The sequence below is a fragment of the Streptomyces sp. URMC 129 genome (assembly GCF_051386415.1).
Taxonomy (GTDB): Bacteria; Actinomycetota; Actinomycetes; order Streptomycetales; family Streptomycetaceae; genus Streptomyces.
The window spans coordinates 1-42,692 of record NZ_JBPQTQ010000038.1; the positions used below are offsets into that span (position 1 = coordinate 1).

40 protein-coding genes are annotated in these 42,692 nt (G+C 75.6%); 23 read left to right on the top strand and 17 right to left on the bottom strand.

The window, feature by feature from the left end; genetic code table 11:
* Together ACSNOC_RS10640 and ACSNOC_RS10645 are read left to right on the top strand one after the other, a co-directional pair.
* On the top strand, positions 1 to 2,306 hold a 2,306-nt coding region (locus ACSNOC_RS10640), incomplete at its 5' end, for a ferritin-like domain-containing protein (RefSeq protein WP_436747081.1).
* 3 nt (positions 2,307 to 2,309) lie between these two features.
* On the top strand, positions 2,310 to 3,575 hold the full coding sequence (locus tag ACSNOC_RS10645) for a cytochrome P450 (protein ID WP_436747082.1): 1,266 nt from the start codon (positions 2,310 to 2,312) through the stop codon (positions 3,573 to 3,575).
* A 25-nt stretch (positions 3,576 to 3,600) separates the two neighbouring features.
* Here ACSNOC_RS10645 and ACSNOC_RS10650 read toward each other — a convergent pair whose 3' ends face one another.
* Positions 3,601 to 4,155, bottom strand: a complete 555-nt coding sequence (locus ACSNOC_RS10650) for a flavin reductase family protein (protein ID WP_436747083.1) — start codon at positions 4,153 to 4,155, stop codon at positions 3,601 to 3,603.
* A gap of 25 nt (positions 4,156 to 4,180) precedes the next feature.
* Complete coding sequence (locus ACSNOC_RS10655) at positions 4,181 to 5,770, bottom strand: tryptophan halogenase family protein (protein ID WP_436747084.1); 1,590 nt, start codon at positions 5,768 to 5,770, stop codon at positions 4,181 to 4,183.
* A 365-nt stretch (positions 5,771 to 6,135) separates the two neighbouring features.
* Between ACSNOC_RS10655 and ACSNOC_RS10660 the strand changes: the two genes are divergently transcribed.
* Positions 6,136 to 7,764, top strand: coding sequence for an FAD-dependent monooxygenase (locus tag ACSNOC_RS10660; protein ID WP_436747085.1), 1,629 nt, complete (start codon positions 6,136 to 6,138; stop codon positions 7,762 to 7,764).
* Positions 7,761 to 9,302, top strand: a complete 1,542-nt coding sequence (locus tag ACSNOC_RS10665) for a tryptophan halogenase family protein (protein WP_436747086.1) — start codon at positions 7,761 to 7,763, stop codon at positions 9,300 to 9,302. Before ACSNOC_RS10660 ends, ACSNOC_RS10665 begins: the two co-directional genes overlap by 4 nt.
* Before the next feature lie 30 nt (positions 9,303 to 9,332).
* Here ACSNOC_RS10665 and ACSNOC_RS10670 read toward each other — a convergent pair whose 3' ends face one another.
* The gene (locus ACSNOC_RS10670) at positions 9,333 to 10,991 is read right to left on the bottom strand and encodes an FAD-dependent monooxygenase (protein ID WP_436747087.1); all 1,659 of its coding nucleotides are present in this window, start codon (positions 10,989 to 10,991) and stop codon (positions 9,333 to 9,335) included.
* A gap of 244 nt (positions 10,992 to 11,235) precedes the next feature.
* Here ACSNOC_RS10670 and ACSNOC_RS10675 point away from each other — a divergent pair, with 244 nt between their 5' ends.
* The 3 genes from ACSNOC_RS10675 to ACSNOC_RS10685 all read left to right on the top strand — a co-directional run bounded on the left by ACSNOC_RS10675 (position 11,236) and on the right by ACSNOC_RS10685 (position 14,110).
* Positions 11,236 to 11,958 (top strand): class I SAM-dependent methyltransferase, encoded by a 723-nt coding sequence (locus tag ACSNOC_RS10675; protein WP_436747088.1) that lies wholly within the window; start codon positions 11,236 to 11,238, stop codon positions 11,956 to 11,958.
* Between the two features lie 32 nt (positions 11,959 to 11,990).
* Entirely contained in the window at positions 11,991 to 12,734 is a 744-nt protein-coding gene (locus ACSNOC_RS10680) for a class I SAM-dependent methyltransferase (protein ID WP_436747089.1), read from the top strand.
* Between the two features lie 68 nt (positions 12,735 to 12,802).
* Positions 12,803 to 14,110 (top strand): FAD-dependent oxidoreductase, encoded by a 1,308-nt coding sequence (locus ACSNOC_RS10685; protein WP_436747090.1) that lies wholly within the window; start codon positions 12,803 to 12,805, stop codon positions 14,108 to 14,110.
* Here ACSNOC_RS10685 and ACSNOC_RS10690 read toward each other — a convergent pair.
* From ACSNOC_RS10690 to ACSNOC_RS10710, 5 genes are all read right to left on the bottom strand, one after another.
* On the bottom strand, positions 14,107 to 14,826 hold the full coding sequence (locus ACSNOC_RS10690) for a class I SAM-dependent methyltransferase (RefSeq protein ID WP_436747091.1): 720 nt from the start codon (positions 14,824 to 14,826) through the stop codon (positions 14,107 to 14,109). The genes ACSNOC_RS10685 and ACSNOC_RS10690 overlap by 4 nt on opposite strands.
* A gap of 176 nt (positions 14,827 to 15,002) precedes the next feature.
* A complete protein-coding gene (locus ACSNOC_RS10695) occupies positions 15,003 to 15,896 on the bottom strand; it encodes a sirohydrochlorin chelatase (protein ID WP_436747092.1) in 894 nt (297 codons plus the stop codon).
* Between the two features lie 109 nt (positions 15,897 to 16,005).
* Positions 16,006 to 17,046, bottom strand: coding sequence for an N-acetylglucosamine kinase (locus ACSNOC_RS10700; protein ID WP_436747093.1), 1,041 nt, complete (start codon positions 17,044 to 17,046; stop codon positions 16,006 to 16,008).
* Entirely contained in the window at positions 17,043 to 17,720 is a 678-nt protein-coding gene (locus tag ACSNOC_RS10705; RefSeq protein ID WP_436747094.1) for a uracil-DNA glycosylase, read from the bottom strand. The genes ACSNOC_RS10700 and ACSNOC_RS10705 overlap by 4 nt, the downstream gene beginning before the upstream one ends.
* A gap of 580 nt (positions 17,721 to 18,300) precedes the next feature.
* Positions 18,301 to 19,656, bottom strand: a complete 1,356-nt coding sequence (locus ACSNOC_RS10710; protein ID WP_436747095.1) for an FAD-dependent oxidoreductase — start codon at positions 19,654 to 19,656, stop codon at positions 18,301 to 18,303.
* Positions 19,657 to 19,873: 217 nt separating this feature from the next.
* Here ACSNOC_RS10710 and ACSNOC_RS10715 point away from each other — a divergent pair, with 217 nt between their 5' ends.
* Positions 19,874 to 20,458, top strand: coding sequence for a DUF6214 family protein (locus ACSNOC_RS10715; RefSeq protein WP_436747096.1), 585 nt, complete (start codon positions 19,874 to 19,876; stop codon positions 20,456 to 20,458).
* On the opposite strand, the gene ACSNOC_RS10720 is transcribed toward ACSNOC_RS10715, so the two are convergent.
* Entirely contained in the window at positions 20,455 to 21,117 is a 663-nt protein-coding gene (locus ACSNOC_RS10720; protein ID WP_436747097.1) for a DUF305 domain-containing protein, read from the bottom strand. The genes ACSNOC_RS10715 and ACSNOC_RS10720 overlap by 4 nt on opposite strands.
* Before the next feature lie 144 nt (positions 21,118 to 21,261).
* Here ACSNOC_RS10720 and ACSNOC_RS10725 point away from each other — a divergent pair, with 144 nt between their 5' ends.
* Entirely contained in the window at positions 21,262 to 22,737 is a 1,476-nt protein-coding gene (locus ACSNOC_RS10725; protein ID WP_436747098.1) for an LVIVD repeat-containing protein, read from the top strand.
* Here the strand turns inward: ACSNOC_RS10725 and ACSNOC_RS10730 are convergent.
* The 4 genes from ACSNOC_RS10730 to ACSNOC_RS10745 form a co-directional block, all read right to left on the bottom strand.
* Complete coding sequence (locus tag ACSNOC_RS10730) at positions 22,728 to 23,378, bottom strand: TetR/AcrR family transcriptional regulator (protein WP_436747099.1); 651 nt, start codon at positions 23,376 to 23,378, stop codon at positions 22,728 to 22,730. The two genes, ACSNOC_RS10725 and ACSNOC_RS10730, sit on opposite strands and share 10 nt — an antisense overlap.
* A 36-nt stretch (positions 23,379 to 23,414) precedes the next feature.
* Positions 23,415 to 23,690, bottom strand: a complete 276-nt coding sequence (locus ACSNOC_RS10735) for a hypothetical protein (RefSeq protein WP_436747100.1) — start codon at positions 23,688 to 23,690, stop codon at positions 23,415 to 23,417.
* 153 nt (positions 23,691 to 23,843) lie between these two features.
* Entirely contained in the window at positions 23,844 to 24,785 is a 942-nt protein-coding gene (locus ACSNOC_RS10740) for a M56 family metallopeptidase (RefSeq protein ID WP_436747101.1), read from the bottom strand.
* A 63-nt stretch (positions 24,786 to 24,848) separates the two neighbouring features.
* Entirely contained in the window at positions 24,849 to 25,436 is a 588-nt protein-coding gene (locus ACSNOC_RS10745; RefSeq protein WP_436747102.1) for a DUF5134 domain-containing protein, read from the bottom strand.
* A gap of 114 nt (positions 25,437 to 25,550) precedes the next feature.
* Here ACSNOC_RS10745 and ACSNOC_RS10750 point away from each other — a divergent pair, with 114 nt between their 5' ends.
* Positions 25,551 to 26,105, top strand: a complete 555-nt coding sequence (locus tag ACSNOC_RS10750) for a GNAT family N-acetyltransferase (protein WP_436747103.1) — start codon at positions 25,551 to 25,553, stop codon at positions 26,103 to 26,105.
* On the opposite strand, the gene ACSNOC_RS10755 is transcribed toward ACSNOC_RS10750, so the two are convergent.
* Positions 26,089 to 26,772, bottom strand: coding sequence for a glycerophosphodiester phosphodiesterase (locus ACSNOC_RS10755; protein WP_436747104.1), 684 nt, complete (start codon positions 26,770 to 26,772; stop codon positions 26,089 to 26,091). The genes ACSNOC_RS10750 and ACSNOC_RS10755 overlap by 17 nt on opposite strands.
* A 120-nt stretch (positions 26,773 to 26,892) precedes the next feature.
* Here ACSNOC_RS10755 and ACSNOC_RS10760 point away from each other — a divergent pair, with 120 nt between their 5' ends.
* Genes ACSNOC_RS10760 through ACSNOC_RS10770 form a run of 3 tightly spaced genes read left to right on the top strand, consistent with a single transcriptional unit; the run spans position 26,893 to position 30,177 of the window.
* Positions 26,893 to 28,290, top strand: coding sequence for a DUF6421 family protein (locus tag ACSNOC_RS10760; protein WP_436747105.1), 1,398 nt, complete (start codon positions 26,893 to 26,895; stop codon positions 28,288 to 28,290).
* Between the two features lie 49 nt (positions 28,291 to 28,339).
* Positions 28,340 to 29,119: an SDR family NAD(P)-dependent oxidoreductase gene (locus ACSNOC_RS10765; RefSeq protein WP_436747106.1), complete on the top strand. Its 780-nt coding sequence runs from the start codon at positions 28,340 to 28,342 to the stop codon at positions 29,117 to 29,119.
* Positions 29,098 to 30,177: a threonine aldolase family protein gene (locus tag ACSNOC_RS10770; protein WP_436747107.1), complete on the top strand. Its 1,080-nt coding sequence runs from the start codon at positions 29,098 to 29,100 to the stop codon at positions 30,175 to 30,177. Before ACSNOC_RS10765 ends, ACSNOC_RS10770 begins: the two co-directional genes overlap by 22 nt.
* Before the next feature lie 24 nt (positions 30,178 to 30,201).
* Here the strand turns inward: ACSNOC_RS10770 and ACSNOC_RS10775 are convergent, their stop codons facing one another.
* Together ACSNOC_RS10775 and ACSNOC_RS10780 are read right to left on the bottom strand one after the other, a co-directional pair.
* Positions 30,202 to 30,921, bottom strand: a complete 720-nt coding sequence (locus ACSNOC_RS10775; RefSeq protein WP_436747108.1) for a lysophospholipid acyltransferase family protein — start codon at positions 30,919 to 30,921, stop codon at positions 30,202 to 30,204.
* An 87-nt stretch (positions 30,922 to 31,008) separates the two neighbouring features.
* Positions 31,009 to 31,416 carry a DUF4395 domain-containing protein gene (locus ACSNOC_RS10780; RefSeq protein WP_436747109.1) on the bottom strand — a complete coding sequence of 136 codons (408 nt, stop codon included), beginning with the start codon at positions 31,414 to 31,416 and terminating at the stop codon, positions 31,009 to 31,011.
* 57 nt (positions 31,417 to 31,473) lie between these two features.
* On the opposite strand from ACSNOC_RS10780, the gene ACSNOC_RS10785 reads away from it, so the two are divergent.
* The 8 genes from ACSNOC_RS10785 to ACSNOC_RS10820 all read left to right on the top strand — a co-directional run bounded on the left by ACSNOC_RS10785 (position 31,474) and on the right by ACSNOC_RS10820 (position 38,945).
* Entirely contained in the window at positions 31,474 to 31,911 is a 438-nt protein-coding gene (locus ACSNOC_RS10785) for a TlpA family protein disulfide reductase (RefSeq protein ID WP_436747110.1), read from the top strand.
* A gap of 165 nt (positions 31,912 to 32,076) precedes the next feature.
* Positions 32,077 to 32,862, top strand: coding sequence for an electron transfer flavoprotein subunit beta/FixA family protein (locus ACSNOC_RS10790; RefSeq protein WP_436747111.1), 786 nt, complete (start codon positions 32,077 to 32,079; stop codon positions 32,860 to 32,862).
* A 70-nt stretch (positions 32,863 to 32,932) separates the two neighbouring features.
* A complete protein-coding gene (locus ACSNOC_RS10795; protein ID WP_436747112.1) occupies positions 32,933 to 33,895 on the top strand; it encodes an electron transfer flavoprotein subunit alpha/FixB family protein in 963 nt (320 codons plus the stop codon).
* A gap of 166 nt (positions 33,896 to 34,061) precedes the next feature.
* On the top strand, positions 34,062 to 35,399 hold the full coding sequence (locus ACSNOC_RS10800) for a DUF6986 family protein (protein ID WP_436747113.1): 1,338 nt from the start codon (positions 34,062 to 34,064) through the stop codon (positions 35,397 to 35,399).
* Between the two features lie 38 nt (positions 35,400 to 35,437).
* Positions 35,438 to 36,403, top strand: a complete 966-nt coding sequence (locus tag ACSNOC_RS10805; RefSeq protein ID WP_436747114.1) for an ROK family protein — start codon at positions 35,438 to 35,440, stop codon at positions 36,401 to 36,403.
* 26 nt (positions 36,404 to 36,429) lie between these two features.
* Positions 36,430 to 37,452, top strand: a complete 1,023-nt coding sequence (locus ACSNOC_RS10810) for an NUDIX domain-containing protein (RefSeq protein WP_436747115.1) — start codon at positions 36,430 to 36,432, stop codon at positions 37,450 to 37,452.
* Positions 37,453 to 37,649: 197 nt separating this feature from the next.
* Entirely contained in the window at positions 37,650 to 38,234 is a 585-nt protein-coding gene (locus ACSNOC_RS10815; RefSeq protein ID WP_436747119.1) for a class F sortase, read from the top strand.
* A gap of 114 nt (positions 38,235 to 38,348) precedes the next feature.
* Positions 38,349 to 38,945, top strand: a complete 597-nt coding sequence (locus tag ACSNOC_RS10820; protein WP_436747116.1) for a hypothetical protein — start codon at positions 38,349 to 38,351, stop codon at positions 38,943 to 38,945.
* Positions 38,946 to 38,983: 38 nt separating this feature from the next.
* On the opposite strand, the gene ACSNOC_RS10825 is transcribed toward ACSNOC_RS10820, so the two are convergent.
* A complete protein-coding gene (locus tag ACSNOC_RS10825; RefSeq protein WP_436747117.1) occupies positions 38,984 to 40,366 on the bottom strand; it encodes a dipeptidase in 1,383 nt (460 codons plus the stop codon).
* A 206-nt stretch (positions 40,367 to 40,572) separates the two neighbouring features.
* On the opposite strand from ACSNOC_RS10825, the gene ACSNOC_RS10830 reads away from it, so the two are divergent.
* Both ACSNOC_RS10830 and ACSNOC_RS10835 read left to right on the top strand, forming a co-directional pair.
* On the top strand, positions 40,573 to 41,796 hold the full coding sequence (locus tag ACSNOC_RS10830) for a geranylgeranyl reductase family protein (RefSeq protein ID WP_436747120.1): 1,224 nt from the start codon (positions 40,573 to 40,575) through the stop codon (positions 41,794 to 41,796).
* A gap of 86 nt (positions 41,797 to 41,882) precedes the next feature.
* On the top strand, positions 41,883 to 42,692 hold an 810-nt coding region (locus ACSNOC_RS10835; RefSeq protein ID WP_436747118.1), incomplete at its 3' end, for a histidine kinase dimerization/phosphoacceptor domain-containing protein.

Below are 42,692 nucleotides of genomic sequence, written 5' to 3' on the forward strand. Positions count from 1 at the left end.
GCCCCGACCCGCGCACCCCCGGCGGCGCGCTCCACCGCCTCGGCCCCCGCCTCGACCTCGGCGACCTCGAACTGCGCACCGCCTCCGGCCGCCTCCTCGCCGTCTTCCCCCGCGACGCCTGCCTCGGCGACCTCTACGAGCTGACCGGCGGCGTCCTCACCGCCCCCCGCGCCGACGGCCGCGACGACGACCCGGACGAGGCGCTGCGGCTGCTCACCCGCGACGGCACCGTGCTGCTCACGGAGGAGGAGATCACCGTCCTGACCGACCGGGCGAGCCTCTTCCTCGAACACCCCGGGCCGGGCACCGGCGACGACCACGCCGTCGACGTCACCGTCCGCTCCTTCGTCCGCGGCCGGCCCGCCGCCGTCGAGGACATCGAGGTCCACCAGTTCTTCAACCCGCGCGCCCTGCCCCTCGACCCGCGGGCCACCGCGCCCGGCGCCCGCGCCCGCGACATCCGCGTCGTCGCCGTCGGGTCCGCCGGGCGCCCGGAGCAGCAGGCCGACCCCCACGTCCTGGCCACCGACGCCACCGGCCACGGCCGGCTGACCCTGCGGGGAGCGCGCGCCGGCGCCGCCCACGTCCTGCTGCTGCCGCCCGGCACCCCCCTGCCGTGCGACCCCGGGGCCCCCGGCTCGGCCGCCGCCGGCTACGACAACGACGACCTGCTCGGCTACTGGTCCGCCGCCGGCCTGGTGTCCGTGCGGGTCCTGCCCGACCACGCGCACCTGGCCGCCATCCCCCCGGAGCAGGTCACCTTCGACCTCGTCCACCGGGAGATCTTCGCCTCCTACGAACTGATGTACCCGTTCATGAAGGCCGAGGTCATGAGCCTGGCCGACGCCGCCAAGGTCGCCACCCACGCCCGGATCATCTGGCTCATGTGCGACCCGCGGCACAAGGACAAGACCTTCTACATGCCCTCCACCCGCGACATGACCGCGCCCCAGACGGCCCTGCTGCTGGCCTACACGCGCCGCGTGGAAGCCGCCCGCCAGACGCCCCCGGTGCCCGCGGCCACGCCGTCCCGGCCCGCCGCCCTCACCACCCGCGACGCGCTCTGCGCGGCGCTGCGCCAGGCCGCCACCATCGAACTCGCCGTCATGCTCCAGTACCTGTACGCCCTCTGGTCGATCCCGACCGTCTCGGCCGCCCGCCACTACGTCGACAGCGGCGCGTGGTCGCCCGCGCAGGCCCGGCTGCTGTGCGGCGAGGGCCCGCACGCGCTCGACGGCGGCCTGCGCGGCACCCTGCTGACCGTGGCCCGCGAGGAGATGAGCCACTTCCTGGTCATCAACAACATCCTCATGGCCACCGGCGAGCCCTTCCACCTGCCCGACATCGACTTCACCACCGTCGGCCGCGCGCTGCCCGTCCCCCTCGACCTGTGCCTGGAGGGCTTCGGCCCCGGCAGCCTCCAGCGGTTCATCGCCCTCGAACGCCCCCACCGCCTGACCGGCCACGCCCCCGGGCCCGACGCCCGCGGCACCCCGCCCCCGTTCGCCTACGGCTCCCTCAGCGAGCTGTACGCGGCGATCCGCGCCGCCCTCCAGACCGTCGAGGGACTCTTCCTGGTCGACCGGGGCCGGGGCGGCGGCGAACACCACCTCTTCATGCGCGAGACCCTCAACGTCACCCACCCCGACTACCAGCTCGAGGTCGACGACGTCTCCAGCGCCGTCTTCGCCATCGACTTCGTCACCGAGCACGGCGAGGGCGGCGTCATCGACGCGCCGCTGCCCTCCGACGCCCACTACGACACCTTCCTGCGCATGGCCGAGACCCTGGCCGCCGAACGCGCCGAGGGGCCGGGCGGCCGGCGCGTCCCGTGGGAGCCGGCCTATCCCGTGCTGCGCAACCCCACGCTGCGCGCCGCCCACCCGGGCGCCGAACCGGTCACCGACGAGGAGGCGCGCGCCGCCATCGACGTGTTCAACCGGTCCTACGCGCTCATCGCCCGGCTGATGGCGCAGCACTTCGTCCTGAGCCCCGACAAGAGCCTGCGCCGCTCCCGGCTGATGAACGCCGCCCTGGACCTCATGGCCGGCGTGCTGCGCCCGCTCGGCGAACACATCGTCACCCTGCCCTCCGGACGCCCCGGCAGGACAGCCGGACCCACCTTCGAGACGGGCGGCCCCCCCGACCCCGTCGCCCGCGCCGACGTCGCCGCGAAGTGGATCGCCGCCCGCTGCGCCGATCTCGCGGACAGCGCCGAGAGGATCCCGGGACTGGCCGAGTCCGTGCCCGGGATCCTGCGCCTGTTCGCCGACCAGTTCAGGACCATGGACCCACGGGAGCTGTGACCGATGCCGATGCCCCTGCCCACCCCGCGGCCGGACCCGGAAGACTTCCACCGCGCGCTCACCGCCAGCATCGAGGACCCCTACCCCGTTTACCGCCGCTACCGCGCCGCCGGCGCCCTGCACCGGGTGCTGCGCCCGGGCAGCGGGCGCGAGCCGGAGTGGCTCGTCCTGCGCTACGAGGAGGCCGCCGCCGTGCTGGCCGGGCGCGGCTTCGGCCGCCGGGCGGCCACGGCCGGCGTCGGCCCCCCGCGGACCGTCGGCATCGTGCCGCCCGCCTACCCCGCGCTGGGCGCCCTGGTGGACAACTGGCTGGTCTTCATGGACCCGCCGCGCCACACCCGGCTCCGCGCCGTCGTCGCCGAGTGCCTCGCGGCCCGGATGCGCTCCGGCACGCGGGCCCGGGTGCGCGGCATCGTCCGGCGGCTGGTGGAGCGGCTCGCCGCCGAGCCCCGCGTTGACCTGGTCGCCCAGTACGCGGCGCTCGTCCCCGTGCTGACGATGCTGGAGGTGCTGGGCGTGCCGCCCGGGGACCACGCGTGGCTGCGCCGCCACGCCGCCGCGATCCAGCAGGCCACCACCTTCCGGTCCGGCCCGCGCGAGCCGCGTCTCGCCGCCGCCGACGAGGGGGCCCGCGCCCTGGCGGACTACTTCCGCGCCGCCCTGGCCGAGCGCCGCGCCGCCCCGGCCGGTGACCTGCTCTCCGCGCTGCTCGCCGCCCCGTGGGACGACGACCTGGCCGGTGACGACGTCCTCATCGGCACCTGCGTGCACCTGCTGCTCGGCGGCCACGAGGCGACGACGAACGCGCTGGCCAAGTCCGCCCTGCTGCTCCTGCGGCAGCCGGGCGTGCTGGCGACCCTGCGCCGGACCCCCGCGCTGCTGCCCGCGGCGGTCGACGAGTTCATCCGCTACGACGCGCCCGCGCAGATGGTGACCCGGTGGGCCTACCAGGACGAGACCGTCGCCGGCCACCGCATCCGGCGCGGCGACAAGGTCACCGTCGTGCTGGGCGCCGCCAACCGCGACCCCGAGCGGTTCGAGCAGCCCGACGCCGTCCGCTTCGACCGCGACGGCCACCGGCACTGCGGGTTCGGCATGGGCGCCCACTACTGCCTCGGCTCCGCCCTGGGCCGGACGGAGGTCGAGGCCGGCGTCGAGGGGCTGCTGGCGCTGCTGCCCGGACTGCGGCTGGACGGCGGCGCCGTGCCGTACCGCCAGGACCTGGTGTTCCACGGGCCGGAGCGGCTGGACACCACCCGGGAACGGTGACCGGCGGCGCCGCCGGACACGGGCCTCAGCCCGCCGTCTCCGGCCGCGCCGCCCCGCCGCCCGGCGGTGACCACGACGAGAACTCCCGCATCCCGTACACCAGCGGCAGCCCCGCCGCCAGCTCCACCCCGGCCACCGCGCCCATCACGACCACGTGGTCGCCGACCGCGACCCGGCCGCTGACCCGGCACTCGGCGACCGCGACCGCGTCCCGGTGCAGATGGGGCAGGCCGGACGGCCGCCACGGGCGCCACGGCACCTCGGTGAACCGGTCACCGGAGGGCGCGGCGAACACCGTGGCGGCGTGCCGCGCCTCCGCCCGCAGCAGGTTGACCGCGAACCGGCCGCTGGCCAGGACGGCCGCCAGCGTGCGGCCGTCCGTCCGCAGACAGCACAGCAGCGTCGGCGGCGTCAGCGTGACGCTGCACAGCGACGAGCAGGTCGCCCCCCACGGGCGGCCCGCCGCGTCGACCGAGGTCACCACCGACACCCCGGTCGGGAACCGGCTCATCAGCTCCCGGTACCGGTCCGCCGTCACCGGACCGCCCGCCGGCCCCGGCTCCTCCCGCGGCTCCGTCACCGCGTGCCCTCCCTTCAGCGGGCGGCTATCCGCCGTGCAGCGCGCGCAGGTACGCCACCGTGGTCGGCAGGTCGCGTGCCATGTCCCGCTGCTTGCGCTTGATCTCGGCGAACAGCTGCTCGGACTCCCGCACGGCGCCCGGCCGGTGGGCCAGGAACGGCAGCGGGGCGTCCGGCACCACGCCGAGGCCCGCGAATATGCAGTAGTAGTTGCTGTTGTTCCAGAAATTGCGGAACTCGGCCTCGAAGTTGTTGTAGTACGTCGAGACGTCGACCACCGGCTGATTGATCGGCAGACCCGCCCGGTACATCGCGAGCTTCTCCTGGATCTGCGGCGACAGCGTCAGCTCCTTGTTCGCCCGCCAGAACGCGGTGTCCATCCGCGGCGGCAGCGAGAAATGCGCCTGGATGAAGTCCCGGGTGTCGTCGAACATCACCTCGATCTCGCCGTTGAACCGGTCGATCAGGGCCTGGTTGAAGCTCTTGTCGGGGAAGTGCCGCACCAGTTGGTAGATGGCCGCGGTGATGAAGTAGATCCCGGTCGACTCCAGCGGCTCCAGGAAGCAGGACGACAGGCCGATGCTGACGCAGTTGCGCACCCACGCCCGGCGGTTGCGGCCCACCCGGAACCTGATGTGGTTCAGCGGCGTCCGCTCCGGGTCCAGTCCCCACAGCCGGCAGAAGTCCTCCGTCGCGCGGTCGCGGTCCGCGAAGCGGCTGGAGTAGACGTAGCCCGTGCCGAACCGCCCCAGCATCGGGATCTTCCACGTCCACCCGGACTCCATGGCGATCGCCGACGTGAACGGCTCCACGCCCTGCTCGTCGTCGTGCGGCACCGCGGTGGCCACGGCGCTGTCGCACAGCAGATGGTCGCTCATGTCGAGGAACGGCTCGCCCAGCGCCTTGTTGATGAGCAGCCCGCGGAAGCCGGAGCAGTCGACGAACAGGTCCGCCTCGTACCGCTCGCCGCCGCGCGCCAGCAGCGCGGTGATGAATCCCCGGCCGTCCAGCTCGACGTCCACCATCTCGTTCTCGATGTGCCGGACCCCCAGGTCCCGCGTGGCCAGCCGCCGCAGGAAGTCGGCCACGAGGTTGGCGTCGAAGTGCCAGGCGTACGAGGTCGCCGGCCGCCCGTCCGGCCAGCACGGCGACTTGAGCGCGTCCATCACCGAGGGCTCCCAGTAGCAGGCGTACTCGAACGGCTCCCGCGTCTTCCCGTGGTGGCGCAGATAGGCCCAGTAGTGCGACAGCGGCAGCCGGTCGTGCTCCCGCAGCAGCCCGAACAGGTGGTAGAAGTAGTCCGGTCGCCCGTCCTCGCCCGTTCTCGGCAGCGCCTGACCGGGCCCGCCGGTGCGCCAGTTGACGAACTTGATGCCCAGCTTGAAGCTGGCGTTGCACTCCGGCATCCAGTCCCGCTCGGCGAGGCCGAGGAAGTCGAAGAAGACCGTCTGCAGGTTCGGCACCGTGGCCTCGCCGACCCCGATCTTCGGCACGGTGGGCGTTTCCACGACGGAGATCGAGGCCGTGTCCCCCAGCGCCTTCGCGAGGTAGGAGGCGGTCATCCACCCCGCCGTTCCGCCGCCGAGAATGACGATCTTCTCGATCCTGTTGTCCATCTGGTGTTTTCCCCGCTTTCCGTGAAGGAGGGATTTCCGCCGGCCGGATGGCGCGCTCCGCCGGGCGCGGAGAAGGGGAATTCCATGGAAATCGGGAAAACCCCGCGATATTCCGGCAGCGAATTCTCAGGGTAGGTGCGCGGCACCCGCGCCGGTAGGCGTGGGCAGGGCCGGACCGCGGAACCCACGCACCCGCGCAGGCTGCCGGGCCCCGCGCCCTCCGGGGCGCGCCCGCCGTCGCACCGGAACCTGCGCGCATTCCCTTCCCGGTGCGTGATATTGAGCCCCGCCGCCGCTGCCCATACTCGTCTCGGACATCGCATCGCGACGTGCCCCGGAGAGGGTGGCCAGTGGCAGGAAGAACAGTGCGCACCGACGTCCTGGTCGTCGGCGGGGGACCGGTCGGTCTGTCGCTCGGGCTGGATCTGGCCTACCGGGGCGTGGACTTCCTCCTGGTGGAAGCCACGGACGGCCGGATCGACCACCCCCGCGTCAGCGGCGTCAGCGCCCGCACCATGGAGCTCTTCCGCCGCTGGGGGGTGGCCGAGCGCGTCCGCGCCGTGCCCTGGCCGGCGGACCACTCCCTGGACATCGTGTGGGTGACCGGCGTCGGCGGCCACGAGATCCACCGCCAGCGCTTCGGCACCGCCGCGACCCGGCCCGCGCCGGAGCACACGCCCGAACCCGACCAGAACTGCCCCCAGCACTGGCTGCACCCCCTGCTGTACGACGCCCTCGGCGCCACCGAGCCGGACGGCCCGGTCCGGCTCCGCCACCGGCTGCGGGAGTTCGCCCAGCACGACGACCGGGTCGTCGCCACCGTTCTGGACGAGGGCACCGGGGCGACCGTCACCGTCGAGGCGGCGTACCTCGTGGCCTGCGACGGGGCGCGCTCCCCGGTCCGCAAGGCGTGCGGGGTGCCGACCGTCACCTACCACCCCACCCGGACGTTCCGGAACATCCTCTTCCGCGCGCCGCGGCTGCGGGCCGCGCTCGGCCCCGACGAACCGCTGGTCTTCTTCCTGACCACGCCCGCGCTGCTGCGCTACCCCCTGCGCGCCATGGACGGCCGGGAGATGTACCGGCTCACCGTGCCCGCGGGCCACGGCACCGGCCTCGCCGCCGAGGAGCACATCCGCGCGGCCCTGGCGATCGACACCCCCTTCGAGATCCTCTCCGACGTGCCCTGGCACCTGACGCACCGCGTCGCCGCCGCGTACCGGGCCGGGCGGGTGCTGCTCGCCGGCGACGCGGCGCACTCGGTGTCGCCCTCCGGCGGCCTCGGGATGAGCACCGGCATCGCCGACGCCGCCGACCTCGGCTGGAAGCTCGGCGCCGTGCTGGCCGGCTGGGCCGGGCGGCACCTGCTGGACTCCTACCAGGCGGAACGCAAGCCGGTGGCCGAGGCGAGCCTGCGCAAGTCCCACGAGAACCTCCAGCGCACCCTCAGCCACCAGGTGCCCCCCGAGGTCCTCGCGGACGGCCCGGTGGGCGAGCGCGCCCGCCGGGAGCTGGCCGAGCGGCTCCTGGAGTCCGGGATCCGGCGCGAATTCGACGCGCCCACCAGCCACTTCGGCTACCGCTACGCGTCGGGACAGGTGTTGCCCGACCCCACCGAGGAGGACGGCGAGACCTGGTCCCGCAGCCCCCTGCCGGGCGGCCGGGCGCCGCACGCGTGGCTCTCACCCGGGCGCTCCACGCTCGACCTCTTCGGCAAGGGGTTCGCGCTGCTCCTCGACGGCCCCCGGCCGGACGCCGAACGGATCCGCCGCGCCTTCGCCGCCCGCGCCGTGCCGCTCACGGTGACGCGGATCGACGGCGGACCGGCGGCACGGATCATGCGGCGGCCGTACGTCCTGGTCCGCCCGGACGGCCACGTCGCCTGGCGGGGCGCCGAGCCGCCGCACGACCTCGACGCCCTGGCCGACCGCGTCCGGGGCGCCGCACGGCCGACCGCGCGGGAACGAACTGAGAAGGCGGGTGGTTCGCGATGATCAAGACGGTCACCATCGTCGGCGGCGGAACGGCCGGCTGGATGACGGCGGCGTATCTGAAGGCGGCCTTCGCCGACCGCCTCGACGTCACCCTCGTGGAGTCCCCCTCGGTCGGCCGGATCGGCGTCGGCGAGGCCACGTTCAGCACCGTCCGGCACTTCTTCGACTACCTCGGGCTGGACGAGACCGCCTGGCTGCCCCGCTGCGACGGAAGCTACAAACTGGGCATCCGCTTCGAGAACTGGTGCCGCGCGGGCAGCTACTTCTACCACCCCTTCGAACGGCTGCGGAAGGTGGACGGCTTCTCGCTGGGGGAGTGGTGGCTGAAGATCGGTGACCACTCCCGGCCGTTCGACCGCGAGTGCTTCCTCACGCCCGCGCTGTGCGACGCCAAGCGGTCGCCGCGCATGCTCGACGGCACCCTCTTCGCCGCCGGCCTCGACGGCTCGCTGGGCCGCTCCAGCCTCGCCGAGCAGCGCGCCCAGTTCCCCTACGCCTACCACTTCGACGCCGACAAGGTGGCCCGCTTCCTCGCCGACTACAGCAGGGAGCGCGGCGCCCACCACGTGCTGGACGACGTGGTGCACACCGCCCTCGACGAACGCGGCTGGATCAGCCACGTCGTCACCCGCGGCGGCGCCCGCCTGGCCGCCGACCTGTTCGTCGACTGCACCGGCTTCCAGGGCGCGCTGATCAACAAGCTGCTCGGCGAGCCGTTCCTGTCGTTCGCGGACGTGCTGCCCAACAACCGCGCCGTCGCCGCCCGCGTGCCCCGCGCCGACGTCACCGACATGAACCCCTACACCACCGCCACCGCGATGGACGCCGGCTGGATATGGACCATCCCGCTGTACCACCGGGACGGCATCGGCTACGTGTACTCCGACGCGTTCTGCACACCCGACGAGGCCGAACGCACCCTGCGCGCCCGCGCCGGGGACACGCGGGGGGAACTGGACGTCAACCACATCACCATGCGGGTGGGCCGCTGCCGCGACTCCTGGGTGAAGAACTGCGTCGCGATCGGCCTGTCCAGCGCCTTCGTCGAACCGCTGGAGTCCACCGGCATCTTCTTCATCCAGCACGGCATCGAGCAGTTGGTCAAGCACTTCCCCGACCGCGACTTCAGCCCCGGCCTGAGGCGGGCCTACAACGGCCGCATCGCGCAGGCGGTGGACGGCGTCAAGGAGTTCCTCGTCCTGCACTACCGGGCCGCCGGCCGGCAGGACAACGACTACTGGCGGGCCGCCCGCACCCGGAAGGTCCCCGACGGCCTCGCCGAGCGGCTGGCGCAGGCCGAGCCGTACCTGCTGGACGACGAGGCGGTCTTCCCGTACTACCACGGCTTCGAGCCGTACTCGTGGAACACCATGCTCCTCGGCCTGGCCGACCGCCCGCCCGCAGCGCGGCCCGCGCTGCGGCACATCGACCCGGTCCGCGCCCGCGAGGAGTTCCGCCGGCTGCGCGCCGAGGCCGCCGCGGTGGTGCGCGCGCTGCCGAGCTGCCACGCCTACCTGAGCCGCCTGCACCGCACCTGACCGGCCGCCGGGAACGCCCGCCGGAAGGCTCTAGACGGCGGGCGTTCCCGGGCGGCGCGTCAGGAGCCGGTCCAGGCAGGCCACCAGGCCGCGCGGCGGTCCTGACGGCTCCCAGGGGCCGGCCCACGCCACGTGGCCGTCCGGCCGGATCAGCACCAGCCGGGCGCGGCGCGCTCCGTACGCCGCGTGCGCCGCGGCCTCGGACCGGGGGATCACCCGCACCGGCACCTCGGCCGCGTACCGGCCGGCCAGCGCCGTGCCCAGCGCGGCGGCGTCCCGCCGCCCGCCGCCCGGCGCCGGCCGCTCGCCCTCGAAGGCCAGCAGCCGGAAGCCCCCCGGCCGCAGCAGGTCCAGCACCCCGCCGCCCGTCGCGGCCAGCGGCGCGTACGGCGCCCGGTCGCCCGGCCGCGGCACCCCCCGGCCCCGGCCCGCGGCCACGGCGGGGCTGCCCCGGTACCCGATCCACGTCTGCGACAGCATCCGGAAGACGGTCCGGCGCACCGGCGGCCACCGGGACGCCACGGCGACCAGCCGCACCCCGACATGGCTCCGCAGCCACATCGCCACCGGGTTGGCCGTGGTCTCCACCCGGAACCCCCGGTCCGTGTTCCGCGTGACCACCCGCGCGACGGGCCGGCGTTCGGCCTCGTAGCTGTCGAGCAGCGCCTCCGGCGCCTCGCCGCGCGCGACCAGCGCCAGCTTCCAGCCCAGGTTGGCCGCGTCCCCGACCCCGAGGTTCAGCCCCTGGCCGCCGGCCGGGTTGTGCACGTGCGCGGCGTCCCCGACCAGGAACACCCCGCCCGCCGCGAACCGGTCGGCGATCCGGCTGTGGAACCGGAACAGCGACGCCCAGACCACCTCGTCCAGCGTCCCCGACGCGTCGAAGTAGCCCTCGAACCACCGCCGCAGCTCCCGCGCGTCGAGCCGCTGGTACGGGTCGTGCGAGACCGCGCCCCCGGCGCCGCCGGGCGCCAGGCCGGGCGGCACGGCCCCGAAGAGCCGGAACCGGCCGGGCCCGATCGGCAGCACGCCGACGAAACCGCCGCGGGTCAGCGTCAGCCGCAGCAGCGGCGGCGGCGGATCCGCCGCGAACGTCACATCGGCCAGCAGGCCGCGCTGCGGATAGGTGCTCCCGGTGAACCCGATGCCCAGCCGCCGGCGCACCGTGCTCCCGGCGCCGTCGGCGGCCACCACCCAGCGGACCCGGGCCGTCTCGCCGCCGCCCAGGCGCACCACGACGCCGTCCGCGTCCGCCGTCACGTCCTCCACCGCCCGGCCCCACTCGACCGGCACCCCGCGGTCGGCCAGCGCCCGCCTCAGGATCCGCTCGGTCTCCGACTGCGCCACGGACAGGGCGCACGGAAACCGCGTCAGCCCCTCCGTCCCGCTGCCCGCCAGCGGTAGCCGGGCCGTCGGGCGCCGCCGCTCGCTCACCTCGACCCGCGTGATCGGCACCCCGCACGCCAGCGCCTCGTCGGCCAGCCCGAACCGGTCCAGGACCTCCAGCGTCCGCGCGTGCACGAGCGTCGCCCGCGACTGCTCGGCCGGGGCCGGCCCCGGCCCGCGGTCGACCACCCGCGCCCGCACGCCGTGCCGCGCCAGCTCCAGCGCCGCCACCAGCCCGCTCGGGCCGGCACCGACCACCAGCACCCGCGCGTCCGGCCGCGCGCCGGCTCCCGCTGTCTCCACGAGACCTCCCGCTGCGTCTCCCGCGAGGTCCATCCTCCGGCCGGCGGATCCCCGCCCACATCACGCGCACGCACGGCGGGCACCCCGTCCGGGCCCGGCGGCCCGCACCGCGCGGACGCGCCCCGGGCCGCACCCTATGCGGTCGCGTAGGTTTTCCCGCCCCGCGCCGGAGCGGTCTGTCGCCGGAGCACCCGGCGGCGTTAGCGTGAAAAAGCCTTTCGTGCATACGGAATGGAGCGAACGCATGGCCGCAGCGGAATCGAGTGCGTCCACCACCATCACCGAATTGTTCGACGACATCGCGGAACTGTACGAGGATTTCAGCGGCACTCTGGATTCCGCCGAACACCCGCTCAGCGAATGGATGGCCGCCCACCTCCCGAAGGGACGCCGCGCGCTGGACATCGGCTGCGGCGCCGGCCGCTACACGGTCATGCTCGCCTCGCTCTACGACGAGGTGGTCGGCGCCGACGCGGCGCCCGCCATGATCGACATCGCCCGGCGCGACCGGTCCCGCCCCAATGTGGACTACCAGATCCGCGACGCCTTCGACATGACACCCGCCAAGGACGGCCTGTTCGACGTCGTGTTCGGCTTCAGCAGCGTCTTCCTCATGGGGAAACCGCGGGTCATCCTGCCCCACCTCGCCGCCCTCGTGGCACCCGGCGGCGCGCTCGTCGTCTTCGAGCCCGAACGCCCCGCCGACTACGGCCAGGACAACTGGCGGATCAACTTCGCCTTCAAGGTCGCCAGGACCGCGTTCGACGTGACCGGCCGCCTGGAGAGCTCGGTGAACGTGCTGCGCCTGTTCAGCCACCGCAACTGGGTGGAGATCAGCGAGCGGACCGCCCCCATGAACGGCCAGGAGTTCCGGCGGGAGTACACCGCCGCCCTGCCCGGCAGCAGGTTCCTGGAGAACGTCTTCCCCGGGCTGCTCACCGCCTACTGGCAGCGGCCCGCCCGCTGACCGCCCCCGACCAGGTACGGAGACACGTGCTGATGAACGACCACCCCGCGGCCGACGGCGGTGCCCGCCCGACCCGGGACACCGCGATGCTGTTCAGCGAACTCGCCGGGCCCTACGAGCGCTTCACCCGCGTCCTGGACCAGCCCGGCGGCCACCTCGCACGCTGGCTGGAGGCGCATCTCACCGGCGGTGCCCGGGCGCTGGACGCCGGCTGCGGCACCGGCCGCTGGAGCGTGGCCCTGGCCGAGCGGTACGACGAGGTGGTGGCCGTCGACGCGGCACCGGCGATGATCGAGATCGCCGGGCGCGAGCGGTCCCGGCCCAACATCCGCTACCAGGTCCGCGACATCATGAGCCTCACCCCCGAGCGGGACGGGCTCTTCGACGCCGTGGTCGTCTTCAGCTGCCTCGTCCACGTGGGGGAGCCCGCCCCGCTGCTGGCCCTGCTGCGCCGCGTCGTCGCGCCCGGCGGGGTCCTCCTCATCATCGAGCCCCAGCGCCCGCCGACCTGGGGCCGCCCCGGCTGGCAGGCCGACTTCGCGTTCGGCCAGGCCCGCGCCGTCTACGACTCGACCGGCGACGTCGCCGACGCCGTCGCCGCCCTGGAGGCGATCCTCAGCCCCTCCTGGCTTCGGATCAGCGAGATCAGCGTGCCGATGACCGCCGACCGGTTCACCGAGGAGTACGCCGCGGCCCTGCCCGGCGCCGTCGTGGAGCGCGGCGGCGGCGAGTTCGGCGTCTTCACCGTCTCGTGGCGGGCACCGGCCCGGGACTGAGGCCCAGGACCGAGGCCCGGGACTGAGGCCGCCCCGAAGCCCCGGCCGCACGTGCCCGGAGGAGAGCCATGGAACCGCAGGACACGACCGCCACCGTCTGCGTGGTGGGCGCCGGACCGGCCGGCGCCATGCTGGCGCTGCTGCTGGCCCGCTCCGGCGTCGACGTGCTGCTGCTGGAGAAGCACGCCGACTTCCTCCGCGACTTCCGCGGCGACACCGTGCACCCCTCCACCCTGGAGATCCTCGACGAACTCGGCCTGGCCGAACGCTTCCACGAGCTGCCGCACCGGAAGCTGGAGACCATGGACCTCGTCCAGGACGGCCGGACCATGCTCATCGCGGACTTCCGCGACCTCGGCCTCCGCTTCCCCTACGTCGCCTTCGTGCCGCAGTGGGACTTCCTCACCCTCATCACGGCCGAGGCCGCCCGCCACCCCGGCTTCCGGCTGTGGATGCGCGCCGAGGCCACCGGTCTGCTCCGCGCCGGCGGCCGCACGGTCGGCGTGCGCTGCCGCACCCCGGACGGCGAGCGCACGGTGCGGGCCGCCCTCGTCGTCGCCGCCGACGGCCGGAAGTCGGTGCTGCGCGCCGCCGCCGGACTCCGCCCCCGCGACCGGGGCGTGCGCCTGGACGTGCTGATGTTCCGCATCACCCGGCGGGAGGACGACCCCGACGAACGGCTCACCGTGCGGATCGGCGACGGCCGCATCTTCGTCGTCGTCGACCGCGGCTCCTACTGGCAGATCTCCTACGAGATGCCCCAGGGCGGCTACGACCGGCTGCGCCGCGACGGCGTGGACCGGCTCCGGAAGGACATGGCCGAACTGGTGCCCTTCCTGGCCGACCGGACGCACGAGATCACCGCCTTCGAGCACCTGCCGCTGCTCCAGGCGCGCGTCGACCGGCTGCGCCGCTGGTACACGCCGGGGCTGCTGTTCATCGGGGACGCCGCGCACGCCATGTCGCCGGCCGGCGGCTACGGCGTCAATCTCGCCATCCAGGACGCCACCGCCGCGGCGAACCTGCTGACCGGCCCGCTGCTGGAGGCCCGGCGCACCGGCCGCCCGCCGGACGACCAGGCGCTGGCCCGCGTGCAGCGCAGGCGCCAGGTCCCGACCGTGCTCACCCAGGAGTTCCAGCGGCTGTTTCACCGCTTCGCCGTGGACCGGGCGCTCCGGGGCCACCGGGTGATGGGCGGCAACGACGGCCTGGGGGCGGCGTTCGACCGGTGGCCCGTCCTGCTGCGGCTGCTGAGCCGGATGACCGGCGTGGGCCTGCGCCCGGAGCACGTCCGCGTCCCGGCCGCCGGCGCCGGGCCGGACAAGCACACGGAGACGGAAACGGGAACGGAGACGGGAACGGGGAACGCCGGTTAGACCGGCGCCCGCCACACCGCCCCGGTCATGGTGGGCACCACGTCCGGGGTGATCTCCACCCCCGGCAGGGCCTCCTCGTAGGCCCGGCGGAACGCGCCGAGCGCCGGCGGCACCAGCCCCTTGCTCATCTCCCGCCACGCCGGATGGAGCATGTACCGCAGCGCGGCGACCGCCCCCTCCACGTCGCCCGACAGCCGGTAGACGGTGTGCGCCACCTCGAACGGGTGGAACGTCTGCCGCGTCTCCTCGTCGCCCTCGGGGGCGTCGTCGGGCCGCGTCACGTCCAGGACGACGAGCCGGCCGCCGGGCGCGACGAGGGACCGCAGCACCGGCAGCACGGCCTCGGCCGGGCCCACGGCGAAGAGGCTGTTCACGGCGAACACGGCGTCGAAGACCCCGTCCCGCCCGGGGGACAGCGCGTGCACGTCCCGCCGCTCGTAGCGGACGTTCGGCGGGTTGTCCTTGGCCCGGGCCACCCCGAGCATGCCCGCGGAGATGTCGACGCCGACGACCTCCCGGTAACGGTCCGCCAGCAGGCGGCAGTTGCGGCCGTTGCCGCAGCCGACGTCCAGCACCCGCCCGCCGCCGCCGAGGTGGGTCAGCAGCCAGGCGCGCGCCGGATTGCCCTCCCGGTCCATCACCCCGATGAACCGGTCGTAGAGCTCGGCGAGATCGTCGAAGGGCGGCCGTGAGTCCGTGGAGCCGGCGGTGACCATGCTGTCTCCGTCCCTTGGCGCGGCGGGAACCCTTCGCACTGTACGGTCCGCCGCGCGCCGGCGGCAGCCGGTCCGGCGCCGGGGCACGGGAAACCACGCGACCGCGCGGTACGGGCCGCGCGACCCGGCCCGCCCGGCCGGGGCACGGGCGGTGTGAAGGCGGCCCGATCAGGGGGTCAGCGCAGGGCCGAGCCGTGCGGCGGGCGCTCCGGGGAGATGCCGACCGCGGTCATGTAGGCGGACAGGACGAGCTTGCCCACGGCCGGGTACGCGCCCAGCGGCTCGGCCGCCGGACAGCCCGCCTCCTTGGCCCCCGCGGCCAGCAGACCCGGCGGGACCTCGGGGCCGATCAGGCAGGGCGCGAGCGCCAGCTGCCGCGACCCGGCGTCGGTGAGCCGGCCGGCCGTCTCCGCGACCGAGCCCTCCGTGTCGAGCGCGGCGGCCAGCACGGGGACGGCCAGCCGCGCCGAGAGCAGCATGCCGGTGATCCCGGCCGCCTGCACGGCCTCCTCGCCCCCCACTGCGGCCAGCACGATGCCGTCGGCCGCGGTGGCCACGGTGAACAGCCGTGCCCGGTCGGCCCGCGCCAGGCCCGCTTCGGACAGCCGCACGTGCACGGCCTCCGCCAGCAGCGGGTGCGGCCCGAGCACGTCCGTCAGCCCGGCGCCGGTGCCGCTGCCGAGCACGGCCTGCCGTATGGCGCGCAGATGGACGCTGTCCGGCCCGGCCAGCAGCGGCACCACCACGGGCACCGGCGACGGGCCCGTCCCGCCCTCGGCGCCCTTCGCGGCGGCCTGCGCCAGCACCTCGTGCAGCGGGAGGAACTCCTGGTCGGCACCCTCGACATAGCCGATCCGGGCGTCGAGACCGGGCAGCTCGGAGCGCGCGATGCTCAGCACCTCCTCGGCCAGGCCACGGCTCTCCGGCGACGGGCTGCCCGGCACGGCGAGCACCAGCGTGGGGGCGCCCTCGGGAGCGCTCACGGGCTCCGGACGGCGGTGCCGTCCGGACTGGCGGGGACGTGGCATTCGTACGGGCAGACCCGATCCTGGCCCAGTGGGGGAGCTCATGTCGCCGCATGTTAATGCCTTGATGTGCTTGGCTGTTCGTCCGGGGGAATCCAGTCCCAAACTGTCCTGAAATATCCCGCGCGCCAGTGTTAACGGTTGGTTGACGTCTTTACCCGACGTGTCCACCGACACCCGGAGCAACCGGCCGGTCGACTCGCAGAAGGGATGGATCGGTCGGCAGGTGGAGCGGCCCCCGGGGCAGCGCGGCGGCGATCCGCAGCGCCCCGTCGAGCGGGTCGCCGGCCGCCGGGACCAGGACGGCCCGCGGCAGCCGCTCCGCCAGCTCCGCCCGCAGCGGCGCGAGCAGCGGCTCGCCGATCCCGAACAGCCCGCCCGTCAGCGCCACCTCGGCGCCCGCCCCCGGCGGGCAGACGGCGGCGGCCGTGGCGGCGATCTCGCCGGCGGCGGCCCGCAGGATACCCGCGGCGACCGGGTCGGCCTCCTCCCCGGCGGCGCACCGCGCCACCTCGGGGGCGAACGAGGCCAGCACCGCGGGCCGGTCGGACCGCGGGTACACCCGGCCCGGCAGCCCCGCGACCGGGCCGAACCTCTCCACCGCCCGGGTCAGCAGCGGCAGCGAGCCGCCGTCGCGCCCGTCGTGGGCGCGCAGCGCCGCCTCCAGACCGGCCCGGCCGATCCAGGCGCCGCCCCCGCAGTCGCCCAGCAGATGGCCCCAGCCGTCCGCCCGCCGCCAGGCGCGCAGGTCGGTGCCGAGCGCGATCATCCCGGTGCCCGCGGCCACCACGACGCCCGGCCGCTCGCCCAGCGCCCCCGCGTACCCGGTCACGGCGTCGGCGGCGAGCGCCACCCCGCGCGTGGCCAGCCCGGCGGCCAGGGCGCCCGGCAGCCCGGCCCGCAGCCGGTCGCCGAGCGTGGCCATGCCCGCCGCGCCGACGCACACCGCCGCGACCGGCTCGCCGGCCGCCCCGGCGTCCGCCAGCAGCCCCCGCGCCGCAGGCAGCAGCAGGTCCAGCAGGTGGCCGGCGTCGAGGCCCGCGCTCCCGGTGCGCACCGGCTCCCGCGCCGCCGTCCGGCCGTGCGGCACGAGCCGGCCGTCCGGTTCGGCCCGCGCCAGGGCGAGGCGCAGCCCCGAGCCGCCGGAGTCCACGCCGAGCACCCACACGGGCCGCGTCGTGGACGCCGCGGTCACGGCAGCTTCCAGTCCACGGGCGCGGCGCCCTGCTCCAGCAGCAGCGCGTTGGCCCGGCTGAAGGGACGGGAGCCGAAGAAGCCGCGGTCGGCCGACATCGGCGACGGGTGCGCCGACTCGACGGCCGGGACCCGGCCGAGGAGCGGGCGCAGCCCGCGCGCGTCACGGCCCCACAGGATCGCCACCAGTGGCTTGCCCCGGGCGGCCAGCGCCCGGATCGCCTGCTCGGTGACCTCCTCCCAGCCCTTCCCGCGGTGCGCGGCGGGGCGGCGCGGGGCGGTGGTGAGCGCGCGGTTGAGCAGCAGCACCCCCTGCTCGGCCCAGGGCGTCAGGTCGCCGGTGGACGGCCGGGGCAGGCCCAGGTCGGTGGAGAGCTCGCGGAAGATGTTCTCCAGGCTGCCGGGCAGCGGGCTCACGTCGGGCGCGACGGAGAAGCTCAGGCCGACGGCGTGTCCCGGGGTCGGGTACGGGTCCTGACCCACGATCAGGACTCTGACCTCGTCGAACGGCTGCTGGAAGGCCCGCAGGACATGGGCGCCCGCCGGGAGGTAGGTGCGCCCGGCGGCGATCTCGGACCGCAGGAAGGCGCCCATCGCGGTGATCCGGTCGGCGACGGGGGCCAGCGCGGTGGCCCAGCCGGGCTCGACGATCTCGTTCAAGGGTCGTGCTGCCACGGTCCGTCACCCTACTGGCCCCGGCGCCCTCCGGCGTACCGCCCGGCGGTGCGGCGTCCCCGCACGGGCGTCAGAAGGCCGGCGTCACACCCCCCGGGGTGGCCGGGGCGCGTCCGGTGCCGCGGAAGAACAGCGCCGGCTCGTCCGGCCACACCGCCCGCCAAGGGGCCACCACCGGACCCGCCCCGCGAAGCCACCGCCGCCCCCGGGCACCACAGGCCCGCCGCCCTGCCGGGGCCGCCCGGTCGACGCCTTCCGCCCGGCGGGCGCGAGCCGGATCCCGGGCACCGCGCCGCGCTCCCGGACGACGTCCGCCCGGTCCGGCGGGGTCGGTGGCCACGCCGGTGGCCGGCCCGGAAACCGGCGCCGGGTACGGACACATGGGCGCGATCCGGACGTGGCCCCGTGATGTCCCCCCGCCACCGCCCACCGCGGCAGGCCGCGGGGGTCGTGCCCGGCGTCCGGCCTGCCGGTCACCGAGTCGGCCGCGACCCACCACGTCCGGGTGCCGCGCCGTGCCGACCTCCACCCGGTCTTCCCCGGCCTGCTCGCCACCGGCCTACCGCCGGCCGCCCGGCCGTCAGGCGCCGCGCGCGGCGGCCAGCAGCCCGGCCCAGTCCGGGATCTTCACCGGACCGCGCGACAGCGTCCGGCCCAGCTCCGCCTCGGCGGCCTCGATGCCGAGCCAGCCCCGCCACTCCACGGGCGCGAGCCCGGCCGCCCGCAGCCCGTCCAGCGGGTCGCCCGGCGCCACCTTGCGCCGCGCCAGCTCCGGCAGGTCGGCCAGCACCGAGCCCGCGGTCTCCTTCGCGCACGGCCGGTTGGTGCCGATGACCCCGGTCGGTCCGCGCTTGATCCAGCCCGCCACGTACTCCCCGGGCGACGCGCCTCCCCCGCGCAGCACCCGCCCCGCGGTGTGCGGCACCGTGCCGCTCGCCGGGTCGAACGGCAGCCCGGGCAGCGGGACTCCCCGGTAGCCGACCGAGCGCAGCACCAGGCCGGCGTCGATGTCCACCAGCTCGCCCGTGCCCGTCACCCCGCCCGCGCCGTCCGGCGCGCTCCGCTCGAACCGCACCCCGCGCACCGCGCCCCGGCCGTCGTCCAGGATCTCCACCGGGCGCAGGAAGAACCGGAGATGGACCCGCCGCGCTGCGTCCCCGGCGGGCGCGCCGGCCCACCCGCGCAGCGCCGCCACGTTCCGCCGCGCGGTCGCCGACAGCCCGGACGGGTCCGCGTACCCGGGGTCGGCGGCCAGTTCGTCCTCCCGCACCACCACGGCCGCGCCGGGCAGGGTGCCCAGCTCCCGCAGCTCCTTGGTGGTGAACTTCGCCTGGGACGGCCCGCGCCGGCCCACCACGTGCACATCGGTCACCGCGCTCGCCGCCAGCGCGTCCAGCGGCCCCTGCGGGATGTCGGTGGCGCGCAGCTCCGCCACACCCCGCGCCAGCACCCGGGCCACATCCACCGCGACGTTGCCCACGCCGATGACCACGGCGCCGCGCCCGTCCAGCCGGAACCCCCGGCCGACGGCGTCGGGGTGGGCGCTGTACCAGGAGACGAAGTCGGTGGCCGAGCAGCTTCCCGCGAGGTCCTCGCCCGGGATGCCCAGCCGCCGGTCGCGGGCGGCGCCCACGCAGTACACCACCGCGTGGTAGAGGTCCTTCAGCGCGTGCGCCGGAATCCCGCTCTCGCCCACCGGGACGTTGCCCAGGAAGCGGACGCCCGGCCGTTCGAGCACCTGACGCAGGTTGTTCTGGAGCGACTTGATCTTCTCGTGGTCGGGCGCCACGCCGTAGCGGACCAGGCCGTACGGACAGGGCAGCCGGTCCAGCACGTCCACGGCCAGGGGGAGCGCCCCGTCGGCCCGCTGTTCGAGAAGGGACTGAGCGGTGTAGACCCCGCTCGGCCCGGATCCGACCACCGCGATGCGTAGCACGTCGAGACTCCTAGGGCCGCCGATGAGGGACGGGCCTTCAGCATGTCATCGAACGGCGCGGCGCGGGAGTGCGCTGACGGGGTGCTGTCGGCGGCGGCCGTGCGCGCCGCCCGGCGCCGCCGGGGGCGGCGGGGGCTAGGTTGCCTCCGTGGTGAAGAGTAGCTTTTCCGGCTTTCCGGGCGGCCATCAGTCGAACGGCCCCAGTCCGGTGTGGCCCGTGTGGGAGCTCCGGGGCCACGGGTCCGCCGGCCCGCCGACGGCGGGCGAGGGACTGCCGCCGTGGTTCAGCGTCGGCCTAGTCTTCGCCGACGGCACCCGCATCGAGCTGCTCGCGCAGGTGAGCGGGGGGCGGGTGCTCATCGAGGACATGCGCGCCGATCCGCCGCTGCCGGTGGACGGGTTCGGCACCCTCCCGGACTGGCTCGCGGAGCCGCTGCGCGGGGCCTGCAAGGTCATCACCGGCCACTACGGCGGGGCGCCCGCCTCCCCGTCCGCCGAGCCACCCCCGCCGCAGGCCCCCGCCGAGCGCCCGGAACCGGCCGGTCCGCCGGAACCCGCCGGCGACGACGGGCCCGCGTCACCCGTCGCCGGACCGGCCCGGCACCGCGCCGGACGGCGGCGCGCCGGCGGCCGGGACTGCCGCCGCACCGCCGCCGAGGCCTATCTGGCGGCCCAGCGCGCGGGCACCGACCCGGTGCTCGCGGTCATGTGCGCCACCGGGCGCAGCCGCCGCCGCTCGCTGAAGCTGATCGCCGCGGCCCGCGACAAGGGCTATCTCGCCCCCCGCCACGTCCGCCGCTAGCGCAGCTCCTCCATCCGCCCGATCTCGGCGGACTGGGCCGCGATCACGTCGTTGGCCATCTGCTGCACCGTCACATCGCCCGCGCCCGCCAGCGCGTCCGACGCCATCGTCAGCGCCCCCTCGTGGTGGGCGATCATCAGGTCGAGGAAGAGCGCGTCGAACTCCGCGCCCCGGGCCGCGGCCAGCTCCGCCAGCTGCTCCTCGGTCGCCATCCCCGGCATCTCCTCCGGGGCGTGCGTCCCGTGCCCCTCGTCCGCCGCCGCGCCCGCGTTGCGGGTCAGCCAGGCCTCCATGGCCTCGATCTCCGGGCCCTGCTCCGCGGCGATGCGCTCCGACAGGCTCAGCACCGCCTCGTCCGCGGCGTGCCGGGCGGCAAGATCCGTCATCACCAGGGCCTGTTCGTGGTGGTCGATCATCATCCGCATGAAGGCGAAGTCCGCTGCGGTCGGCTCGCCCTCCCGGGCCGCCTCCTCGGCGGCCTCCTCGGGGGAGAGCGTCTGCGCCGCCTCGCCGGGCGCGCCGGGGGCGATGACCGGCGGCGCGCCGCCCGCGCCATCGTCGGAACCCCCTCCGGATTCGCTTGTGCAGCCACCGGCGAGCGCCAGGGCCGCCAGCACGGCGAGGGCGGAGCCGGCTCGGAAGCGGCGGCGGTCGGTCAACGTTCCTCCTCGGTGCTCCACGGCATTCCGCCGAGGTATCAGGAGTATTACCTACTTTGATATGCACATATGAGGGCTGATACTGAGAGGGCCCATGCAACGGACAACGCCGCATGGACATACGGGACTTCGATGGAGGACGCGGTGACATCGTTGCACAGCCCACCCCAACGGCGCAGGCGCCGCGGCGCGTTCGCGTTCGCAGCCGCACTGCTGGCCGCCGCCTGCCTGGCCGGCCCGGCCGCCGCCGCACCCGATCCCGGTGACGGCGCACCCGGCACCGGAGACGTCGCGGAGAGCGAACGCGCCGAGACCCTGGCCGCGATCGAGAGCGGCGCGATACCCGGGGTCGACGAGACGGCCCACAGCGACAACGTCACACCCCTGGCCAACGTCCCGCACTCGGCGGCGCTCGCCGGCCTCAACACCGACCTCGCCTTCCAGGGCGACTACGCCTTCGCGGGCAACTACGACGGCTTCGTCGTCTACGACATCAGCCGCCCCGCCGCGCCCGAGATCGTCACCCAGGTTCTCTGCCCGGGCGGCCAGGGCGACGTCACCGTCAACGGCGACCTGCTCATCATGTCCGTCGACTCCTCCCGCAGCGACGACTCCTGCCGCAGCACCTCCCGGCCCGCCAGCGAGAAGGACGCCTGGGAGGGCATCCGCGTCTTCGACATCAGCGACGTGCGCAACCCCGAGTACGTCGCCGCCGTCGAGACATCCTGCGGCTCGCACACCCACACCGTCGTGCCCGAGCGCCGCACCCTGTGGGTGTACGTCTCCTCGTACGGCCCGGCCTCCGACTTCCCCGACTGCCGCCCCCCGCACGACGGCATATCCGTGGTCGAGGTCCCGGTCGCCGCCCCCGAGCGGGCCGAGCTCTCCTCCTTCGACGTCGTCTTCCCCGACGGCGGCTTCGGGGGCGACGCGGACAGCTCGGCCACCACCGGCTGCCACGACATCACCGCCTACCCCGCCCTGGACCTGGCCGCCGGCGCCTGCCTGGGCGACGGCGTCCTCTTCGACATCTCCGACCCGGCGCGCCCGGCCGTCATCGACGTGGTGCGGGACACCGACAACTTCGCCTTCTGGCACTCGGCCACCTTCAGCCAGGACGGCGACAAGATCGTCTTCACCGACGAACTCGGCGGCGGCGTGGCCGCGACGTGCGACGAGGAGACCGGCGACGAGTTCGGCGCCAACGGCATCTACCACGTCACCGGCCGCGGCGACGACCGGCAGCTCACGTTCCAGAGCTACTTCAAGATCCCCCGGCACCAGGCGGACACCGAGAACTGCGTCGCCCACAACGGCTCCCTGATCCCGGCCGCCGGCCGCGACATCATGGTCCAGGCCTGGTACCAGGGCGGCGTCTCGATCTGGGACTTCACCGACTCCGACAACCCGCGCGAGATCGGCTACTTCGAACGCGGGCCGGTCTCGGCCGACACCCTCACCTTCGGCGGCTCCTGGTCCGCCTACTACTACAACGGCCACATCTACTCCAGCGACCAGGCCGGACTCGACGTCCTGCGGATCGACGACCCGAGGACCAACAGCGCCCGCTCCGTGCGCCTGGACGAGCTGAACGTCCAGACCCAGCCCGTCTACCGCTGAGGCGCGGCGACCGGACGCGGCGTCCCGCCGGACGGCTCCTCGCCCGGCGGGACGCCGAACTCCCACGGCAGCCCGTAGCGCGCGAACAATTCCTTGCGCAGCCGCCCCGTCGCCATCGGCGCCCCCGGCAGGAGCTGCGCCACCACCGCGCCCATCAGCAGCGCCCGCAGCAGCGTGTAGTCCGTGTCCGGATCGGGCGACCCGTAGCGCGCCATCGTCTCCCGCAGCACGGCCGCCAGCCGCTGCTGCTCCACGCACTGGATGAACCCCTCCTGCTGCAGCAGCCCCGCCATGTGCGCCCGCATCAGCGTCGGCCGGTCGCGGGCGAGCCCCAGGACCGCGTCGATGGCCCGGGCCAGCAGTTCCTCCCCGGCCCGGGGACCCGTCGGCCGCGGGGAGCGGTCCAGCGCCTCCGCGAGCGTCAGGTGCATCAGCCGGTGCACCGCGGACTGCAGGAGCTGGCGCTTGCCGGGGAAGTAGTACGAGATCAGGCCACGGGCCGCGCCCGCCCGGTCCGCGATGTCCCCCAGCGTCGTCGCGTCGAACCCCCGCTCGGCCACCAGCTCGACGGTGGCCTCCAGCAACCGCTGCCGAGAGCGTCGGCGCATTTCTTCATTGACCGAAGCGCTGCGAGGCGACATGCTGGACTCCCGTTGACTGGCTCCCAGCCAATATACTCAGCGGGAGCCCGGACAGCCGCCCAGGTCGGCGGAGTCCTGTCCGGCGTCAGCGGCGGTATCGGGCGGCGCGGGGGACCGTCCGATACTGCCGTCGGCGCACCGGCCGGGCCCGCCCGGGCGCCACGCCCAGCGCCGCCGGGGCGACGCGTGGAAGAGCCGGGCACCGGGCTTCCGCACCCCGTGCCCGAACGGCAGCGCGTACGCGCCCACCCAGCGGTCCTGACCGTGCGCCGCGAGCACCGGCCGCCGCGGGTCCCACCCGGTGGTGCTCACCGCGGCCACGCCGGTGCCGCGGCCGGACAGCGTCTCCCGGCACCTCTGCCCGCGTCCGGGTGCGGGCGGCCGGTCCCGGCCGCCTCCAGCGCGGCGGCGCACCGGACCTGCTCGTCCTCCGGCAGCGCGGTCCCGGTTCGCGCCGGGCGCGGCTCAGCGGCCGAGCGCCGTCAGGCCGGGCGCGAAGGTGACCAGCAGCGGCACCGCCGGGACCAGCGTCGCGGCGGCCGTCAGCCGCAGGCGGCGCGGGACGGACAGCCGCGGCGCGGGGGTCAGCAGCCGGTGCACCCGGTGCGGCACGTGCGCGTGGTGGGCGTGGCAGGCGAACACGCCACGGTCCTCGTTGAGCCCGACCAGCGCCAGCGCGGTGGTGAGCCGGCCGAAGCGCCGGGAGGCGACGTCGTCGGCGGCCATCTCCACCAGGCGGTGCACCTGGTGCCGGAACGCGGCGAACACCGGCACCCGCGGGAAGCCGTTGGCCAGCGCGCCGGAGCAGTGCAGCAGCCAGTGGTGCCGGGCCCGGGCGTGCCCCTGCTCGTGGGCGATGACGGCGTCGAGCTGCCGCCGGTTCAGCCGCCGCAGGGCCGCCGTGCTGATCACCAGCCGCGGCGAGGGACCGCCCAGCAGCCACGCGTCCGGCCGGTCGCCCTCCAGCACGATCAGCCGGTCGCCCGCGTCCGCCGCCTCCCACGGCAGCCGCGGCGAGCGCGCCAGCAGCTCCGCGCGCCGACGGCGGCGCACCGCGCGCGCCACGCGCACCTCCCGGGTCAGCATCACGGCCGTCCACACGCCGCCGGAGGCCAGCAGCACCGCGACACCGGCGGCCCAGCGCCGTTCGCCGAACTGCAGCCCGTACGCCTCGACCACCTGGCTCGGCGCCGGCCCGAAGACCTGCCCGCGCACCTCGTGCCACGCCGCAGCGCCCGTCAGCGCCATCGCCAGCACACAGCACAGCAGCACGGCCGCGACCACGCACTGCCACACCCACAGGGCCAGCACCGGCTCCCGGTCCGGCCACGACACGCGGGCCAGCACGCGCGGCGCCGCTGCCGCGGTGAGCCCGCCGAGCACGAGCAGCGTGATGGCGATCACCATGCCGTCAGCCTAGAACCCCGCTCTCCCGCCCGGAACCGCTCGCGGTCACACGTGACGCACGCCTCACAGGGTCAGCAGCGTCGCGAACATCCCGACGGCCAGCGCGAGTCGGCACGCCGCCGCCACCTCGGGCGCCGCGCAGTGCGCCCCCGCCCCGGGGGCCGCGGGGCGCGGCCCCGGCGCCGGGGCCCGCCCGAGCGGGCCGCCGCCCTGGACCGCCGGCAGCAGCCGCGGCCCGGTCCGCAGCGCGTAGAGCCCGAAGTAGGCCAGCAGCACCCCGGTCAGCAGTGGCACCCCGCCCGGCGCGTGCCCGGCGTGCCCGCCCGGGGCGGCGGCCATGACGACGGCCATGTACACCATCGCCAGGCTCTCCACCGCGTGGTGCGCCTGGTGTGCCGCGCCCGCCCGCAGCAGCGCGGCCGACCACAGCGCGGTCGCCGCGAACAGCGCCGCGAACGCGGCGGGCGGCGGTGTCGCGGTGAGCGCGTCCGGCGGCACGGCCATCAGCGCCATGCCGAACCCCATGGCCGCCTCCAGCCCTGCCACCTGCCGCGCCCGCGCCCGGCCCGCGCGCATCCGCACCAGGCAGAAGGCGCCCGTGCCGCCGCACAGCGCCACCACCAGCCACGCCAGCAGCTCCGGCCCGTGCATCGTCCACCTCCCCGTCTGTCGACCGCCGGGAGGGGGATGCCCGCTCGCGCGCGCGGGCGGGGGAGGCGCACGAGGGCGCGTGGGAGCACGGGCGCGCGCCGTTACGATGCCCGGGTGACGACCACCACGGACCCGACGTTCCGCACGGCCACCGAGGCCGACGTCCCGGCGCTGGTGGCGCTGGTGGAGTCGGCGTACCGGGGCGAGGCCAGCCGGGCCGGCTGGACCACCGAGGCCGACCTGCTGGACGGCACCCGCACCGACGCCGGGCTCGTCCGCGCGATCCTCGCCGACCCCGGCAGCCGGCTGCTCGCCGCCGAGCTGGGCGGCGAGCTGGCGGCCTGCTGCCATGTGGCCCGCGACGCGGGGGACCGGGCGGGGGAGACCGCCGCCTCCTTCGGGCTGTTCGCCGTCCGCCCCGCGCTCCAGCGGGCGGGCCTCGGCCGGCGGGTGCTGGCCGAGGCGGAGCGGGTGGCCCGCGCGGAGTGGGGCGCCCGGGAGATGCGGATGCGGGTGCTCGCGCCGCGCGCCGACCTCATCGCCTGGTACGAGCGCCGCGGCTACGCCCGCACCGGCCGCTTCAGCCCCTTCCCGTACGGCGACCAGCGCTTCGGCGTCCCGCGCCGGCCGGACCTCGTGTTCGAGACCCTGGTCAAGCCCCTGACCTGACCGCGCGGACGATCTCCGGCGCGTCGGTCACCACCCCGTCCAGCCCGAGTTCGCGGACGCGCGCCAGCTCCGCGTCCGTGTTCACCGTCCAGGCGATCACCCGCACGCCCGCCGCGCGGCAGCGCCCGACCACGTCCGGGTCCAGGTGCGCCAGCTCGCACGAGACCATGCCCGCGCCCAGCGCCACCGCCCGCTCCGGCGCCGTGGGCGCGGACCGGCCGGCGACCAGCGCCACGGGCAGGCCGGGGAGCCGCCCGCGGATCTCCCGCAGGGCCTCCTCGTGGAACGAGATCGCCGTCACCCGCCCGTGCAGCCCGCCCTCCTCGACGGCCAGGGCGAGGCTCCGGGCGGCGGCCGGGTCCTTGATCTCGGCCTGCACCGGGGCGCCCACCGCCGCCATGACCTCGGCGAACAGCGGGACCCGCTCGCCCAGCCCCGCGTCGAGACCGCGCAGCTCCGCCAGGGTGAGGTCGGCGACCCGGCCCGAGCCGTCGGTGGTGCGGTCCACCTCGGCGTCGTGGATCACCACCAGCTCGCCGTCCTTGCTCAGGTGCAGATCGCACTCGACGGCGTCCACGCCGGCGCGGTCGGCCCGGCGGAAGGACCGCAGGGTGTTCTCCGGCTCCGCGCCCATCAGTCCCCGGTGTCCCACGGTCAGCAGCGGCATGGCGCCACCGTAGCCGCGCCCGGTGGCCGGGAGCTGAACCCCCCGTTGCTCCGGAGTTGATCGGAGGATCGGCGGAGGATACGGTGCTGATACAGGAATTTCTACTGTGGAGGTGCGGTCTTGACGGAAAACATTGCGTCCGTCGCCGTGATGGGCGGCGAATCTCCCACCCCGAGCATCACCGCCCACCCGGCCTGGGCGACGCTCAAGCGCGCCGTGGAGACCATCCGCCCCGCCCAGTCCCCGGACGGCTCCATCGACTTCGCCGCCGACCAGGCGCCCGCCCGCGACCGGATCGCCCGCGAGCTGGACCGCGTGATCTCCGCCGTGCGCGAGCTGGCGCCCCTGCTCCCGCACGACGCCGCCTACCACGAGGCGCTCGTCTCCGACCTGCGCCGCTGGGCCGACGACGGCTTCGGAGTCCCCGACTTCCTCGACTCCCTGCTCGCCTTCCAGCCCGCCGCCGCCCGCGCCGACGGCCGTCGGCACCTCGTCGTCTTCCCCATGTACACGCAGAACGGCAACCCCGACCGGAACCTGGAGGCCGTCGTGCTCCGCGTCGTGTGGCCCGACTGGCTCGCGGAGCTGGAGCGCACCCGCTACGACAACCCGATGTTCCTCGGCATCACCTTCGAGGACTTCACCGCCGGGTACGACACCAACTCCGCCGTCCTCTTCCCCGAGACCGTCGCCGTCCGCCAGTCCCCCGAGCGCTTCACCTGGGGCGGCATCTTCTGCGACCGCGAGGCCGCCCGCTTCCGCCGCGTCGCCGCCGCCGCCCGCGAGGTCACCAGCCTGCGCCTGCCCGACGACGCCGAGGGCCTGCTCGCCGACCAGGAGCGGTGTCAGGAGACGTTCGTGCTGTGGGACATGATCCACGACCGCACCCACAGCCACGGCGACCTGCCGTTCGACCCGTTCATGATCAAGCAGCGCCAGCCGTTCTGGATGTACGGCCTGGAGGAGCTGCGCTGCGACCTGACCGCCTTCCAGGAGGCGGTCCGCCTGGAGGCCGACGGCTACCCCCAGGGCCGCGACGCCCAGTACGCCGTCCTGCTGGACCGGCTGTTCCGCTTCCCCGTCACCGGCGCACGCGTCCGCAACTACGACGGGCTCGGCGGCCAGCTCCTGTTCGCCTACCTCCACCGGCACGACGCGCTCCGCTGGACGGACAACCGGCTCCGCATCGACTGGGACCGCGCCCGCGAGACCACCGTCCGGCTGCGCGAGGAGATCGAGACCCTGTACCGCCAGGGCATCGACCGGCCCAAGCTCGTCCACTGGTTCAAGGCGTACGAGCTGGTCGCCGCCTACCTCGCCCCGCACCCCGGCTCCCGCTGGGCCAAGGGCCCCGACGCCCTCGACCTCAGCCTGCCGCCGCGCAGGCTCGTCGACGAGGTGCTCCCCGACGAATTCCCGCTCAGCCTGTTCTACGAGGCCCTGGCCAAGAAGCTGCGCGGCGTCATCGAGTCCACGCGCGGCATCACGGCGGCCGGCCCCGTCACCAGGGCGGCGTGATCTCCGTCTCCCCGCGCGGCATCATGGACACCACGAGGAGGCGAGGACGATGAACACCACTGCACCCGAACCCGAGGCCGCGGACGGCGGCGGACCGCTGGAGGGCGCGGTCGTCGCCGTGGCCGGCGCCGGCGGACCGGCCGGCCACGCGACCCTGCTGCGCCTGGCCCAGGCCGGCGCCACTGTGGTCGCCGCCGACGCGGACCCGCAGCGCCTGGCCGAGGGCGTCGACGCCGCCCGCTTCGCGCACGGCGGCGCGACCGTCATCGGCGACACCGTCGACCTCCTCGACCCGGGCGCCACCCGGGAGTGGGCGGCCAAGACGGAGAAGGATTTCGGCCGCGTCGACGGCCTGGTCCACCTCGTCGGCGGCTGGCGCGGCTCCACCTCCTTCGCGACGACCGACCTGGCCGACTGGGACCTGCTGCACGACCTGCTCATCCGCACCGTCCAGCACACCTCCCTGGCCTTCGAGGGCCCCCTGGCCCGCTCCGGCAACGGCCGGTACGTGCTGATCAGCGCCGCCGGCGCCAGCCTCCCCACCGCGGGCAACGCCGCCTACGCCGCGGCCAAGGCCGCCGCCGAGGCGTGGACCCTCGCCCTCGCCGACGGATTCCGCAAGTCGGGACCCGCCGGCCACCCACCCGCCGCCGCCACCGTCCTGATCGTCAAGGCCCTGGTCAGCGACGCGATGCGGCAGGCCCGCCCGGACGCCGCGTTCCCGGGCTTCACCGACGTCCACGACCTGGCCGAGGAGATCCGCCGGCTGTGGGACCGGCCCGCCGCCGAGATGAACGGGACCCGCCTGTGGCTCACCCCCCGGCCGTGACCACCGACGCCCGCCGCCGCCACGACCCCGCCGCGCGCGGCTTCGCCAGCGACAACTACGCCGGGGCCCACCCCGAGATCCTGGCCGCCCTCGCCCTCGCCAACGGCGGCCACCAGACCTCCTACGGCGACGACGCCTACACCGCCCACCTCCAGGAGGTCTTCCGCGCCCACTTCGGCCCGGCGGCCGAGGTCCACCCCGTCTTCAACGGCACCGGCGCCAACGTCGTCGCCCTGCAGGCCCTCACCGACCGGTGGGGCGCGGTCATCACCACGACCACCGCCCACATCCACACCGACGAGGGGGGCGCCCCCGAACGCGTCGGCGCCCTCAAGCTGCTGCCCGTGCCCGCCCCGCACGGCAAGCTCACCCCCGAGCTCGTCGCCCGCGAGGCGTTCGGCTGGGACGACGAGCACCGCGCCACCCCCCAGGTCGTCTCCCTCACCCAGAGCACCGAGCTCGGCACCGTCTACACCCCCGAGGAGATCCGCGCTGTCAGCGACTTCGCCCACGAGCGCGGCATGAGCGTCCACCTCGACGGCGCCCGCATCGCCAACGCCGCCGCCGCCCTCGGCCTGCCGCTGCGCGCCTTCACCACCGACGCCGGCGTGGACGTGGTGTCCTTCGGCGGCACCAAGAACGGCCTGCTCTTCGGCGAGGCCGTCGTCGTCCTCACGCCCGGCGCGGTCCGCGCCATGCGCCACATCCGCAAGCTGTCCATGCAGCTCGCCAGCAAGATGCGCTTCGTCTCCGTGCAGTTCGAGGCGCTGCTCGCCGGCGAGCTCTGGCTGCGCGGGGCCCGGCACGCCAACGCCATGGCCCGGCGCCTGGCCGACGGGGCGGGCGAGGTGCCCGGCGTCACCCTCCTCCACCCCGTCCAGGCCAACGCGGTCTTCGCCCGCCTCCCGCACGACGCGGGCGAGCGGCTCCGCAAGCGCCACCCCTTCTACTTCTGGGACGAGGCGGCCAGCGACGTCCGCTGGATGTGCTCCTTCGACACCACCGAGGACGACGTGGACCGCTTCCTCGCCGCGCTCCGCGAGGAGATGGCCCGCTGAGCCCCGCCCCGCGGCGCGCGCGCGTCAGCGGGCGGACGGCTTCGACGGCAGCGGCGCCGTGCCGCCCAGGTGGGCCGGCAGCCACCAGGCGTCCTCCTGGTCCTTCGGCTTCACCGGATAGGCGCGCTGCGCCGACTCCAGCAGCTCCTGCACGCGCCCCCGCACCCGCCGGGTGAGGGACAGCGCCGGCTCGGACGGGTCGGCCGCCATCGGCGCGCCCACCCGGATGGTGATCGGGATGTGGTTGCGCCGCAGGTCCCGCTTGCGGCCCTTGGTCCACAGCCGCTGCGTGCCCCACAGCGCCACCGGCAGCACCGGCACCCCGGCCTGCTGCGCCATCCGGACCGCGCCCGTCTTGAACTTGTTCAGCGTGAACGACTCCGAGATCGTCGCCTCCGGGAAGACGCCCACGATCTCCCCCGACCGCAGCGCCCGCACCGCCGGCTCGAACGCCTCCATGCCCGCCGCGCGGTCCACCGGGATGTGTTTCATCGCCCGCATCAGCGGCCCGGACACCCGGTGCCGGAACACCGACTCCTTCGCCATGAACCGCACCAGCCGCTTGGCGGGCCGGCACGCGAACCCGGCGAAGACGAAGTCGAGATAGCCGATGTGGTTGCTCACCAGCACGGCACCGCCCTGGCGCGGTACGTGTTCGCCGCCGGCGATGTCGAAGCGCAGATCCAGCGCCTTGAACATCGTCCGGGCGACGCCGATGACCGGCGGGTAAACAAGCTCTGCCATCCGAAGGCCCCTCTTCAGTGCGGCGGCGAACCTACGCCACCGTAACTTCCGGTGCCGCCCGATCGTGCCCGAAAGCCGCCGCGAGCGCTAGTTGAACGCCCGGCGAAGCAGCAGAAACGCCTCGCAGCCCAGGCAGTAGCCGAAGGCGGCGTTGAGGAACGCGGCGGCCAGCGCGCACGCCGTCGCCGCCATCCCCAGGGCCTGCGGCCCGGCCGTGTACCCGATCAGGCCCGCCAGCGCGAAGCCGAGCCCCACGGCCTGCGCGAAGCGCGGCGGGCCCGCGTCCTCCGTCGCGCGGACCGGCCCCAGCCGGGGCGCCACCGCCACCCGGAACAGCACCCCGTACGGGGCGTACCGCATCCCGAGCCCCGCGCCCAGGCCGAACACCACCGCCTGGGCCGCCAGCGGCCACGGGCTTCCTGTGACGAGCACCACCGCGAGCACCAGCGTGGTGACGGCCGCGCCGAACCGCGGACCCCTGACATCGATGCGCATGCCCCCAGCATCCCGCAGCGGGAATGAACGGCGCGGCCCGGGTGCTGACGCCTGGCGATGACCGGACTCGTGGTGTGTGGGGCGGTGCTCGCCGCGGCGGGCGCCTTCGGGCTGTGGCACCGGCGGCGCGACGGGAGGATGCGGATGAGGGAGCGGGACGGCGGCCGGCGGCTGGACGCCGCCGCGCTGGGCGCCGCACGGCTGGGCCGCCGGGCCACCCTGGTGCAGTTCTCCACCGCGTTCTGCCAGCCCTGCCGCGCCACCCGCCGCACCCTGGCCGAGGTGGCGGGCATGGTGGACGGGGTGGTCCACGTCGAGATCGACGCCGAGTCCCGCCTCGACCTCGTGCGCGAGCTGGGCATCCTCCGCACCCCGACCGTGCTGGTGCTGGACGCGACCGGTACCGTCGTGCGCCGGGCCTCGGGTCAGCCGCGCCGGGCGGACGTCATCGCGGCCCTGGGCGCGGCCGTCGAGGACGGGCCGTCCACGCCTTGATCATCCGCGTGTTCGGACAAACATCCATCCGACAATAGGCACGTAGGCAACGTCACAGTGGGACATGCTTGCCTGCGGGGGCTACCCTGGGTGTACTGGCAAGTAACAATCCGGGTGATCTTTCGAGTACCCCGTGTGCGGACCGATAGCAGTAGGAGAGCCGGCGTGAGCTTGAGGATCGTTGTCTGTGTGAAGTACGTGCCCGATGCCACGGGCGACCGGCACTTCGCGGAGGACCTGACCACGGACCGGGAGGCCGTGGACGGGCTGCTGTCGGAGCTGGACGAGTACGCCGTGGAGCAGGCGCTCCGGATCGCCGAGGACGCGGACGACGCCGAGGTCACCGTCGTGACCGTCGGCCCGGAGGACGCCACCGACGCGCTGCGCAAGGCCCTGTCCATGGGCGCCGACAAGGGCGTGCACGTCGAGGACGACGACCTGCACGGCACCGACGTCTTCGGCACCTCCCTGGTGCTGGCCAAGGCCATCGAGAAGACCGGTTACGACCTGGTCGTCTGCGGCATGGCCTCCACCGACGGCGGCATGGGCGTGCTGCCGGCGATCCTGGCCGAGCGGCTGGGCGTGCCGCAGGTGACCCTGCTGACCGAGCTGTCGGTCGCCGACGGCAAGGTGACCGGCCGCCGCGACGGCGACGCCGCGACCGAGCAGGTCGAGGCCGCGCTGCCGGCCGTCATCTCGGTCACCGACCGCTCGGGCGAGGCCCGCTACCCCTCCTTCAAGGGGATCATGGCCGCCAAGAAGAAGCCGGTGGAGACGCTGGACCTGGAGGACCTCGACCTGGAGGCCGAGCAGGTCGGCCTGGAGGGCGCGTACACCAAGGTGCTCTCGGCCACCGAGCGCCCGGCGCGCACGGCCGGCGAGATCGTCACCGACGAGGGCGAGGGCGCCAAGCTGCTGGCCGCCTTCCTCGCGGAGCGCAAGTTCATCTGACCGCCCGCCCCCGCGGCCCGGTCCCTCACGTCCTCATCGTCTGTTCGTCTCGCTGGAGTGCACGATTCCCATGGCTGAAGTTCTTGTTTACGTCGACCACGTGGACGGCGCCGTCCGCAAGCCCACGCTGGAGCTGCTGACCCTGGCCCGCCGCATCGGCGAGCCGGTCGCGGTGTACCTGGGCGCGGGTGTCGAGGCCGCCGCCCCGGCGCTGGCCGAGCACGGCGCGGTGAAGGTGCTGGCCGCCGACGCCCCCGAGTTCGCCGACTACCTGGTCGTCCCGAAGGTGGACGCCCTGCAGGCCGCCGCCGCGGCGGTCTCCCCGGCCGCCGTCCTGATCCCCTCCTCCGCCGAGGGCAAGGAGATCGCCGCCCGCCTCGCGCTGCGGCTCGGCTCCGGCCTGATCACCGACGCCGTCGACCTGACCGCCGGTGACGAGGGCCCGGTCGCCACCCAGTCGGTGTTCGCCGCCGCCTTCACCACCACCTCCACGGTCACCACCGGCACCCCGGTCATCACCGTCAAGCCCAACTCCACCGCCCCGGAGGCCGCCCCGGCCGCCGGCACGGTCGAGCAGCTGTCGGTGTCGTTCGGCGAGCTGGCCACCGGCACCAAGGTCGTCTCCCGCAGCCCGCGCGAGTCGACCGGCCGCCCGGAGCTGACCGAGGCCGCCATCGTGGTCTCCGGCGGCCGCGGCGTGAACGGCGCGGAGAACTTCGCGATCATCGAGGCCCTGGCCGACTCGCTCGGCGCGGCCGTCGGCGCCTCCCGCGCCGCCGTCGACGCCGGCTGGTACCCGCACAGCAACCAGGTCGGCCAGACCGGCAAGACCGTCTCGCCGCAGCTCTACGTCGCGGCGGGCATCTCCGGCGCCATCCAGCACCGGGCCGGCATGCAGACCTCGAAGACCATCGTGGCCATCAACAAGGACGAGGAGGCCCCGATCTTCGAGCTCGTCGACTACGGCGTCGTCGGCGACCTGTTCGAGGTCGTCCCCGCCCTCACCGAAGAGGTCAAGGCCCGCAAGGGCTGACCCCTCGGCGGGACACCGGCATCACCACGGCACCGGCCGCGCCCCCGATCGCGGGGCACGGCCGGTGCCGGTCGCCGTTTGTGCTCCGCCGGGCCCGCCGGATACCGTCGGGCGGCAAGCGTTCTTCAACGAACTGTTGAAGGCTGAGCGGGACGGAGCGGGCGGCATGGCGCAGGGCGAACCGGTCACGACCACGCTGGCGGCGGCCGTCGCCACCGGCATCGGCGCCTCCCTCGCCGCCGTCGACGCCGACCTCGCCCGCCGCTACCCCGGTGCCCCCGGCACCCGGCAGCCCGTGCACACCGTCTACGTGCCGGCCGACCGCCTCACCGCCCGGACCGTCCCCTCCTGGGGCCGCGAGGCCCTGGCCCTCCTCGGCGACCACGCCCCCGACGCCGCCTCGTTCGCCGCCGTCCTCGGCATCCCCGACGCCCTCGCCGGGCCCGTCCACGACCGCGTCCTGGCCAAGCTGGCGCGCGAGCCCGTCGAGGACCTCCGCGTCGACTTCGAGGACGGCTACGGCCTGCGCGACGACGACGAGGAGGACGCCGACGCCGCCCGCGCCGCCCGCCTGATCGCCCGCGCCCACGCCGAGGGCACCGCCCCGCCGTTCGCGGGCCTGCGGATCAAGTGCATGGAGGCCGCCGTCCGCGACCGCGGCATCCGCACCCTCGACGTCTTCCTCACCACCCTGCTGGCGGCCGGCCCCCTCCCCGGGGGCCTGCGGATCACCCTGCCCAAGGTCAGCTACGCCGAGCAGGTCGCCGCCATGGCCCGGCTCTGCGAGGAATTCGAGCGGGCCGCCGGACTGCCGCCGGGGCGGCTCGGCTTCGAGATCCAGATCGAGACCACCCAAGCCGTCCTGGGCCCCGACGGCCGCGCCACCGTCGCCCGCATGATCGACGCCGCCGGCGGCCGGGCCACCGCCCTCCACTACGGCACCTTCGACTACAGCGCCGCCTGCCAGGTCAGCGCCGCCCACCAGGCGCCCGACCACCCGGCCGCCGACCACGCCAAGGCGGTCATGCAGGTCGCCGCGGCCGGCACCGGCGTCCAGCTGTCCGACGGCTCCACCAACGTCCTGCCCACCGGGCCCACGCCCCGCGTCCACGACGCCTGGCGCCTCCACCACGGCCTGGTCCGCCGCGCGCTGGCCCGCGCCTACTACCAGGGCTGGGACATGCACCCCGGCCACCTGCCCACCCGGTACGCGGCCGTCTACGCCTTCTACCGCGAGGGCCTCAACCACGCCGCCGCCCGCCTCGCCGCCTACGCGGGCGGGGACACCGGGGGCGGCGTGCTGGACGAGCCCGCCACCGCCCGCGCGCTCAGCGGCTTCCTGCTCCGCGGCACCGACTGCGGCGCCCTCGACGAGGCCGAGGTCACCGGCGCCACCGGCCTGGACCGGGCCCGGCTGGACGCCCTCGCCGGCCGCCGCCCCACCGGGACCGGCGGGACCACCCGGACCGGCGGGACCGGCGGGACCGGCGGGACCGGCGCCTGACTGGACAACGCCGCCCGCCCCGGCCACGCTTCACGCCCATGGCCACCGACCTCGCCGCCGCCCTGGACATCGGCGGCACGAAGATCGCCGGCGCCCTCGTGGACGGCGACGACGCGCTCCTCACCCGCGTCCAGCGCCCCACCCCGGCCGGCGAACCGGCCGCCGCCGTGCTGCGCGCCGTCACCGACGTGCTCACCGCCCTGGCCGGTCACCCGGCCTGGCCCCGGGTGACCGCCGTCGGCATCGGCAGCGCCGGCCCGGTGGACGCCCGCACCGGCACCGTCAGCCCCGTCAACATCCCGGGCTGGCGCGGCTTCCCGCTGGTCGAGGCCCTCCGCCCGGTGACCGGCGGCCTGCCCGTCACCCTCGTCGGCGACGCGGTGGCCGTCGCGGCCGGCGAGCACCGGCGCGGCGCCGCCCGCGGCCACGCCAACGCCCTGTGCATGGTGGTCTCCACCGGCGTCGGCGGCGGACTGGTCCTCGACGGCCGCCTCCGCGCCGGTCCCACCGGGAACGCCGGCCACATCGGCCACATCAGCGTCGACTACGACGGCGAGCGGTGCCCCTGCGGCGGACGCGGCTGCGTCGAACGCCTCGCCGCCGGCCCCGCCATCGCCCGCCACGCCCGCGCCGCCGGCTGGCGCCCGGCGGAGCCCGGCGGCGACACGACCGCGGCCGGCGTCGCCCGCGCCGCCCGGGAGGGCGACCCGCGCGCCCTCGCCGCCTACGACCGGGCGGCCCGCGCGCTGGCCGCCGGCATCGCGGCCACCGCCACCCTGGTGGAGCTGGACGTGGTCGTCGTCGGCGGGGGAGTGGCCCGCGCCGGCGAGACGCTGTTCGCCCCGCTGCGCCGCGCGCTGCGCACCTACGCCGCCCTCCCGTTCGTCCGCGCCCTGCCCGTGCTGCCCGCCCGCCTCGGCGCCGACGCCGGCCTGGTGGGCGCCGCGGCGGCCTGCCGGAGCGGCCCGGACACGTTTCTCTCCGGGGGGGCGGCGGGCAACTGACCTTCGGGTGACGAAGGAGGGGGACCGTGATCATCTGGCTGAACGGGGCGCCCGGCGCGGGGAAGACCACCGCCGCCCGCGAGTTGCTCCGCCTGCTGCCCGGCAGCGCGCTGTTCGACCCGGAGCTGGTCGGCGCCGGGCTGCGGTCCCTGCTCCCGGCCGACCGGCTGGCCGCCGTGGACGACGTGCGGGAGCTGCCCGCCTGGCGCCGTCTGGTCGTGGACACCGCCGCCGCCCTGCTGTCCGAGCTGCCCGGCCCGCTGATCACCCCGATGACCCTCGACCGCCAGGAGCACCGCGACGAGATCTTCGGCGGCCTGGCGGCCCGCCGCATCGCCGTGCAGCACTTCCTGCTCCACGTTGACGAAACGTTCCTTCGCCGCCGTGCCGCACACCCCGCCGCCCTGGAGGACGCCGCCGCCCACCACCGCCGCCTCAGCCGCCTGCCCCGCTACCGGGCCGCCCTGCCCTGGCTCACCGCCGACGCCCACACCCTCGACGCCTCCCGGCTGACGCCCCGCCAGACCGCCCGGCTGCTCGCCGAACGCGTCCGCCGCGGCGACGGCACCTGCCGGATCGTGCAGGGCCCGCCGCCCACCGCCGCGACCCTCGCCGCCGGGGTGCTCTTCTTCGACGACCGGGACCGCGTGCTGCTGGTCGATCCCACCTACAAGCCGGGCTGGGAGTTCCCCGGCGGCGTCGTCGAACCCGGCGAGGCGCCCGCCCGCGCCGCCGTCCGCGAGGTCGCCGAGGAACTCGGCCTGCGCCTGGAGCGCGACCCGGCGCTCCTCGTCGTCGACTGGGAGCCGCCCCGCCCGCCCCGCTTCGGCGGCCTGCGGCTCCTCTTCGACGGCGGCCGGCTGGACCACGACCGGACGCGGGACATCCTGCTGCCCGGCGCGGAGCTGCGCGGCTGGTGCTTCGCCGCCGAGGACGAGGCCGAACGGCTGCTGTCGCCCGGCCGGTTCGCCCGGCTCCGCTGGGCGCTGCGGGCCCGCGCCCAGGGCCGGCCGCTCAACCTGGAGGCCGGCGTCCCGGTCGGCGCCTGACCCGCGCCCGCCGAATCGCGGCGCGCCCGGGCCCGATCTAGCGTGTCCAGTGATGGCCCCGACAGGGGGAGGCTCTCCCCGAAGCGGTGACCGAGATGCGCGAGCCCGAGTACATAGCGGACTACGACCCGTACGACGACGCCGACGACACCCCGGGCTGGGGCGCGCGGGCCGCCTGCGCGGCGATCGCCGGGGTCATGGCCCTCGGGGTCACCGTCATGGCCGCGGGCGACGCCGGCGGACCGCCCGCGCCGCCGCAGCCGGAGACCGCCCGGCGGGAGACCGCCCAGACCGGTCAGCCGTCCCCCGGGACGGGGACCCAGCCGCTGCCCGCCGCCGTTCCCACCTGGGTGTCGATCCCGTCCATCGCCGTCGAGGCCCCGCTGACCAACGTCGGCCTCGACCCCGAGGGCTGGGTGGAGGCACCGCCGCAGGAGATCCAGAACCTCGCCGGCTGGTACGAGGGCGGTGCCGCGCCCGGCGCCCTCGGCACCGCGGTCATCGTCGGCCACGTGGACAACGCGGCGGGCCCGGCGGTCTTCTACGGGCTGGGCGCGGTGCGGACCGGCGACTCGGTCGAGGTGATCCGCGAGGACGGGGTCGCCGTCCGGTTCGAGATCTACGACATCGCCGTCTACGACAAGGACCACCTGCCGGAGTCCGTCTACCGCGACACCGGCCAGGCCGAGCTGCGGATCATCACCTGCGGCGGCAGCTTCGAGCAGGGCTCCGGCTACACCGACAACGTCGTCGTCTTCGCCCGCATGACGGGCACGGTCTGAGCCGGGAGCCACGCCGCCCGTTAACCCATGTGGCTCGTTCGGCGGGTTATACGGCTTACATTCTGATTGAGTCGCTGTGCGGGGTGACGCGACTGCGACTCAAGGAGCCTTCTCATGAGCACACTGCGTACCGCACTGGCCGCCACAGGGCTGGGTGCGATGGTCCTCGGGGCGAGCACACCGGCCGCGCTGGCCGCCGCCGAGCCGGGGCAGCCCCGGTCGCCCGGCCAGGCGACCAACCCGTCCTTCGGCTTCAGCGTCTCCCCGGCGTCCGTCCGGCCCGGCGGCGCGGTCGACCTGACCGTCACCAACTGCACCCGGTTCGAGGCGACCGCCGAGTCCGCCGTCTTCGACAAGATCACCCTCGGCATGGCGGGCGCGCTGCAGAGCGCCAGGACCACCGTCGACGCCGACGCCCGCGTCGGCTCCCGCCACAACGTGACGTTCACCTGCGGCTCCGAGACGGGCACCGCCACCCTCACCATCGCCGCCGCCACCGGCACGCCCACCCCGACCGCCACCGCCACCCCCACGGGAACGGCCACGCCCACCGCGAGCTCCACGGTGCTGCCCACCCGCGGCGCCCAGGCCGGCGTCGGCGGCACCCAGTCGGAGGGCGACACCATGCTGCTGGCGGGCGGCGGCCTCACCGCGCTCGCCGTCGCCGCCGGCCTGTTCCTCGCCCGCCGCCGCGCGGGCCGCCACCGCTGACCCGGCCCGGCGGCAACCGCCCCGGGAGCCGCCGGGCGTCAGCCCCGCCCGTGCCGGGCCGCCGCGTACCGCGCCAGGAACAGCGCCTCCGCCACCGACATCCGCTCCAGCTCCTCCGGCGACACGCTCTCGTCCACGGCGTGGATGCGGGCCGCCGGCTCGCTCAGCCCGATCAGCAGGATCTCGGCGCCCGGATACAGCCCGGCCAGGGTGTTCGTCAGCGGGATGGAGCCGCCCTGGCCCACCACGGCCATCTCCGCGCCGTCGTACGCCTCGCGCATCGCCGAGGCCATCGCCGCGTAGGCCGGGCTGCCGGTGTCGGCGCGGAACGGCTGCCCCTCGCCCACCACATCGGCCGTGACCCGCGCCCCCCACGGCGCCCGCGACCGCAGGTGCTCCACCAGCAGCCGGCCCGCCGCCCCCGCCTCCACGCCCGGCGGCACCCGCAGGCTCACCAGCGCCCGCGCGCTCGCCTGCACCGACGGCGTGGCCCCCACGACCGGCGGGCAGTCGATGCCGAGGACCGTCGCCGAGGGACGCGCCCACAGCCGGTCCGCGACGCCGCCGGAGCCGATCAGCCGCACGCCGTCCAGCACCCCGGCGTCCTCGCGGAACACCGCCTCCGGATAGGCCGCGCCGTCCCAGACGCCGTCCGCGGCCAGCCCGTCGACCGTCGTGGAGCCGTCCTCCGCGTGCAGTGAACCCAGCATCCGCACCAGCGCCGCCAGCGCGTCCGGCGCGGCCCCGCCGAACGACCCCGAGTGCAGGTTGCCCGCGAGGGTGTCCACCTGCACGCGGACCAGCGTCATGCCGCGCAGCATCGCGGTCACCGTCGGCTGCCCGGCCCGCGCGTTCCCGGCGTCGCCGATCAGCACGGCGTCCGCGGACAGCAGCCCCGGATGCGCCTCGGCGTACCGCTCCAGCCCGCCGGTGCCCTGCTCCTCCGAGCCCTCCACGATCACCTTCACGCCCACCGGGACGCCCCCGGCCTCCCGCAGCGCGCGCAGCGCCAGCAGGTGCATCAGCACACCGCCCTTGCAGTCGGCCGCCCCGCGCCCGTACCAGCGCCCGTCCCGCTCGGTCAGCTCGAACGGCGGCGACGTCCACGCCCCCTCGTCCAGCGGCGGCTGCACGTCGTAGTGCGCGTACAGCAGGACCGTGGGCGCGCCCTCCGGGCCCGGCAGGTGGCCGTACACCGACGCCGTCCCGTCGGGCGTGTCCAGCAGCGCCACCTCGCCGAAGCCCTCGGCGCGCAGCGCGGCGGCGACCCACTCCGCCGCCGCCCGGCACTCGGCCGGCGGGAACTGCCCGGGGTCCGCCACGGAGCGGAAGGCCACCAGCTCGGCCAGCTCCCTCCTGGCCCGCGGCATGAGCGCCGCGACGGCGGCGGAGATCGCGGCGTGCTCGGGGCTGTGCTCCACGGAAAACGCTCCTCGCGTGCGCGCGCCCCCGCGCGCGGGGGCGGCAGTGGACGGCATGGGTGCGGACACCAGGCGGTGTGACGATCATCGTATCGCCGGGTGTCGCGCCTCTTGCGCCGTAGGATGCCGGGCGGTGACCGAAGATCGACCGACGCGACGGGGAGCGACGACACATCGTGAGCAGCGAGAACGGAGCCGGGTCGAGGATGGTGTGGGACGTCGTCGTGGTCGGGGCCGGACCCGGCGGAGCGTCCGCCGCCCGCGCCGCCGCCGAGGCCGGCCGGCGGGTCCTGCTGCTGGAGAAGGCGGAGCTGCCCCGTTACAAGACGTGCGGCGGCGGCATCATCGGCCCCTCGCGCGACGCGCTGCCCCCCGGCTTCGAACTGCCCCTGAAGGACCGCGTGCACGCCGTGACGTTCTCCCTCAACGGCAGGCTCGCCCGCACCCGGCGCTCCAAGCGGATGCTGTTCGGACTCGTCAACCGCCCGGAGTTCGACCAGCGCCTCGTCGAGGCCGCCGTCAAGGCCGGCGCCGAGCTGCGCACCGGCACCACCGTCTCCCGCGTCGAGCAGCACGGCCCGGCCGTCCCCGACCGGCGCACCGTGGCCGTGGTCCTGGCGGGCGGCGAGACCCTGCTGGCCCGGGCCGTGGTCGGCGCCGACGGCAGCGCCAGCCGTATAGGAGCCCACGTCGGGGTCCGCCTGGCCCAGGTCGACCTCGGGCTGGAGGCGGAGATCCCGATACCGCCGGAGATCGCCGCGGACTGGAAGGGCCGCGTCCTCATCGACTGGGGCCCGCTGCCCGGCTCGTACGGCTGGGTCTTCCCCAAGGGCGACACCCTCACCGTCGGCGTCATCTCCGCCCGCGGCGACGGCGCCGCCACCAAGCGGTACCTGGAGGACTTCATCGCCCGCCTCGGCCTGGCCGGTCTGGAGCCCACCCTCTCCTCCGGCCACCTCACCCGCTGCCGCACCGACGACTCGCCGCTCTCCCGCGGCCGGGTCCTGGTCTGCGGCGACGCGGCCGGGCTGCTGGAGCCGTGGACCCGCGAGGGCATCTCCTTCGCCCTGCGGTCCGGTCGGCTCGCCGGGCAGTGGGCGGTCCGCATCGCCGAGGCCGGCGACGCCGTCGACGCCCGCCGCCAGGCCCTGAACTACACCTTCGCCGTGAAGTCCGGACTGGGCGTGGAGATGGGCGTGGGCCGCCGCCTGCTGGCCGCCTTCGCCCACCGCCCCGGCCTCCTGCACGCCACCCTCGTCGGCGTCCGCCCCGCCTGGGCCGTCTTCGCCCGCATCACCCGCGGCTCGACCACGCTCGCCGGCCTGGTGCGCACCCACCCGGTCGCCCGCCGGACCCTCGCCGCCCTCGACCGCACCCTCGTCCGGGACCCGGGCACCGGCCCCGGCACCCGGGGCCGGCCCGGGGCCTGACCCCGGCGCGTACTCCGCCGGGAGTAGGCCCGGTGCCCCCCGCCGGGTGACGCACCGGCCGCCGGCCGGCGGCTAGCGTTGCCCGCATGACCGCGCCTCCCACGGGACCCTCCGCCGCCCCGGCCGGACCGCGCCGCCGGCGGCGGTGGCCCGCCGTCCCGGCCCCGGCCGCCGGGTGGCCGTGGCGGTCCACCGGCGTGGTGCTGGCCGTCCAGCTCGTCGGCTCGCAGTTCGCCGACCACAACCAGACCGGCCGGGTCTCCCTCGACCTCCCCGCCCGCGCCCTGCTGCTCCTCGGCCCCGCCCTGCTGCTGGTCCGCCACCGCCACCCGGCAGCCGCCGCCCTCGGCACCTCGGCCGTCGTCCTGCTCTACCTCGGCGCCGGCTACCCCTACGGCCCCGTCTTCCTCAGCGCGGTCGTCGCCGCCTTCCACGCCGTCGCCTCCGGACACCGGCACGCCGCCCGGGCCGCCCTGGCCCTGCTGTGGACGGGCCAGCTCCTGGTGGGCCACTGGCTGTACGCGTGGCTGCCGCCCCGCGGCGACGAGCCGTCCGACTGGGCCGCCGACGCCGCCCTGGCCGCCTGGTCCGTCGCCGTCCTCGCCGTCGCCGAACTGGCCCGCGCCCGGCGCGAGCAGCGCGCCAGGGAGCGCGCCGAGCGCGAGGAGGCCGAACGGCACCGCGCCGACGAGGAACGGCTGCGCATCGCCCGCGAGCTGCACGACGTCCTCGCCCACAGCATCTCCGTCATCAACGTGCAGGCCGGCATGGGGCTGGCCCTGCTGGACTCCGACCCCGAGCAGGCCCGCTCCGCGCTGACCACCATCAAGGCCGCCAGCAAGGAGGCGCTGGGCGAGGTCCGCCAGGTCCTCGACACCCTCCGCACCCCCGGCGCC

What these genes read in the sequence shown, in the direction of transcription:
- ACSNOC_RS10645 (WP_436747082.1), top strand. Translation starts at nt 2,310, where the DNA reads ATGCCGATGCCCCTGCCCACCCCGCGGCCGGACCCGGAAGACTTCCAC.
- ACSNOC_RS10655 (WP_436747084.1), bottom strand. Translation starts at nt 5,770, where the DNA reads ATGGACAACAGGATCGAGAAGATCGTCATTCTCGGCGGCGGAACGGCG.
- ACSNOC_RS10665 (WP_436747086.1), top strand. Translation starts at nt 7,761, where the DNA reads ATGATCAAGACGGTCACCATCGTCGGCGGCGGAACGGCCGGCTGGATG.
- ACSNOC_RS10675 (WP_436747088.1), top strand. Translation starts at nt 11,236, where the DNA reads ATGGCCGCAGCGGAATCGAGTGCGTCCACCACCATCACCGAATTGTTC.
- ACSNOC_RS10680 (WP_436747089.1), top strand. Translation starts at nt 11,991, where the DNA reads ATGAACGACCACCCCGCGGCCGACGGCGGTGCCCGCCCGACCCGGGAC.
- ACSNOC_RS10685 (WP_436747090.1), top strand. Translation starts at nt 12,803, where the DNA reads ATGGAACCGCAGGACACGACCGCCACCGTCTGCGTGGTGGGCGCCGGA.
- ACSNOC_RS10690 (WP_436747091.1), bottom strand. Translation starts at nt 14,826, where the DNA reads ATGGTCACCGCCGGCTCCACGGACTCACGGCCGCCCTTCGACGATCTC.
- ACSNOC_RS10695 (WP_436747092.1), bottom strand. Translation starts at nt 15,896, where the DNA reads ATGAGCTCCCCCACTGGGCCAGGATCGGGTCTGCCCGTACGAATGCCA.
- ACSNOC_RS10730 (WP_436747099.1), bottom strand. Translation starts at nt 23,378, where the DNA reads ATGTCGCCTCGCAGCGCTTCGGTCAATGAAGAAATGCGCCGACGCTCT.
- ACSNOC_RS10740 (WP_436747101.1), bottom strand. Translation starts at nt 24,785, where the DNA reads ATGGTGATCGCCATCACGCTGCTCGTGCTCGGCGGGCTCACCGCGGCA.
- ACSNOC_RS10745 (WP_436747102.1), bottom strand. Translation starts at nt 25,436, where the DNA reads ATGCACGGGCCGGAGCTGCTGGCGTGGCTGGTGGTGGCGCTGTGCGGC.
- ACSNOC_RS10755 (WP_436747104.1), bottom strand. Translation starts at nt 26,772, where the DNA reads ATGCCGCTGCTGACCGTGGGACACCGGGGACTGATGGGCGCGGAGCCG.
- ACSNOC_RS10765 (WP_436747106.1), top strand. Translation starts at nt 28,340, where the DNA reads ATGAACACCACTGCACCCGAACCCGAGGCCGCGGACGGCGGCGGACCG.
- ACSNOC_RS10775 (WP_436747108.1), bottom strand. Translation starts at nt 30,921, where the DNA reads ATGGCAGAGCTTGTTTACCCGCCGGTCATCGGCGTCGCCCGGACGATG.
- ACSNOC_RS10780 (WP_436747109.1), bottom strand. Translation starts at nt 31,416, where the DNA reads ATGCGCATCGATGTCAGGGGTCCGCGGTTCGGCGCGGCCGTCACCACG.
- ACSNOC_RS10785 (WP_436747110.1), top strand. Translation starts at nt 31,474, where the DNA reads ATGACCGGACTCGTGGTGTGTGGGGCGGTGCTCGCCGCGGCGGGCGCC.
- ACSNOC_RS10795 (WP_436747112.1), top strand. Translation starts at nt 32,933, where the DNA reads ATGGCTGAAGTTCTTGTTTACGTCGACCACGTGGACGGCGCCGTCCGC.
- ACSNOC_RS10800 (WP_436747113.1), top strand. Translation starts at nt 34,062, where the DNA reads ATGGCGCAGGGCGAACCGGTCACGACCACGCTGGCGGCGGCCGTCGCC.
- ACSNOC_RS10805 (WP_436747114.1), top strand. Translation starts at nt 35,438, where the DNA reads ATGGCCACCGACCTCGCCGCCGCCCTGGACATCGGCGGCACGAAGATC.
- ACSNOC_RS10815 (WP_436747119.1), top strand. Translation starts at nt 37,650, where the DNA reads ATGGCCCTCGGGGTCACCGTCATGGCCGCGGGCGACGCCGGCGGACCG.
- ACSNOC_RS10820 (WP_436747116.1), top strand. Translation starts at nt 38,349, where the DNA reads ATGAGCACACTGCGTACCGCACTGGCCGCCACAGGGCTGGGTGCGATG.
- ACSNOC_RS10830 (WP_436747120.1), top strand. Translation starts at nt 40,573, where the DNA reads ATGGTGTGGGACGTCGTCGTGGTCGGGGCCGGACCCGGCGGAGCGTCC.